This is a genomic window from Pseudomonas sp. Q2-TVG4-2 (genome assembly GCF_013620795.1).
Lineage (GTDB): Bacteria > Pseudomonadota > Gammaproteobacteria > Pseudomonadales > Pseudomonadaceae > Stutzerimonas.
The window spans coordinates 170904-226626 of the sequence record NZ_LGLW01000001.1; the positions used below are offsets into that span (position 1 = coordinate 170904).

57 protein-coding genes, 4 tRNA genes and 1 riboswitch (1 of these 62 running past the window's edge) are annotated in these 55723 nt (G+C 60.5%); of the genes, 18 read left to right on the forward strand and 43 right to left on the reverse strand.

Going from position 1 to position 55723, the window contains the following annotated elements:
- Positions 1 to 429: 429 nt before the first annotated feature.
- Positions 430 to 645: a hypothetical protein gene (locus H3028_RS00835; protein WP_181295187.1), complete on the forward strand. Its 216-nt coding sequence runs from the start codon at positions 430 to 432 to the stop codon at positions 643 to 645.
- Between the two features lie 164 nt (positions 646 to 809).
- On the opposite strand, the gene H3028_RS00840 is transcribed toward H3028_RS00835, so the two are convergent.
- Positions 810 to 886, reverse strand: a tRNA-Arg gene (locus H3028_RS00840).
- 535 nt (positions 887 to 1421) lie between these two features.
- Between H3028_RS00840 and H3028_RS21440 the strand changes: the two genes are divergently transcribed.
- Positions 1422 to 1604 (forward strand): PA3371 family protein, encoded by a 183-nt coding sequence (locus tag H3028_RS21440; RefSeq protein WP_309109507.1) that lies wholly within the window; start codon positions 1422 to 1424, stop codon positions 1602 to 1604.
- Positions 1605 to 1821: 217 nt separating this feature from the next.
- Positions 1822 to 2148, forward strand: a complete 327-nt coding sequence (locus H3028_RS00845; RefSeq protein WP_168424630.1) for an Arc family DNA-binding protein — start codon at positions 1822 to 1824, stop codon at positions 2146 to 2148.
- A gap of 220 nt (positions 2149 to 2368) precedes the next feature.
- Here H3028_RS00845 and H3028_RS00850 read toward each other — a convergent pair whose 3' ends face one another.
- From H3028_RS00850 to mgtE, 4 genes are all read right to left on the reverse strand, one after another.
- Positions 2369 to 3505, reverse strand: a complete 1137-nt coding sequence (locus H3028_RS00850) for a sodium ion-translocating decarboxylase subunit beta (protein WP_168424629.1) — start codon at positions 3503 to 3505, stop codon at positions 2369 to 2371.
- Between the two features lie 10 nt (positions 3506 to 3515).
- Positions 3516 to 5297, reverse strand: a complete 1782-nt coding sequence (gene oadA, locus H3028_RS00855) for a sodium-extruding oxaloacetate decarboxylase subunit alpha (RefSeq protein ID WP_181295188.1) — start codon at positions 5295 to 5297, stop codon at positions 3516 to 3518.
- 22 nt (positions 5298 to 5319) lie between these two features.
- Complete coding sequence (locus H3028_RS00860) at positions 5320 to 5568, reverse strand: OadG family protein (protein WP_181295189.1); 249 nt, start codon at positions 5566 to 5568, stop codon at positions 5320 to 5322.
- 138 nt (positions 5569 to 5706) lie between these two features.
- Positions 5707 to 7155, reverse strand: a complete 1449-nt coding sequence (gene mgtE, locus H3028_RS00865; RefSeq protein WP_181295190.1) for a magnesium transporter — start codon at positions 7153 to 7155, stop codon at positions 5707 to 5709.
- Between the two features lie 313 nt (positions 7156 to 7468).
- On the opposite strand from mgtE, the gene H3028_RS00870 reads away from it, so the two are divergent.
- Positions 7469 to 7960 (forward strand): DUF4124 domain-containing protein, encoded by a 492-nt coding sequence (locus H3028_RS00870; protein ID WP_181295191.1) that lies wholly within the window; start codon positions 7469 to 7471, stop codon positions 7958 to 7960.
- A 63-nt stretch (positions 7961 to 8023) separates the two neighbouring features.
- Here H3028_RS00870 and H3028_RS00875 read toward each other — a convergent pair.
- The 11 genes from H3028_RS00875 to rnd form a co-directional block, all read right to left on the reverse strand.
- Positions 8024 to 8100: transfer RNA gene (locus H3028_RS00875), tRNA-Arg, on the reverse strand.
- A gap of 71 nt (positions 8101 to 8171) precedes the next feature.
- Positions 8172 to 8248, reverse strand: a tRNA-Arg gene (locus H3028_RS00880).
- Between the two features lie 110 nt (positions 8249 to 8358).
- Positions 8359 to 8449: transfer RNA gene (locus tag H3028_RS00885), tRNA-Ser, on the reverse strand.
- A gap of 62 nt (positions 8450 to 8511) precedes the next feature.
- On the reverse strand, positions 8512 to 8697 hold the full coding sequence (gene csrA / locus H3028_RS00890; protein ID WP_003283978.1) for a carbon storage regulator CsrA: 186 nt from the start codon (positions 8695 to 8697) through the stop codon (positions 8512 to 8514).
- Between the two features lie 182 nt (positions 8698 to 8879).
- Positions 8880 to 10115 carry an aspartate kinase gene (locus tag H3028_RS00895; RefSeq protein WP_181295192.1) on the reverse strand — a complete coding sequence of 412 codons (1236 nt, stop codon included), beginning with the start codon at positions 10113 to 10115 and terminating at the stop codon, positions 8880 to 8882.
- Positions 10116 to 10266: 151 nt separating this feature from the next.
- Complete coding sequence (alaS, locus tag H3028_RS00900) at positions 10267 to 12891, reverse strand: alanine--tRNA ligase (RefSeq protein WP_181295193.1); 2625 nt, start codon at positions 12889 to 12891, stop codon at positions 10267 to 10269.
- A gap of 179 nt (positions 12892 to 13070) precedes the next feature.
- Entirely contained in the window at positions 13071 to 14075 is a 1005-nt protein-coding gene (ltaE, locus tag H3028_RS00905; protein ID WP_181295194.1) for a low-specificity L-threonine aldolase, read from the reverse strand.
- Positions 14076 to 14140: 65 nt separating this feature from the next.
- The gene (locus tag H3028_RS00910) at positions 14141 to 15367 is read right to left on the reverse strand and encodes a hypothetical protein (RefSeq protein ID WP_181295195.1); all 1227 of its coding nucleotides are present in this window, start codon (positions 15365 to 15367) and stop codon (positions 14141 to 14143) included.
- Positions 15368 to 15419: 52 nt separating this feature from the next.
- On the reverse strand, positions 15420 to 15869 hold the full coding sequence (locus H3028_RS00915; protein ID WP_181295196.1) for a YcgN family cysteine cluster protein: 450 nt from the start codon (positions 15867 to 15869) through the stop codon (positions 15420 to 15422).
- A gap of 122 nt (positions 15870 to 15991) precedes the next feature.
- On the reverse strand, positions 15992 to 16285 hold the full coding sequence (locus H3028_RS00920; RefSeq protein WP_168424619.1) for a YcgL domain-containing protein: 294 nt from the start codon (positions 16283 to 16285) through the stop codon (positions 15992 to 15994).
- Positions 16282 to 17406: a ribonuclease D gene (rnd, locus tag H3028_RS00925; protein ID WP_181295197.1), complete on the reverse strand. Its 1125-nt coding sequence runs from the start codon at positions 17404 to 17406 to the stop codon at positions 16282 to 16284. The genes H3028_RS00920 and rnd overlap by 4 nt, the downstream gene beginning before the upstream one ends.
- A 149-nt stretch (positions 17407 to 17555) precedes the next feature.
- Here rnd and H3028_RS00930 point away from each other — a divergent pair, with 149 nt between their 5' ends.
- Positions 17556 to 18401, forward strand: a complete 846-nt coding sequence (locus H3028_RS00930; RefSeq protein ID WP_181295198.1) for a sulfurtransferase — start codon at positions 17556 to 17558, stop codon at positions 18399 to 18401.
- Positions 18402 to 18576: 175 nt separating this feature from the next.
- The gene (locus tag H3028_RS00935) at positions 18577 to 19863 is read left to right on the forward strand and encodes an OmpP1/FadL family transporter (RefSeq protein ID WP_181295199.1); all 1287 of its coding nucleotides are present in this window, start codon (positions 18577 to 18579) and stop codon (positions 19861 to 19863) included.
- A gap of 41 nt (positions 19864 to 19904) precedes the next feature.
- Here the strand turns inward: H3028_RS00935 and H3028_RS00940 are convergent, their stop codons facing one another.
- On the reverse strand, positions 19905 to 20453 hold the full coding sequence (locus H3028_RS00940) for a glutathione peroxidase (RefSeq protein WP_181295200.1): 549 nt from the start codon (positions 20451 to 20453) through the stop codon (positions 19905 to 19907).
- Positions 20454 to 20613: 160 nt separating this feature from the next.
- On the opposite strand from H3028_RS00940, the gene H3028_RS00945 reads away from it, so the two are divergent.
- Genes H3028_RS00945 through modC form a run of 4 tightly spaced genes read left to right on the forward strand, consistent with a single transcriptional unit; the run spans position 20614 to position 23965 of the window.
- Entirely contained in the window at positions 20614 to 21426 is an 813-nt protein-coding gene (locus tag H3028_RS00945) for a TOBE domain-containing protein (RefSeq protein ID WP_181295201.1), read from the forward strand.
- A gap of 5 nt (positions 21427 to 21431) precedes the next feature.
- A complete protein-coding gene (gene modA, locus H3028_RS00950; RefSeq protein WP_181295202.1) occupies positions 21432 to 22187 on the forward strand; it encodes a molybdate ABC transporter substrate-binding protein in 756 nt (251 codons plus the stop codon).
- Positions 22188 to 22193: 6 nt separating this feature from the next.
- Positions 22194 to 22877 carry a molybdate ABC transporter permease subunit gene (gene modB, locus H3028_RS00955; RefSeq protein ID WP_181295203.1) on the forward strand — a complete coding sequence of 228 codons (684 nt, stop codon included), beginning with the start codon at positions 22194 to 22196 and terminating at the stop codon, positions 22875 to 22877.
- Entirely contained in the window at positions 22874 to 23965 is a 1092-nt protein-coding gene (modC, locus tag H3028_RS00960) for a molybdenum ABC transporter ATP-binding protein (protein ID WP_181295204.1), read from the forward strand. The genes modB and modC overlap by 4 nt, the downstream gene beginning before the upstream one ends.
- A gap of 5 nt (positions 23966 to 23970) precedes the next feature.
- Here the strand turns inward: modC and H3028_RS00965 are convergent, their stop codons facing one another.
- From H3028_RS00965 to btuB, 12 genes are all read right to left on the reverse strand, one after another.
- Positions 23971 to 24702 (reverse strand): adenosylcobinamide-GDP ribazoletransferase, encoded by a 732-nt coding sequence (locus H3028_RS00965; protein ID WP_181295205.1) that lies wholly within the window; start codon positions 24700 to 24702, stop codon positions 23971 to 23973.
- The gene (gene cobC, locus H3028_RS00970) at positions 24687 to 25280 is read right to left on the reverse strand and encodes an alpha-ribazole phosphatase family protein (RefSeq protein ID WP_181295206.1); all 594 of its coding nucleotides are present in this window, start codon (positions 25278 to 25280) and stop codon (positions 24687 to 24689) included. The genes H3028_RS00965 and cobC overlap by 16 nt, the downstream gene beginning before the upstream one ends.
- Positions 25277 to 26329, reverse strand: coding sequence for a nicotinate-nucleotide--dimethylbenzimidazole phosphoribosyltransferase (gene cobT, locus H3028_RS00975; RefSeq protein WP_181295207.1), 1053 nt, complete (start codon positions 26327 to 26329; stop codon positions 25277 to 25279). Before cobT ends, cobC begins: the two co-directional genes overlap by 4 nt.
- Positions 26326 to 26847: a bifunctional adenosylcobinamide kinase/adenosylcobinamide-phosphate guanylyltransferase gene (cobU, locus tag H3028_RS00980; RefSeq protein WP_181295208.1), complete on the reverse strand. Its 522-nt coding sequence runs from the start codon at positions 26845 to 26847 to the stop codon at positions 26326 to 26328. Before cobU ends, cobT begins: the two co-directional genes overlap by 4 nt.
- Complete coding sequence (locus H3028_RS00985; protein WP_181295209.1) at positions 26844 to 28313, reverse strand: cobyric acid synthase; 1470 nt, start codon at positions 28311 to 28313, stop codon at positions 26844 to 26846. Before H3028_RS00985 ends, cobU begins: the two co-directional genes overlap by 4 nt.
- Positions 28301 to 29302 (reverse strand): threonine-phosphate decarboxylase CobD, encoded by a 1002-nt coding sequence (gene cobD, locus H3028_RS00990; RefSeq protein WP_181295210.1) that lies wholly within the window; start codon positions 29300 to 29302, stop codon positions 28301 to 28303. The genes H3028_RS00985 and cobD overlap by 13 nt, the downstream gene beginning before the upstream one ends.
- Positions 29295 to 30206, reverse strand: coding sequence for an adenosylcobinamide-phosphate synthase CbiB (gene cbiB, locus H3028_RS00995; RefSeq protein WP_181295211.1), 912 nt, complete (start codon positions 30204 to 30206; stop codon positions 29295 to 29297). The genes cobD and cbiB overlap by 8 nt, the downstream gene beginning before the upstream one ends.
- The gene (gene bluB, locus H3028_RS01000) at positions 30203 to 30853 is read right to left on the reverse strand and encodes a 5,6-dimethylbenzimidazole synthase (protein WP_181295212.1); all 651 of its coding nucleotides are present in this window, start codon (positions 30851 to 30853) and stop codon (positions 30203 to 30205) included. The genes cbiB and bluB overlap by 4 nt, the downstream gene beginning before the upstream one ends.
- Positions 30850 to 32142 carry a cobyrinate a,c-diamide synthase gene (locus tag H3028_RS01005; RefSeq protein ID WP_181295213.1) on the reverse strand — a complete coding sequence of 431 codons (1293 nt, stop codon included), beginning with the start codon at positions 32140 to 32142 and terminating at the stop codon, positions 30850 to 30852. The genes bluB and H3028_RS01005 overlap by 4 nt, the downstream gene beginning before the upstream one ends.
- 121 nt (positions 32143 to 32263) lie before the next feature.
- A complete protein-coding gene (cobO, locus tag H3028_RS01010) occupies positions 32264 to 32875 on the reverse strand; it encodes a cob(I)yrinic acid a,c-diamide adenosyltransferase (RefSeq protein ID WP_181295214.1) in 612 nt (203 codons plus the stop codon).
- On the reverse strand, positions 32872 to 33441 hold the full coding sequence (locus H3028_RS01015) for a hypothetical protein (protein WP_168424602.1): 570 nt from the start codon (positions 33439 to 33441) through the stop codon (positions 32872 to 32874). The genes cobO and H3028_RS01015 overlap by 4 nt, the downstream gene beginning before the upstream one ends.
- 38 nt (positions 33442 to 33479) lie before the next feature.
- Positions 33480 to 35351: a TonB-dependent vitamin B12 receptor gene (gene btuB / locus H3028_RS01020; protein ID WP_309109519.1), complete on the reverse strand. Its 1872-nt coding sequence runs from the start codon at positions 35349 to 35351 to the stop codon at positions 33480 to 33482.
- Between the two features lie 117 nt (positions 35352 to 35468).
- A riboswitch (cobalamin riboswitch) is annotated at positions 35469 to 35681 on the reverse strand.
- A 194-nt stretch (positions 35682 to 35875) separates the two neighbouring features.
- Here btuB and H3028_RS01025 point away from each other — a divergent pair.
- Positions 35876 to 36679: a metallophosphoesterase gene (locus H3028_RS01025; RefSeq protein ID WP_181295216.1), complete on the forward strand. Its 804-nt coding sequence runs from the start codon at positions 35876 to 35878 to the stop codon at positions 36677 to 36679.
- A gap of 45 nt (positions 36680 to 36724) precedes the next feature.
- Here the strand turns inward: H3028_RS01025 and nhaD are convergent, their stop codons facing one another.
- The 9 genes from nhaD to ttcA all read right to left on the reverse strand — a co-directional run bounded on the left by nhaD (position 36725) and on the right by ttcA (position 44062).
- Positions 36725 to 37990 carry a sodium:proton antiporter NhaD gene (nhaD, locus tag H3028_RS01030; protein ID WP_181295217.1) on the reverse strand — a complete coding sequence of 422 codons (1266 nt, stop codon included), beginning with the start codon at positions 37988 to 37990 and terminating at the stop codon, positions 36725 to 36727.
- A gap of 168 nt (positions 37991 to 38158) precedes the next feature.
- The gene (locus H3028_RS01035) at positions 38159 to 38479 is read right to left on the reverse strand and encodes a hypothetical protein (protein WP_181295218.1); all 321 of its coding nucleotides are present in this window, start codon (positions 38477 to 38479) and stop codon (positions 38159 to 38161) included.
- 30 nt (positions 38480 to 38509) lie between these two features.
- Entirely contained in the window at positions 38510 to 39037 is a 528-nt protein-coding gene (locus tag H3028_RS01040) for a C40 family peptidase (RefSeq protein ID WP_181295219.1), read from the reverse strand.
- Positions 39038 to 39120: 83 nt separating this feature from the next.
- Positions 39121 to 39768, reverse strand: a complete 648-nt coding sequence (locus tag H3028_RS01045) for a C40 family peptidase (RefSeq protein ID WP_181295220.1) — start codon at positions 39766 to 39768, stop codon at positions 39121 to 39123.
- Between the two features lie 64 nt (positions 39769 to 39832).
- A complete protein-coding gene (locus H3028_RS01050; protein WP_181295221.1) occupies positions 39833 to 40597 on the reverse strand; it encodes an NAD-dependent deacylase in 765 nt (254 codons plus the stop codon).
- A 103-nt stretch (positions 40598 to 40700) separates the two neighbouring features.
- Positions 40701 to 41372: a DNA-3-methyladenine glycosylase I gene (locus H3028_RS01055; RefSeq protein WP_181295222.1), complete on the reverse strand. Its 672-nt coding sequence runs from the start codon at positions 41370 to 41372 to the stop codon at positions 40701 to 40703.
- A 96-nt stretch (positions 41373 to 41468) separates the two neighbouring features.
- The gene (locus H3028_RS01060) at positions 41469 to 42539 is read right to left on the reverse strand and encodes a 3-deoxy-7-phosphoheptulonate synthase (RefSeq protein WP_181295223.1); all 1071 of its coding nucleotides are present in this window, start codon (positions 42537 to 42539) and stop codon (positions 41469 to 41471) included.
- A 273-nt stretch (positions 42540 to 42812) separates the two neighbouring features.
- Positions 42813 to 42944, reverse strand: a complete 132-nt coding sequence (locus H3028_RS21140; protein WP_258237660.1) for a hypothetical protein — start codon at positions 42942 to 42944, stop codon at positions 42813 to 42815.
- A gap of 293 nt (positions 42945 to 43237) precedes the next feature.
- Entirely contained in the window at positions 43238 to 44062 is an 825-nt protein-coding gene (gene ttcA / locus H3028_RS01065; protein ID WP_181295224.1) for a tRNA 2-thiocytidine(32) synthetase TtcA, read from the reverse strand.
- A gap of 112 nt (positions 44063 to 44174) precedes the next feature.
- Between ttcA and H3028_RS01070 the strand changes: the two genes are divergently transcribed.
- From H3028_RS01070 to H3028_RS01085, 4 genes are all read left to right on the forward strand, one after another.
- Positions 44175 to 44804 carry a DNA-J related domain-containing protein gene (locus tag H3028_RS01070; RefSeq protein ID WP_168424592.1) on the forward strand — a complete coding sequence of 210 codons (630 nt, stop codon included), beginning with the start codon at positions 44175 to 44177 and terminating at the stop codon, positions 44802 to 44804.
- A gap of 138 nt (positions 44805 to 44942) precedes the next feature.
- Positions 44943 to 45542 carry a Yip1 family protein gene (locus H3028_RS01075; RefSeq protein ID WP_181295225.1) on the forward strand — a complete coding sequence of 200 codons (600 nt, stop codon included), beginning with the start codon at positions 44943 to 44945 and terminating at the stop codon, positions 45540 to 45542.
- Between the two features lie 172 nt (positions 45543 to 45714).
- A complete protein-coding gene (locus tag H3028_RS01080) occupies positions 45715 to 46380 on the forward strand; it encodes a Yip1 family protein (RefSeq protein ID WP_181295226.1) in 666 nt (221 codons plus the stop codon).
- 55 nt (positions 46381 to 46435) lie between these two features.
- Complete coding sequence (locus tag H3028_RS01085) at positions 46436 to 46930, forward strand: SprT family zinc-dependent metalloprotease (protein WP_181295227.1); 495 nt, start codon at positions 46436 to 46438, stop codon at positions 46928 to 46930.
- 15 nt (positions 46931 to 46945) lie between these two features.
- Here H3028_RS01085 and H3028_RS01090 read toward each other — a convergent pair whose 3' ends face one another.
- On the reverse strand, positions 46946 to 48133 hold the full coding sequence (locus H3028_RS01090) for an MFS transporter (RefSeq protein WP_181295945.1): 1188 nt from the start codon (positions 48131 to 48133) through the stop codon (positions 46946 to 46948).
- Positions 48134 to 48487: 354 nt separating this feature from the next.
- On the opposite strand from H3028_RS01090, the gene H3028_RS01095 reads away from it, so the two are divergent.
- The 3 genes from H3028_RS01095 to H3028_RS01105 all read left to right on the forward strand — a co-directional run bounded on the left by H3028_RS01095 (position 48488) and on the right by H3028_RS01105 (position 50411).
- A complete protein-coding gene (locus H3028_RS01095; RefSeq protein WP_181295228.1) occupies positions 48488 to 49282 on the forward strand; it encodes a dienelactone hydrolase family protein in 795 nt (264 codons plus the stop codon).
- 293 nt (positions 49283 to 49575) lie between these two features.
- Positions 49576 to 50010, forward strand: a complete 435-nt coding sequence (locus H3028_RS01100) for a hypothetical protein (protein ID WP_181295229.1) — start codon at positions 49576 to 49578, stop codon at positions 50008 to 50010.
- A complete protein-coding gene (locus tag H3028_RS01105) occupies positions 50010 to 50411 on the forward strand; it encodes an META domain-containing protein (protein ID WP_181295946.1) in 402 nt (133 codons plus the stop codon). The genes H3028_RS01100 and H3028_RS01105 overlap by 1 nt, the downstream gene beginning before the upstream one ends.
- 351 nt (positions 50412 to 50762) lie before the next feature.
- On the opposite strand, the gene H3028_RS01110 is transcribed toward H3028_RS01105, so the two are convergent.
- The 4 genes from H3028_RS01110 to H3028_RS01125 all read right to left on the reverse strand — a co-directional run.
- Complete coding sequence (locus tag H3028_RS01110) at positions 50763 to 53891, reverse strand: LamG domain-containing protein (protein ID WP_181295230.1); 3129 nt, start codon at positions 53889 to 53891, stop codon at positions 50763 to 50765.
- 191 nt (positions 53892 to 54082) lie between these two features.
- Positions 54083 to 54436: a pilus assembly protein MshP gene (locus tag H3028_RS01115; protein ID WP_258237662.1), complete on the reverse strand. Its 354-nt coding sequence runs from the start codon at positions 54434 to 54436 to the stop codon at positions 54083 to 54085.
- Positions 54437 to 54512: 76 nt separating this feature from the next.
- Positions 54513 to 55415, reverse strand: a complete 903-nt coding sequence (locus H3028_RS01120; protein ID WP_258237663.1) for a type II secretion system protein J — start codon at positions 55413 to 55415, stop codon at positions 54513 to 54515.
- Positions 55415 to 55723, reverse strand: the 3' portion of a protein-coding gene (locus H3028_RS01125; RefSeq protein ID WP_181295233.1) for a prepilin-type cleavage/methylation domain-containing protein. The gene runs 72 nt beyond the window's last position; the window shows 309 of its 381 coding nt (coding positions 73–381); its start codon lies beyond the right edge, outside the window — the gene reads right to left on this strand; its stop codon occupies positions 55415 to 55417. Before H3028_RS01125 ends, H3028_RS01120 begins: the two co-directional genes overlap by 1 nt.

Here is a 55723-nt window from a genome sequence, read left to right on the forward strand (position 1 = left end):
TGGCCAGTACCCGTAGCCGGCCCTGTTGCAAAGGGACGTAAGCGGCTAAATCGATCATACGGCAGCGTGACGGGAACACCCATCACAAAGCTCGTTTGACGGTGCCGGGTGGCACCCTCAGTCAGCGACACTGCAGCTATAAAAGGTCTCCCCAACCTTATGGTCAAGTACAAAACCATCAAGCAGTTCGCCGCTGAGAGTGGGTACACCGAGCACGCGATCAGAGCTAAGTGCAGCAACGGCACATGGCTCGAAGGGCAAGTATGGGTTCGCGCACCGGATAACAAGCCGTTGATCAACGTCGAGGGGTATCACGCCTGGGTCGAATCAGGCCCAGCACCACGACCAGCGCTGCAGGTAGTCACCAAGCCGTCATCCAAAGGCAAGGGAATGAGCCCACCTCCGCTGATATAGCCAGGACAATCACACATGAAGACAGAGCTAATTAAAATCAGCGAATTTCAAAGGCGTCGCTGGGGGGAGAACGGCACACCGATGTGTGCCCAGGCCATACGAAATCAGATCCAGAACGGAAAGATCCCAGGCGAGCGTATCGGTAAGTTGTGGTACGTAGACTGGGCTGTATATACCCATGCCAATGAAAACGAACTGGTCGCTATGGTTTTGCGAGGCGCCTTCGATTGATTTGGTCTGCTGGCCTTTGATGATCGGACAGCTCTACGGTGTTCAGCCCTGCCCAACCCAGGGAGCTTAGTGAGATCAGGCAGTCAGTCACCGTAGATTGCACCCACACCGCACCCGAGAAAGTAAAAGCAGGGTGACCAATAAAGCTGAAGGCCGCGTGGTTGTGGCGTCCCAGGCGAGGTTCGAACTCACAACCTTCCCCTTAGGAGGGGGATGCTCTATCCAATTGAGCTACTGGGACGCATGAGACGGCAGGCATGTTAGCGAGCCTTGGTCCGTTTGTCATGTCCACAGCGCCCTCCGCAGATGGCGTCAGCCAAATCAAATTAAGCCCGTTTCCAGATCCTAGCCGATGCGATGTTGCATATTGCACGAGGCACACTGCCTTCATCATGCAAAGCGCATGAGAAGCTCAGAACTAACAAGTTTAAGTCTTTGATTTTATAGGATTTTATTGCTGTAAAAGCTGGCACGCCGAATGCTTAAGCCTCTTGGACCATTATGCGAAGGAGACGCCGATGCTACGCCCAGCCTATTTGTTCAGCACTGCGGTTTTGGCTGCTGTCGTTGCGGTCCACTGGCAGGACACGACCGCAGCCACAGATCACGCGCCAAATACGGCAGCGTCAACACAAGCCCAAGTCCTCAGCGTTCAGATGCCGTCTGCTCCGGCACAGACCGTCAGCGGAAAAGAACTACGTAAGCCCGCGCAGCCACAGCGCTGGGTCTTTTAAGGACGCTTTCAATAGCCAAAGGTTTTATCAAGGAGCGAACCAATGTCGATTTATGCATGCTTGTTTCTTTTACTCAGCATCGCTTGCGGGGCTCTTAGCGTTGGCACTAGCCTACCGGGCGCCTGGGCTACTTTGGTCGAAGGCTGTACGGTGCTTTTTGGAATTCTGTTCGTGATATCCCTGTTGATCGGTCGCCGAATTAAGTTCGATCCGGTGCTCCGCTAGCGTAGCCGGTAGCAAATAAAGATCAGCGGTGGATCACAGTAAAGGCCAACTGCTATCACAGAGCCTTTACTCCCAGTAATGACGTCGTATAATTGACGTCATTAAGCCGCCTAGTATCTTTTTTGCAGGTCGTGGAACAGCGAGTGCTGTTTGGTTGTCAGACCGGTGACTAGAACGGCAATAAGCCACCATCGCCCACCTGACTAACCGGTTTAATATGCGCCCTATGAAGCAGGCAGTTTATTCCAGCCGCACGGCTGACAAGTTCGTGGTTCGGCTACCAGACGGAATGCGTGAGCGGATCGCTGAGGTTGCGCGCAACCATCATCGCAGCATGAACTCGGAGATTATCGCCCGTCTGGAGCAAAGCCTTTTGCAGGAAGGCGCGCTCGATGACGATTTGAATATGCGCCTGGACAGCCCTGAACTGACACTTCACGAGCGTGAATTACTTCAGCGCTTCCGCCAGCTCGCCCACCGCCAGCAGAACGCCCTGATCGCCCTGATTGCACAAGATACCGAAGCCGCGAAAGACGAAGACTAACGTCATCGACAGCCCTGCGGAATACTTCAAACGCCTCGACACCAGTCGGGGCGTTTGCCGTTTCCCGCTCCGAACTGAAGCCATCCTGCGCACCTGACCTCCACTCGATTTCGACCGAGCGGCAGGTGCCGATACGCAAAAAATGCCTGCATCTATCGATACAGGCATCGTCCTCGTAGCGTCAGCTCCCGTCGTGCGTACCGCTGTTTAACAAGCTCGTCTAACCTACAAAGCTCAGCAGCACCCCTGCTGCCACGGCCGATCCGATAACACCCGCCACGTTCGGCCCCATCGCATGCATAAGCAGGAAATTCTGCGGGTTCGCCTCTAGCCCTACTTTGTTCGATACCCGTGCCGCCATGGGAACCGCCGAGACACCTGCAGACCCAATCAGCGGGTTGATCTTGTTCGTACTGAACATGTTCATCACCTTGGCCATCAACACACCTGCCGCGGTACCGCCGCAGAACGCGACCATTCCGAGCAGGAGGATGCCAAGCGTCTTCATCTGCAGGAAGGCTTCAGCAGATAGCTTGGAGCCGACGGTCAGCCCCAAACCGATGGTCACGATGTTGATCAACGCGTTTCGCGAGGTATCAGCCAGGCGGTCAACCACCCCACATTCGCGGAGCAGGTTGCCGAACGCGAACATACCCACCAGCGGAGCGGCATCCGGCAATAGCATGCCCACCATCAACGCAAGCATGAGCGGGAAGACGATCTTCTCGGCCTGGCCAACATGACGCAGCTGCGTCATGACGATGGCGCGCTCCTCCTTGGTGGTCAACGCTCGCATGATCGGTGGCTGAATCAACGGAACCAGCGCCATGTACGAGTAGGCCGCCACGGCGATGGGACCGAGCAGATGTGGCGCAAGCTTCGCGGTGACGAAGATCGAGGTGGGGCCATCGGCACCGCCGATGATGGCGATCGAAGCCGCCTCTCGAAGGGTGAATTCCATCCCAGGGATGCCCATCGCGGCCAGCGACAAAGCACCAAGCAGGGTGGCGAAGATGCCGAACTGCGCAGCTGCTCCGAGCAGCAAGGTCTTGGGGTTGGCCAGCATCGGACCGAAGTCCGTCATCGCTCCGACGCCCATGAAAATCAGCAACGGGAACACGCTGGTCGGCAAACCGACCTCATAGAACAGGTGCAGAATACCGGCACCCTCGGCCATATTGGCCACCGGAATGTTGGCAAGCAGGCCACCAAACCCGATCGGGATCAACAGCAAAGGCTCGAACCCCTTGCGAATCGCCAGATAAATCAATGCCAGGCACACCACGATCATCAGCAGCTGACCGGGCTCCAGGTGATACAAGCCGGTGCTGTGCCACAGCTTAAGCAACTTATCCATGCACCACTCCTTAAGCGATGGTCAGCAGGCTATCGCCCACCGACACCGCGTCGCCGACCTTGACGTTCACACCCGAGACGGTGCCGGCTTTGAATGCACGGATTTCGGTTTCCATCTTCATGGCTTCGAGGATGATCACCAAATCACCCTCCTGGACCAACTGACCGGGTTGTACGAGCACCTTGAAGATATTGCCTGCAAGCGGTGCTGGCTGAGGCTCGCCCGCGCCAGTAGCCGGTGCGGAAGCAGCCGCAGACACTGCACCTGAGCTGTCACCGACCGGCTTGAGACCTGCTATATCGCCGCCTTCGTTGACCTGCACCACAAACGACTTGCCATTAACCTCGACGGTGTAGACCTCCGTTGCGCCCGGCTCGCGTGACGCCGGCTCCTTGCCGGTCGGCACCGGTTCGAACGCAGCAGCATTGCCGCGGTTCTCGAGAAACTTGAGACCAATCTGAGGAAATAGCGCATAGGTGAGAACATCATCGATCTCATCCTTCGCCAGCTTGATGCCTTTTTCCTGCGCCAGTCCTTTCAGCTCGGCGGTCAGCCTCTCCATTTCCGGCTGCAGCAGGTCGGCAGGCCGGCAGGTGATGACGTCCGCACCGTCTAGCACACGCCGCTGCAGTTCGGCATTGAAGGGAGCTGGCGCGGAGCCGTACTCGCCCTTGAGGATACCGGCGGTTTCCTTGGTGATGGACTTGAAGCGCTCGCCGGTGAGTACGTTGATCACGGCCTGAGTGCCGACGATCTGGGACGTCGGCGTGACCAGGGGGATGAAGCCGAGGTCTTCGCGGACGCGAGGGATCTCGGCTAGCACTTCATCGAACTTGTCGAGCGCACCTTGCTCCTTCAATTGGCCTTCCATGTTGGTCAGCATGCCGCCGGGCACCTGAGCCACGAGGATGCGCGAATCGACGCCCTTGAGCGTCCCCTCGAATTTTGCGTACTTCTTGCGCACTTCGCGGAAATACGCAGCGATTTCCTCCAGCAACTCGAGATTGAGCCCGGTGTCGCGCTCAGTACCCTGAAAAATCGCCACCACCGATTCGGTCGGCGAATGCCCGTAAGTCATCGAGAGCGACGAAATAGCGGTATCAACGTTATCGATGCCCGCTTCAACCGCCTTGAGAATCGCAGCGGTCGAGAGCCCGGCCGTGGCATGGCACTGCATATGAACAGGGATGGACAGGCTCGCTTTCAATCGCGAAACCAGCTCAAAGGCCGTATAGGGTGCGAGAATGCCGGCCATGTCCTTGATCGCGACCGAATCGGCACCCATGTCTTCAATCTGCTTGGCCAGATCGACCCACATTTCCAGGGTATGCACCGGGCTGGTGGTGTAGGAGATCGTGCCCTGAGCATGCTTGCCCTGCTGTTTGACGGCACGCAGCGCAGTTTCCAGATTACGCGGGTCGTTCATCGCATCGAACACGCGGAACACATCAACGCCGTTGACCGCCGCCCGCTCGACAAATTTTTCAACCACATCGTCGGCGTAATGCCGATAACCCAGCAGGTTCTGACCACGCAGCAACATCTGTTGGCGGGTGTTGGGCATCGCTTTCTTCAGTTCGCGGATGCGCTCCCATGGGTCTTCGCCGAGATAGCGGATGCATGCATCGAAGGTCGCGCCGCCCCAGGATTCAACCGACCAGAACCCCACCTGATCGAGCTTACCGGCAATCGGCAGCATGTCTTCGAGACGCACGCGGGTGGCCAGAATAGACTGGTGCGCATCACGTAGCACCACGTCGGTTATGCCGAGCGGCTGTTTAACAGAATTCATGGAAGGAACTCCCTTTCCAGGGTCAACCGCGACGAGCGCGGTGCTGATGAATGGCGGCCTGAATGGCTGCAAGAAGGTCGGCGTCAATTTCGGCCGCTACAGACGCAGGTCTGACGGAGACAGCCTGAGCTGTCGGCGCACTGTCGAAGCGGCCGATCACAACGGACATCAGGCGAATGCAAACAATCAACAAAACAAGGAAGACGAAGACAGAACCTAAGCCAAATAGCATAAGTTCGACGCCTTCACGCAGGAGTTCGCTGGGGGTCATCGGGATTCCCTTTCAGTCAGCAGCTCGGGCCGCCTGTTATTTGCATCGAGTTAAAAGGCTTCGCCAAAGCGAAACCTCCGAACAGTAGCCCGAAAAACAGGTGCAAGGCAAACGCCAAGCCGCCGCAAATGAAAGGGGTCAGAGCAGAAAAAGGGTCGCAAGACCGAGAAAAATAAAGAAACCACCGCTATCGGTCACAGCTGTAATCATGACGCTAGCGCCTAGCGCAGGATCCCTGCCCATGCGCGCCAGCGTCACCGGTATCAGCACGCCCATCAAAGCCGCGAGCAATAGGTTCAGGGTCATAGCTGCGGTCATCACGATGCCCAGCGACCAGCTTCCGTATAGCCAATAGACCACGATGCCGATAACTCCGCCCCATATCAAACCATTCAGCATGCCGACACCTGCTTCCTTGCGCAGTAAGCGAGCGCTATTACCGGTTCCCATCTGATCCAGCGCCATGGCTCGAACAATCATGGTGATGGTCTGATTGCCGGAATTACCGCCAATGCCGGCGACTATCGGCATCAAGGCGGCTAGCGCTACAAGCTTCTCAATCGACCCATCGAACAGACCAATAACACGCGAGGCAATAAATGCCGTGATCAGATTGACCGCCAGCCAGGCCCAGCGGTTGCGCAGCGACTTCCAGACCGACGCGAAGATATCTTCTTCTTCGCGCAAACCTGCCATGTTGAGCACTTCGGTTTCGCTTTCCTCACGGATCAAGTCGACCATCTCATCAATGGTCAGGCGCCCGATAAGCTTCCCGCTTTTGTCCACAACGGGGGTGGAAACCAAGTCGTAGCGCTCAAACGCCTGGGCCGCCTCATAGGCATCCTCGTCCGGATGGAACGTCACCGGATCGCTGGCCATCAACTCGGAAACATGACGCTCCGGATCGTTGACTAGCAACCGTTTGATCGGCAGAACACCTTTAAGCACGCCATCATAATCGACGACGAACAGCTTATCGGTGTGCCCCGGCAGCTCCTTCAAGCGCCGCAAGTAGCGCAGCACTACTTCAAGGCTCACGTCCTCACGGATCGTGACCATCTCGAAGTCCATCAGCGCACCGACCTGGTCCTCCTCGTAGGATAGAGCCGAGCGGACGCGCTCGCGCTGCTGCGCATCGAGCGTTTCCATCAACTCATGCACGACGTCGCGCGGCAGTTCAGCGGCCAGGTCCGCCAGCTCGTCGGCGTCCATCTCCTTGGCAGCCGCAAGGAGTTCATGATCGTCCATGTCGGCGATCAGCGTCTCGCGAACGGCGTCGGAAACCTCGAGCAGGATGTCGCCGTCGCGATCCGATTTGACCAGCTGCCAGACGGTCAGACGATCGTCGAGAGGCAGGGCTTCGAGGATGTGGGCGATGTCGGCCGGATGCAGCGCCTCCAACTTGCGTTGTAGCTCGACGAGGTTCTGGCGATGCACCAGATTCTCGACCACCTCCCGATGCTGCCCTTCCTGCCCCTGACGATACGCCAGGTCTTCAACGATCCTATGTCGATGAAGCAGCTCGACGACTTGCGCCAGACGATCCTGAAGACTCTCCTGCGGCTTTTTTGCTTCTACTTCGGTCATGGCGCACTCCACCCCCAGCGATCGGAGCGCGCCAGGGATCAATCATTCGATACGTGATTGGCAAGCGAAAGTTTTATACGACTACAGGGCAAATCCATGAGGGGGATCCAGGAGCCCGAAGGGGCGGACCACGCAATAATACCACCGCAGTCAGCAAGCGAGACCACGGAATACAAGCAATACAACCGCTTGCAGCAGCCTCAGGGGTGGTGACTCGCTATCAATGTCGACGCATTCACGTTGCGAGAAGGCACGACTGCGAGACAGGAAATTATTAGCTAGGCTGACTCGATCAATCGTCAAGGAGGACGACATGAACAAGTTGTTCATCGCGAGCTGCTGCACCCTATTTCTCGCTACTGCCCCAGCGCTTGCCGCAAACATCTATCGCTGCGTTGATGAAACCGGCAACCTCACCTTCACTCGACAGGGCTGCCCCACCAATCAGACCGCTCAAATCCAAACAGCGCAGAACCTAACACCAAGCTCCGGCAAAGCAATTCCCCTAGCCAACCCAAGAGAGCGGCGCAAGACATCCAAAGGAGAACCATCCAAGCAGCTAACCGTTGTTGGCGAGCAGGAAGACGGTTGCGGAAATCGGGTAACGGGCAGCGCGAGACGTAATGCGATAATCAGTCAGCAAGTCCTACCCGGAATGAAGCGCTCCGACATCGATAGCGCATTCGGTACACCGGATGCCGTAACCAACCGCAACGGACAAATGCAGTACCGCTACGTCAATGACAAGGGCCGGACACGAACCATCAACTTCGACGAATACGGATGTGTCCGCGGCAAACGCTAAAACCGTAAACCGTAAACCGTAAAACAAAAAAAGGGCCTGCATCGCTGCAGGCCCTTTCTGATTTGGTGCACTCAGGAGGATTCGAACCTCCGACCGCTCGGTTCGTAGCCGAGTACTCTATCCAGCTGAGCTATGAGTGCATTAGGCGCTTGATAAACCAGATCACCGCTGGTTATAACATCAAACCGCAATTTTGCGGCTCTTTGTAATATGGTGCACTCAGGAGGATTCGAACCTCCGACCGCTCGGTTCGTAGCCGAGTACTCTATCCAGCTGAGCTATGAGTGCACTGAGGGTGCGCATTATAAGTTTGTGAATTTCTTGGTCAAGCTCTTTGATTCAATGAATTCTCATCAAATCGCACTGCCGAACCAGTCCACCAACTAACCTATGCAAAATGGCGGAGAGGGGGGGATTCGAACCCCCGACACCCTTTTGAGATGTACTCCCTTAGCAGGGGAGCGCCTTCGGCCACTCGGCCACCTCTCCGCAACACGGGGCGCATGATACCCATCTTTACCCCGCTTGCAAAGCCAAAAATCACATAAATATTAATGGCTTGGTTCTTGGTCTTTCTCTTTCTGGATCCGTTGATAAATCTCCTCGCGATGCACCGCTACCTCTTTGGGTGCATTCACTCCTATGCGCACTTGATTTCCTTTGACACCCAGCACAGTGACAGTCACATCGTCACCCACCATCAGGGTCTCTCCGACCCGGCGAGTCAGAATCAGCATTCCTTTCTCCTTAAAACGGATTCAATTCAGTAAACAGTCTGCAAAGATAAAAACGGATAATGTTCCGTGAAACATCGGGCCTAGAGCCTTTCACCAGCTATTGACCAGTGGGGGCGACTCTAAAGTTCCTTTTTATTCTCATACAATCGACGGAAGGTGCGAATTAGTCGCAATTCCGCCGACTAGTCCCCCTTCCCGGCGGGAGCATCCAGCTCGAATGCGGTATGCAGAGCCCTCACCGCCAACTCCAGGTACTTCTCCTCGATCACTACCGAAACCTTGATTTCCGACGTAGAGATCATCTGTATATTGATGTTTTCCTTCGCCAGCGCCTCGAACATCCGGCTTGCGACGCCCGCATGCGAGCGCATGCCAACGCCGACGATCGACACCTTGGCAATGTCCACATCGCCGATAACTTCGCGGGCGCCCATGTCACGCGCAATGCCTTCGAGCACGTGCAACGCGTTATGGTAGTCGTTCCGGTGGACGGTGAAGGTGAAATCCGTGGTGTTATCGTGCGCGACGTTTTGCACGATCATATCGACCTCGACGTTCGCCGCGCTGATCGGACCGAGAATCTTGAACGCTACCCCGGGCGTATCCGGCACACCACGAATGGTCAGCTTGGCTTCGTCACGATTGAAAGCGATGCCGGAAATGATGGGCTGTTCCATGGATTCCTCTTCATCAAGGGTAATGAGGGTGCCAGGACCCTCCTGAAAACTGTGCAACACGCGCAACGGCACGCTGTATTTACCGGCGAACTCCACGGCACGGATCTGTAGCACCTTGGAACCAAGGCTCGCCATTTCAAGCATTTCTTCGAAGGTGATCTTGTCGAGGCGCTGAGCCTTGGCCACAACGCGGGGGTCGGTCGTATAGACGCCGTCGACATCGGTATAGATCTGGCACTCATCGGCCTTCAACGCAGCGGCCAGCGCCACGCCAGTAGTGTCCGAGCCGCCACGTCCGAGCGTGGTGATGTTGCCGCCGTCGTCCACCCCCTGGAACCCTGCAACCACGACGACGCGGCCAGCCTTGAGCTCCTTGTGGATGTGCTGCGAATCGATTTGCAGAATGCGCGCCTTGGTATGAGCGCTATCGGTCAGGATACGAACTTGGCTGCCGGTGTAGGACACTGCCGGCACGCCGATTTTGATCAATGCCATCGCCAGCAGGGCAATGGTGACCTGCTCGCCGGTTGATACCATCACGTCCAGCTCGCGAGCCACGGGCTGCTCGCTGATCTGTTTAGCCAGATCGATCAGGCGATTGGTTTCACCGCTCATTGCCGAGACCACCACGACGATGTCGTCTCCGTTGTCACGGAATTTCTTGACCTTCGCCGCCACTTGCTCGATGCGCTCGACGGAGCCCACCGACGTACCACCAAACTTCTGTACGATCAAAGCCATCTCATAGCCGCCTAAGCCCGGTCACGGGCGCTTATTAAATATCTACCCAAGCAACGCAAGGTGCGCCCGGACAGCGGCCTGCCCAGCTCGCGATACATGTGATACGTCTGTGCCATCTGACCGGCAACCGGCGATTTCACCATCGCCCTGGTTACACCGCCTGCTCAACGAATGCCTTGGCAAGCGCTAACGCTTCGTCGAGTCGCTCAGCGTCGCTTCCGCCGCCCTGAGCCATATCTGGGCGACCGCCGCCCTTGCCGCCGACGACCGCAGCAGCCTGCTTCATGAGGTCCCCCGCCTTGAAACTACCGGTGAGATCCTGCGTCACGCCAGCCACCAGCACGACTTTCTCGTCCTGCACTCCGCCGAGCAGAATCACGCCGCTGCCGAGCTTGTTCTTCAGCTGGTCAACCAATGCCAGCAACGCCTTGCCATCCAGACCATCCACGCGCGCAGCCAGCGTCTTCACGCCCTTCACCTGGACAGCGGAGCCGGCAAGATCGTTGCCGGTGGCGCTAGCCGCCTTGGCCTTGAGCTGCTCGAGCTCCTTTTCCAGCTGGCGATTGCGTTCCAGCATTGCTCCCAGTTTGTCCAGCAGGCTGTCGCGACTACCTTTGACCAACGCAGCCGCTTCTTTCAGCTGTTCCTCGGCACTGTTCAGATAGGCCAACGCTTGCTCGCCGGTAACCGCTTCGATACGCCTCACACCCGCGGCAACGCCGCCTTCGCTGACAATTTTGAACAGGCCGATATCACCGGTGCGCTTGACGTGGGTACCACCACACAGCTCGACCGAGAAGTCGCCACCCATAGTCAACACCCGTACTTGATCGCCATACTTCTCGCCGAACAACGCCATCGCGCCTTTGCTCTTGGCCGTTTCGATGTCGGTTTCTTCGATATCCACCGCCGTGTTGCGGCGAATCTCGGCGTTGACCTTGTCCTCAAGCGCTTTCAGCTGTTCAGGCTTGATCGCCTCGAAATGGCTGAAGTCAAAACGCAGCCGCTGGCTATCGACCAGCGAGCCCTTCTGCGTCACATGCTCGCCGAGGATCTGGCGCAATGCCGCGTGCAGCAGATGCGTCGCGGAGTGGTTCAGCGCCGTAGCCTGACGAACCGAGGCGTCGACGGTGGCTGCGACGGCCGTGCCGATCCGTAGGCTGCCGCTATCGAGAATACCGTGATGCAGAAATGCGCCACCCGCCTTGCTGGTGTCGCGCACATCGAAGCGCAAGCCCTCGGCCGACAGATAGCCACAATCGCCAATTTGCCCACCGGACTCGGCATAGAACGGCGTCTCGTCAAGAACGACCACGCCCTCCTCGCCCGCCGACAGGCTTTGCACTGCCATGCCTTCCTTGAATAGGGCCAGCACCCTGCCGCTGCCGGTCGTACCCAGATAGCCGGTAAAGCGCGTATCGCCCTCGACCTTGACGAGGCTGTTGTAGTCCATGCCAAAAGCGCTGGCCGAACGCGCGCGCTCACGTTGAGCTTCCATTTCACGCTCGAAACCTTCCTCGTCCAGCGTCAGCTCACGCTCACGCGCGATGTCGCCGGTGAGGTCGACGGGGAAACCGTAGGTGTCGTAAAGCTTGAAAATGACCTCACCTGGGATGACGCCGCCCTTCAGGTCAGCCAGATCCTGCTCGAGAATCCTCAGGCCCTGCTCGAGCGTCTTGGCGAACTGCTCTTCCTCGGTTTTCAATACACGCTCGATGTGCGCCTGCTGAGTTTTCAGCTCGGTAAAGGCATTGCCCATCTCCGCTACCAGCGCACCGACGATCTTGTAGAAGAAGCTGCCCTTCGCGCCCAGCTTGTTGCCGTGGCGACAGGCGCGACGGATGATCCGGCGCAGCACATAGCCACGCCCCTCGTTCGACGGCGTCACGCCATCAGCAATGAGGAAGCCGCACGAACGAATATGGTCGGCCACAACTTTCAACGAAGCCTCCCCGTCATTGCTGCAACCAATGGCCTGAGCGGAGGCGTTGAGGAGACTCTGGAACAGGTCGATCTCGTAGTTCGAATTGACATGTTGCAACACCGCGCTGATGCGCTCCAGCCCCATCCCTGTGTCGACGCTAGGCGCTGGTAGCGGATGCATCACACCATCAGCGGTGCGGTTGAACTGCATGAAGACGTTGTTCCAGATCTCGATGTAGCGATCACCATCTTCCTCCGGCGAACCGGGTGGGCCGCCCCAGATGTGCTCGCCATGGTCGAAGAAAATCTCGGTGCACGGGCCACAAGGTCCGGTATCACCCATCGCCCAGAAGTTGTCCGAGGCGTAAGGGGCACCTTTGTTGTCGCCAATGCGCACCATACGCTCGGCCGGTACGCCGACTTCCTTGGTCCAGATATCGTAAGCCTCGTCATCACTGGCGTAGACGGTAACCCAAAGCTTGTCCTTGGGGAGACCCAGCCATTTCTCCGAAGTCAGGAATTCCCAGGCGTAGGTAATCGCATCACGCTTGAAATAGTCGCCGAAGCTGAAGTTGCCGAGCATCTCAAAGAAAGTGTGATGACGCGCGGTATAGCCGACGTTCTCCAGATCGTTGTGCTTACCACCGGCACGCACGCATTTCTGGCTGGTGGTGGCGCGGGTGTAGGCGCGCTTTTCCAGCCCGAGGAAACAGTCCTTGAACTGGTTCATGCCAGCGTTGGTGAACAGCAGGGTCGGATCGTTCGCCGGGATCAGCGAACTAGAGGCCACACGAGTGTGGCCCTTCTCTTCGAAGAAGCGGAGGAAGGCTTCACGGATTTCTGCGCTTTTCATAGATTTCTTCCAGAAGACAGCGGCCGAACGGCTGCAAAACGACACGACGAAGCAGCGCCCGGAGCCGGTTCGCAACTATCCAAACGGATAGCCGGCAAAGGGCCGCATTATATCGGGCCCACGCCGCGCGCATAGGGGATAAATAAGATTGAATCAAGCTATTCGACAGCGATTCGAGCCTATGACCTGACGAATGCGGCGAAGCATTCCAAGATCGGCTCGACATGCTCTGGCTGTACGTCCAGGTGTGTCACCATCCGCAGCCGCGACGCCGCAGTCAGAATGACGCCACGCTCCGCGCAGAACGCCTTCAGTGCGCCTGCGCGTTCGCCCATCTGTACATAGACCATGTTGGTCTGCACCGGCTCGACCACGTAGCCCAGCCCCTCCAGCCCTTCAGCAATCTCACGAGCGCGCTGATGATCCTGGGCCAGGCGTTGCACCTGGTGTTCCAGCGCATAGAGTCCGGCCGCGGCCAGCACACCGGCCTGACGCATGCCGCCGCCGACCATCTTGCGTAACCGCCGTGCCCGGCCGATGAACGCTTCGTCACCACACAGCACCGAGCCGACCGGCGCGCCCAGCCCTTTCGACAGGCACACCGATACCGAGTCAAAGTGACGGCTGATGTCCTCGGGCGTGCAACCCAGCTTGACGACCGCATTGAATAGCCGAGCGCCGTCGAGATGCAACACAAGCCCGCGCTCACGCGTGAAGGCTCTTGCTTCAGCCAGATATGCCGGCGGCAGGACCTTGCCCTGCATGGTATTTTCCAGCGCCAGTAAGCGAGTACGAGCGAAGTGGAAGTCGTCCGGTTTTATCGCCGCGGCGACTCGTTCCAGGTCCAAAGAGCCGTCGGGCTCCATCTCGACCGGCTGCGGCTGAATCGAACCGAGCACCGCGGCACCGCCGGCCTCGTATTTGTAGGTATGCGCCAGTTGGCCGGTAATGTATTCGTCGCCACGCCCACAGTGCGCCATGAGCGCCAGGAGATTGCTCATGGTGCCGCTGGGGACGAACAATCCGGCCTGCAGGCCCAGTTGCGCAGCGAGCGTCTGTTCCAGTTGCCGGACAGTCGGATCTTCGCCGTAAACATCGTCGCCTGTGGGCGCAGTCAACATGGCCTCGCGCATACCCGCCGTAGGCTGGGTAACCGTGTCGCTGCGAAGATCGATAAGACGCATGGCAACTCCTGTGGATTGAAACTCCGCGCTGCAAGCGCGCCAGCTGCAGGACACCACCCCGTGTCTCAACGCAGCAGGCGGGTATCCAGAACGGCCGAGCCGCCGCCCAGCATGGTTTCAGTGATATCGATGAAATCTTCGGTGGTGACCCTGTCGAGACGCATCAGACCCCGTGCGACGTCGTCCAGCGAGTGACGGCTCTTGCTGCGCTGACGGATCTCGCGATCGAGCTCCTGCAGCAGCAATACCGCTCTGGCCGTAATGGGGCCACTTGAGCGTTCCGTACGCAGACTGTCCACCTTACGACTCCATTTGGTCAGATGTTCACGAACGCGCTGGTAGCGGTCTTCGCTCATGCCGCCAGCACGACGCATCAGTTCGATGGCGTAGTACTCGGCCAAGCCCTCGCTGATCCAGTCGCTGCGATCGGCATCGGTGATACGGCTGAACACGTGGACCAGTTCATGTACCAGAGAACTGGTGCCGTTCTCGCTGACCAGCGGACGATCGGCGTGCATGAACAGTGAGTTCGGGCCGGACAGGCCGCCCCGCCACATCGGATCACCGGCGCCGACGACCAGCAGCTTCTTCGGATCACGGGGAAATACGTTCTGCACTTCAGGCCAGACGAAGGTCAGCAGCGTAAGGATATCCATGCGCCGCAGCCCCTCGCCTACCGGGCCCGCCACCGTCACATCCGTCTCACCCAGCTTGGCCCGGCGGCTGCCAAGCTTGCCGGCAAGAATCCAACCCGTAGGGCGGTCGAAAAGGCGCTCACGATTATTGATGCGAAAGCGGTTCTTGCCGATGCGCGGCCAGCCCGTCTCGACACTCTTCCAACCCTCCGGAAGCTCAACTTTCAACCGCGAGACCAGCCGCATGCCGTCCTGCTGATCAAGGCGACCGCTCGGAACCAGATCGTCACCGCGAAGCAACGCCCAGTCATCGGTCATCCGCGCATCGAAGCGGCCGCTTTTGCGCTGATGGCTGACTTTAACCCGATAGCTCAGCCGCGCCTTGCCGGCAGCCGGTCGCCAGACACCGCGATCGCCCTCCTGCTGCCAGGCGCCTTCGGCATCGGTTTCAAAGTCGCTATAAAGTCCCGCATCGCCAAGATTGAAATCGAGGTATCTGATGGCGCTGCCATCCTCGAGGTGCAGCTCGACCTCGGCGACGTCCCGCTCGGGGACGAATCTGACGATGAAATCAAGGTCGACCTGTTTGGCGGCCTGGGTCGGAGCGATGAACAGCAACAACAGAACAGCTAGCAGCGGTAACTGACGGAGGGACATCGAGCGGCTCCAGATTGGGTTCAGTGCTATGACGGTGCGACTGAAGGTAGATTCAACCGGCGCGAAAAATCAGATGGTCTTCCCAGTCATCTTCAGCGACGGAACCCTCAGCAAGCATTCGGCCGGACTGGGAGATGCGCTCCGCGTGTACTGCATCAGGATCACCGCATACCAGGTGATGCCAGAGCGGAAGATCCTTGCCTTCGGCCACCAGGCGGTAGCCACAGGTGGGCGGCAGCCATTTGAATTGCGCCGCATCCACTGCCGTCAGCTGAACACAGTCAGGCACACTGGCACGCCGGTTGGGGTAGTCAGTACAGCGGCAACTCTTTAAATCGAGCAGTTTGCAGGCGATGCGGGTGTAGTAGACGCTGCCGTCTTCCTCATCCTCGAGCTTTTGCAAGCAGCACAGCCCGCAACCGTCGCACAGCGATTCCCACTCAGCGGAGTCCAGCTCGGCGAGGGTCTTACGCTTCCAAAAGGGTTCGACTTTTGCCGCCATGAAATGTCATCTCGAATCAAAAATTGCGAGTCTAGTCACTGCCGAGCAGCCGGCCAAGCGTGGCAGAGCCGGCTGCCATTCAATAGGTGGCCAGGTGACCGGCGGCCACCGGATCATTGTTTTCACATGGGATCGTTGCGACGCAGCAACTCGTCCGGCAAGTGCTCGATATATTCTTCCTCGGGTGGCGGCATCTGAAGGTGGTAACCCTGTTTTTCCAGGTTATCGAGCACCGTCACGATGTCTTCCCGCGCCAGTTTGCGCTCAGGCGTCAGGACCATATCGAAGGCGTGCTGCGGTGGACCGAACGCGGCAAGCAGCGCTTCAGGCACGCGCGCCAACGCCTCGCTGCGTTCGACGTACAGGTACATTTCGTTCTTGCGCGGGCTTCTATAGATAGAGCAGATGCGTTTCATGAATTCTCTTCCAGTACATCAAGGAGCGCTTGGCCCATCCGCTCGCGACGCCATCCGCGTAGCGAATCGGGCAGCTCGTAAGGACCATCCGGATACCCGGTCTTCAGTAGGGCTTCGAGTACTTTCTTCCGCAGCATTAGTTCCGGTGCGATGTCGAGGCCCTGGGCTTCGCGTTGCCCGACCGCACGTAACTTCTTCAGCAGCCCCGAGGCCTCTAGCGGCAATGGCTCCGGCAGAGGCTCAGGCCAGTCCTGCTCAGGTGTGGCGGCAGCGATGCGGATAAGTTCGAGCAGGGTTTCGCCATCCTGACGCACGGTGCGCGGATGCATGTCGTCGATGCGCGCCAGACCCACCAGATCGGTTGGCTGGGTGCGCGCCAGCGGCCACAGGCTGTGCTCGCGCAGTACGCGATTGCGTGGCTGATTTCGCGCCCGCGCCTGGCGCTCGCGCCAAGCGGCCAAAACACGCAGCACGGCGAGCTGTTTTGGCTTGAGCCGCCAGGCCTGTTTGACCTCGCGATAGGCTTCGTCAGGATCCGTTTCGCGCTGAAGATTTGCCACGAGTTCGGCGCCGTCTTCCAGCACCCAGGCACGCTTTTCGTCTGACAGCTTCGGCAGCAAAGCCTCATACAGCTCGGCCAGATGCTGAGCATCCTCGGCCGCATAGCGCACCTGCATCTCACTCAGTGGCCGCTGAAGCCAATCGGAACGCGTCTCGCCTTTGGGCAATTCGATGTTCAGTACGCTCTGTACCAAGCGTGAGTAGCCCATGGAAAAACCAATGTTCAAATAGCCGGCGGCAAGTTGCGTATCGAACAACGGCATCGGCAGGCTACCCGTCAGGCGCCAGAGCACTTCCAGGTCCTCGCTGCAGGCGTGCAGGACCTTTACAACGGCCTGGTCCTCCAGCAGGCCGGCCAAGGCGGTCCAATCAGTAATCAGCAATGGATCTATCAGATAGGCGCAACGTCCATCACCAACCTGCAACAGGGCGGCGATCGGATAAAAAGTGTCGACCCGCATGAACTCGGTATCCACCGCTACATAAGGCAGCTGGCGCCACTCGGCACAAAGGCGGGCCAGATGCGCATCATCCAGCACCCATTGAGTTTCGATGGCCACTAGGCCCTCCTTGTTGTTCGGTATTACGACCGGCGTACGGGCGAAGAGGCGCGCAGTATATATCGTGACCCGCTATTCGCAGCGCATTCATCGGTAGTGTCGCCCCCGCGTGATAACGTTTGGCCCAACAATCCGAACGGAGCCGCTCCATGCCGCTTGCTCAACTGATCGACACCGACCAACTGGCCGCACGACTCTCAGAGCCGAATCTGCGGATTCTCGATTGCCGGTTCGCCCTGGAAGATCCGGAGTACGGCAGGCGCAGCTACGAGCAGGCCCATATTCCCGGCGCGATGTATCTCGACCTCGAAAACGACCTGTCAGACCCGGTGATACCCGGCCAGACCGGCCGCCATCCACTGCCGCAGCCGGAACGATTAATCGAGCGTCTTCGCGCCGCAGGGCTGAGCGACGACAGCGAAGTAGTGCTTTACGACGACGGCCCCGGCGCGTTTGCTGCAAGGGCGTGGTGGTTGCTGGCATGGTTGGGCAAGCGCAGCGGCGTGTACCTGCTGGACGGCGGATTCAGTGCCTGGTGCGGGACCGGTGGTGCGGTGACCCCGAGACAGACCAGCGTTCAGCCGGGCGATATTGGGGGCACTCCAGATGACGGCCTACTGATTAATGCGCAACAACTGCTCGCGCACCTGGAGCAACCTGATCTGACCTTGCTTGACGCTCGTGCCCTGCCCCGCTTTCTCGGCGAGCACGAGCCCATCGATCCGGTAGCCGGACATATTCCAGGCGCTCGCTGCGTGCCGTTCACCGAAAACCTCGACGCCACCGGGCGCTTTCTACCGCCCGACCAGTTGCGCTCACGGTTCGACCAACAGCTGGCGGGCCGATCGGCCGATACCCTGGTGGCCTACTGTGGGTCCGGCGTAACGGCCTGCCATAACCTGTTTGCGCTGTGTCTCGCTGGGTACCCGCTGGCCAAGCTTTATCCAGGCTCCTGGAGCGAATGGATCACCAACCCAAGGCGACCTGTCGCTTGAAACGCGCCCTAAAAAAATGACCGAACGGTCAGTGATTGGCTATAGGGTTTTTCCGGCTATTCGACCATTTATCGCCGCCGATCGTAGTTCTTTACGAAAAATTGCACTCTTTCGTTTGCGACGGATCAGAGAAGCTTGATAGGGTCCGAGCCGCTTTTTTCCCTGGAGTACAACAATGAGAACAACTTGGTTGAAGACCGCCATTGCAGTGGCCGTAGGCGCCCTTTCCACTCAGGCGATGGCGGCCGGCTTCGCGCTCAATGAGCAAAGCATCAGCGGCATGGGCACCTCCTTCGCAGGCCGCTCCTCTTCTGCCGATGACGCCACCACCCTGTTCGGCAACCCAGCCGGCATGTCGCGCCTCAAGCGTGAAGAAGTTAGCCTCGGAATGGCGGCGATTCATGCCAAGACGGATATCAATGACACCAGCAGCTTCCCAGCAAGCGGTAGCAATGATGGCGACATGGTTCCGTTTACCGCTGTACCAATGGGTTACTACGTCAAGCCGATCGACGACAAGTGGGCTGTCGGAGTAGGCCTGTATGTCCCTTTCGGGCTCGTTACCGACTATGAAAACGGCTTCCAGGGTCGCTACTTCGGTGATTACAGTGAAGTTCGCGTGATCACCGTGCAGCCAACCGTCAGTTATCGCTTCAACGAGAAACTGTCGATCGGCTTTGGACCGACAATCAACCGCATCGACGGCCAGCTGGAAAGCGCTTCGCTAAGCCGTTTCACTCCTGGAACCAATGATGGGCGGGTCAAGGTCAAAGGCGACGACACTGCGCTAGGCTTCAACGCCGGCTTGCTTTATGAGTTTTCGCCACAGACCCGCGCAGGCATCACTTATCACTCCAAAGTGAAGTACAAGCTCGAAGGCGAGACCAAACTTTCGGGCGCAGGCTTCGACCAGTTTGCAGCCATCGGCTTACAGGCTTCCGGGGAATACGACGCGTCGCTGGGTCTCGACACGCCGGAATCGGTAGACATGTCGATCACTCACGATCTCGATGACCAGTGGACCCTGTATGCCGGCGCCATGTGGACTCGCTGGAGCCGCTTCGAAGCCATCGTGATTGAAAACCAAGGAATTCCTGGCCCGCTGCAGCCAAGCCTTGCCCCAATCGTCGAAGAACAGGACTGGCATGACACATGGTCCTATGCGCTAGGCGCTGCGTACAAGGTGAACAAGGAATGGACGCTGCGTACGGGTCTGGCCCTCGACCAGAGCCCTACCAACAACACGCATCGTTCGCCTCGCATCCCGACTGGTGACCGCACTGCGGTAAGCCTGGGCCTGGCCTGGAACCCGACCGACGACGTCACCGTTGACCTGGCGTACTCCTACCTGTGGGAAGAAGACGCCAAGGTGCAGCGCGCCAGCCCGACTCGCGGCACTTACAACGCCACGTACGAAAACAGCGCCCATGGCTTCGGCGCTGCGATGAGCTACCGCTTCTGATGCAGCTGCCCCGGCCGTTCGGCCGGGGCTTCTCTCCCTCGCTACCTGCGCAACGCCTTTTCCACCGCCTCGATCAGTTTGGGATCGTCCGGCTCGACCTTGCTGGAAAAATAGTCCACTACGCGTCCGTTTCGATCGACTACGTATTTGTAGAAATTCCAGCGTGGCGCCGCTCCGGCCTGCTCGGCCAATTCCCTAAACAACGGTATCGCATCGCTGCCCCGCACCGGTTGGGTCTGCGCCATCGGGAATGTCACGCCGTAATTGACGTAACAGACCTCAGCGGTTTCAGCCGCGTCATCGGACTCCTGGAAGAAATCATCCGACGGCACGCCGAGCACGACCAGACCCTCTTGCCGGTATCGCTGATAGAGTGCCTCAAGCCCTTTGAACTGCGGCGCGAAGCCACAAAAGCTGGCGGTATTGACCACCACTAACGCCTTCCCTTGAAACTGCTGGCAGAGGTCGATGGTTTCCTTGGAGCGCAGTTCCGGCAGTTCATGCTGCAACAACACCGGGCATTCATTCGCCGCAGCGGGGCCGGCGAGCAGAGTCAAGGCAAGTGAGGCGGCAAACAGATGGGTTCTCATGGAACATCTCCAGGCAGGACCGCAACCACGCTACTCCCGCCATGGCGAGCCGGCAACGTCTGATCTCGCCCGTCGGCAAACCCACGGCACAAGCACGATATCGTTATATACAAATCTATATAGCGGCAGCAGAATAGCCGCAGTCGACCAGGAGCCAACCATGAGCAACCCCGAATCTCTTGCTCCATTGCGCATCGACGGGCAACTCTGGTTCAACCGCGGCGAGAAAGGCTATCTCGGTGGCAAGCGCATTGAACTGCTGGAGCAGATCGAGGCGACCGGCTCCATCAGCCGTGCGGCCAAGGTGATCAACCTCAGCTACAAGGCCGCCTGGGATGCGGTGGATGCCATGAACAACCTGTCGGAACGCCCGTTGGTGACTCGCGCCGTGGGCGGCGCCAAAGGCGGCGGCACCCAGCTAACCGACTTCGGCCGCGAAATGCTGCATGTCTGGCAACGTATGCAGCACGAGTACGAACGCTTTCTCGCGCAGGTAGCGCAGGGCATCGAAGGCTTCGAAGACATCGACAAACTTCTCCGAGCGATCGCCATGAAAACCAGCGCACGCAACCAGTTCCGCGGTCGCATCACTCACGTCGAAAAAGGCGCGGTGAATGGCAGTTTGAGCCTCGATATCGGTGAAGGCCAGACGATCACCGCAACCTTGACCAATGACAGCATCGATGAACTCCAGCTGACGCCGGGCAAGACCGCAATGGCGCTGATCAAAGCCAGCTTCGTACTGCTGTCACCAGACCCCAACGTGAAAATCAGCGCCCGCAATCGCCTTAACGGAACCATCAGCGACCTGACACCCGGCGCGGTGAGCTGCGAAGTCAAGCTGCTACTGCCTGGCAGCCGGACGTTGGGTGCGATCATCACCAACGAAAGTGCCGAGGAGCTCGGATTGGCTGTCGGACAGCCCTGCACCGCGCTGATCAAGGCATCGCACGTCATCATTGCTGTGGATTAAGGAAAATGAACAGCACTCGCGGAATCCTCGTTGCGTGGATGGCTGCATGGCTACCCATGGGCAGCCATGCGGCTGAGGTGCAGGTTGCGGTGGCCTCGAATTTCACCGCGCCGATGCAGGTCATCGCCAATCGCTTCGAACAAGACACGGGCCACAAGGCGCTGCTGGCCTTTGGCTCGACTGGAAAGCTCTATGCGCAGATTCGCAATGGTGCGCCTTTCGAGGTTCTGTTGGCCGCCGATGAAGTGGTCCCGGCTAAGCTGGAAGACGAAGGGCTGGGCGTGGTCGGGAGTCGTTTCACCTATGCCACCGGCAGCTTAGCGCTCTGGTCGGGCAAAGAGGGCTACGTCGATGACCAGGCCAAAGCACTGACGCAGCGGCCGTTTCGCCACCTCGCCATCGCCAACCCGAAAACCGCCCCCTACGGCGCCGCTGCCATGGCGACGCTGACACAGCTCGGCCTGGCCGATTCGGTACGAGAGAAGCTGGTACAGGGCGAAAACATCGCCCAGACCTATCAGTTCGTCGCCAGCGGTAATGCAGAGCTCGGCTTCGTCGCCCTTTCCCAGTTACTCGAAGACGGCGAGATTGGCCAAGGATCGGCCTGGGTCGTCCCTGCTGCTTATCATCCACCGATTCGCCAGGACGCGCTGCTACTGACCAAAGGTCGCGACAACCCGGCGGCGCAAGCCCTCCTCGACTACCTCCAAAGCGCAAAGGTGACCGAGGTGATCCAGGCGTACGGCTATTACTCGGAGTGACGCGCGATGCCAACCTTGGATGATGCCAGCCTCTCGGCAATCTGGCTGACGCTCAAACTCGCCAGTATCACCACCGTACTGCTGCTGGTGATCGGGACGCCAATCGCCTGGTGGCTGGCACGCACCGGTTCACGGCTGAAAGGTCCAATCGGTGCCGTGGTGGCGCTGCCCCTGGTACTGCCACCGAGCGTGCTGGGCTTCTACCTGCTGGTGGCCATGGGGCCCAACGGCCCGGTCGGGCAGCTGACGCAGTTTCTCGGTCTCGGCACGCTGCCCTTTACCTTCGCAGGCCTGGTGGTGGGGTCACTGTTCTATTCCATGCCCTTTGTCGTGCAGCCACTGCAGAACGCCTTCGAGGCCATTGGCGATCGGCCGCTGGAAGCTGCAGCAACCTTGCGCGCCGCCCCGCTGGACTGCTTCTTCAGCGTCGTATTGCCACTCGCCAAACCCGGTTTCATTACGGCCAGCATTCTCGGCTTCGCCCATACCGTGGGCGAGTTCGGCGTGGTGCTGATGATCGGCGGGAACATTCCAGAGAGGACCCGGGTGGTATCCGTGCAGATTTACGACCATGTGGAGGCGATGGAATACACCCAGGCGCACTGGCTCGCCGGCGGGATGCTGCTGTTCTCGTTTCTGGTACTGCTCATGCTCTATAGCAGCCGCTTCAGACAGGGGTGGCGTGGATGACAACCAGCCAGACAGGCATCCTCGCCAGATTGCAGCTGAGGCATCCAGGCTTCACCCTGGATGTCGACCTGCAGCTGCCGGGGCGCGGCGTCACCGCGCTGTTCGGCCACTCGGGCTCCGGCAAGACCAGTTGCCTGCGCTGCATCGCCGGGTTGGAACGTGCCGGCACCGGCTTGCTCGAAGTGAATGGTGAATGCTGGCAGGATTCGGCCAGCCGATCATTCGTACCGCCTCACCGGCGTGCCCTCGGCTACGTCTTTCAGGATGCCAACCTCTTCGCGCACCTGACCGTCAGACACAACCTCGAGTTCGGCATGAAACGCGTCGCTGCCCACCTGCGGCGCGTCGTCTGGAGCCAGGCCGTGGAGCTGCTCGGCATTGGTCATCTGCTGGAGCGCATGCCGGAGCACCTGTCCGGCGGCGAACGCCAGCGCGTTGCCATCGCCCGAGCGTTACTGACCAGCCCGCGATTGTTGCTAATGGATGAGCCACTGGCCGCCCTGGATCTCAAGCGCAAACAGGAGGTCCTGCCTTACCTTGAGCGGCTGCATGACGAACTGGAAATCCCAGTCATCTACGTCAGCCATTCGCCGGATGAGGTGGCTCGACTCGCCGATCACGTGGTGCTGCTGGAAGAAGGCCGTGTGATCGCCCAGGGCGGGTTGCACGAAACCCTCGCCCGCCTCGATTTGCCGATCGCATTCAGCGAAGACGCGGGCGTGGTCATCGAATCGCGGGTCGCCGAACATGACCCAACCTATCACCTGACGCGGCTGGTATTTCCCGGCGGCGACGTGCTGGTGGCGCAGCGCGACGAAGCGATCGGCCACCGGCTGCGCTTTCGCGTCCATGCACGGGACGTCAGCCTGGCCCTTGAGCGCGCGGAGGGCACCAGTATCAGTAATCTGCTGCCGGCTCGCGTCGAGCAGATAGTCGCTGCCGATACGCCCGCGCACGTTCTGGTCAGGCTCGACGCTCAGGGCACGCCGCTACTGGCGCGCATCACTCGGCGCTCAGCCGATCAGCTCGGCGTCATCGAAGGGAAAGCGCTTTGGGCCCAGATCAAGTCGGTGGCGCTGCTGGGCTGAATCGCTCATAGCTGCACGGCCAGCGCAACCAGCACGCTGCACTCGACCAGTTCCAGCAACGCCCCGGCGGTGTCGCCGGTGGTGCCGCCAATACGCCGGCACATCGCCCTTCGTGCCAGCCAGCCGACACCACCAGCAACGGGCAGCGCCAGCCAGCCGGTGCCCACCAATACAAGACACAGCACAACGGCTGCGATCAGCGCCCCTTTGACCTGGCCTCGCGGAAGGTGCTCGGCAAGCCCCTGTCCCAGACCACCCTGACGGACATAGGGCGTACCGAGAAACAACCCCAGCACCGCGCTACGCCCTAGTACCGGTGCGAGCAGCAACGCCAGATCGTGCCCCTCCGCAAGCAGCACCCAGAGCGCAACGAACTTCAGCAGCAGCAACAGCACCAGTACCACCACGGCAGCCGGTCCGCTGCGCGGATCTTTCATGATCGCCAACGTGCGCTCGCGATCACCAAAGCCTCCCAGCCAAGCATCGGCACTGTCCGCCAGCCCATCGAGGTGTAGAGCGCCAGTCAGCGCAACCCATGCCGTCAACAACAGTGCAGCTTTCAATGGCGCAGCCGAACTACCCAGCGCCATGTCGAGCAGCCAGAGCAGGCTGCCGATCAGCAGCCCGACAAGCGGGTAATAGAGAAGCGACTTGCCGACCTGCTGCGGTTCGGGCTTGCCATCCAGGCGCACCGGCAGGCAGGTGAGAAACTGCAATGCGATCAGAAAAGGCTGCATCGCTCCTCCAGCCAGAGTGTCGCATCGGCGAAGCCGGTTCTCAGCCCGAACAGTTCGCCATGACCGACTTCGACTTCCAACAGACCTTCGCGGGGCAGGTCACGGGCCTGGGCCAGCAGCAAACGCATCACGCCTGCGTGGGTGATGAGCAGCACGTGTTCGCCCGCACAACGATCGGTCATCCGCTCGATTGCGGTCAGTACGCGGCTCTTGAAGGTAACCAAAGGCTCCCCACCGGGCGGCGTAAACCCGTAAGGGTCGCGCCAGAAGCGGCCCAGCTCATCACTTTGGTCGATCATCAGCTCGGCGGCGGTATGACCCTCCCAATCGCCGAAGTCCAACTCCCGCAGATCAGGCGCCAGCTCGAGCGGAAGCTGTAGTTGTTCGGCCAGCTCGGCGGCGAAACTGGCGCAGCGGCGCAAGGGCGAGCTGACGATTCGTTGCCAGGACCCTTCGCCCGCCACAGCCGCACGCAGCTGTTCCCACCCAGTAGCACTGAGCTCGTCATCCAGCCGACCGCGAAAGCCGCCGCCGGATACCGTCTCGCCATGGCGCAGCATATCCAGGTAAAGGCTCATTGATGCTTCGCCGCGACAGCCGCTTCGGCGAATGTGGCCATGCCATCGTGCAGCGCACAGGCCAGCCGTAGCAGCGGAACCGCCAGCGCCGCACCGCTGCCTTCACCCAAGCGCAGGCCAAGGTCCAGCAAGGGTTGCGCATCCAGTTCTGCCAGCACGGCGGCGTGTCCCGGTTCCGCCGAACGATGGGCGAACAGCAGCCATTCCCGGCAGGCCGGATTCAGGCGCATCGCGCAAAGCGCCGCCACACTGCAGATGAAGCCATCGACCAGCGCCACGATGCCTTGTTGCGCACACGCAATATAAGCGCCCGTCAGCGCGGCGAGTTCGAAACCGCCGAGCCGCTGCATCCAGTCGAACGTGTCGTGTGCGCCTGCATGGAACGCCAGCGCCCGTTCGATCACGGCACATTTATGGGCCACACCCGCGGCGTCCAAACCGGTCCCCGGACCCGCCAGGCTCTGCGGTTGGCAACCCAGCAAGGCACAGGCCAGCGCCGCCGCCGTCGTGGTATTCCCGATGCCCATCTCACCACCGATAAACAGGTCGGTTTGCTGCTGCCGCGCCCGCAGCACGCTGTCACGTCCGCCCGCCATGGCGCGCTGACAGGTCTCGACACTCATCGCGGCAGCCTGGGTGAAATTGCACGTGCCGGGGCCCAGCGCCAAGTGGCGCACGTTTGGCAGCGACTGAAATGGAGTTGCTGTCCCCAGGTCGATCACCTCCAACTTCGCCCCGAGCTGGCCGGCCAGCACACTGATCGCCGCACCACCATTGACGAAATTGCCGAGCATCTGGCCGGTAACAGACTGCGGAAATGCCGAAACGCCCTCCTCCGCCACACCATGGTCGCCAGCAAAGACAGCGATCCAGATGTGCTCAAGCGATGGGCGATGGCAACCCTGCAGTGCCGCCAGCTGCGGGACGAGGGATTCGACTCGCCCCAACGCCCCGGGTGGTTTGGTCAGTTGGGCGTCGCGCTGACGTGCCGCTTCGCGGGCCGATTCGTCCGGCGCCCGACATGCCTCTTGCCACCAATGCCCGCTCAAATGGGTTCTCCTTTGAGAATCATCGGCAGACCCGCCACGGTAAACACCACGCGTTCACATCGTTCGGCCAAGGCCTGGTGAAGCCAACCGGCCTCATCGACATAGCGCCGACTCAGCTCGCCCAGCGGCACCACGCCCAGACCGGTTTCGTTACTAACCAGCAACACGCACCCCGGCAGTTCGGCCAGACAGTCGAGCAAGGCCTCGCGCTCCGCTGCAAGCCGGGCCGGGTCGTCCAGCATCAACAGATTGGTAAGCCACAGGGTCAGGCAGTCGACCAGCAGGCAGCGATCTACCCCCGCCTGTTCGCCCAGCACGCGCGCCAGCGCCAGCGGCTCTTCCACCAGCGCCCAATCGCTCGGCCGCCGCGCACGGTGCTGCACGATGCGCTCGCTCATCTCGCCATCCAGCGCCTGGCTCGTGGCTATATAGGTGACAGCCAGACCACTGTCACTGGCGAGACGCTCGGCCAGCCGACTCTTGCCGGAACGGGCTCCCCCGAGAATAAGTTCGATCACGTGCCGGCCTCCGTGGACAACCCGCAGAGCGTGAGCAGGCGCGTGGTGTCCAGATGGGTTTCGACGAGATCGGCGAGACGCTCGATATCGCGTTCGCGCATTGCCTGGTAATCGATTCGCTGCGGTGCCTCCAGCCCCGCCCAGCGCAGTAGCGCCTGACAGGCGTCGGGCGCTTCGAACAGGCCGTGCAGATAGGTACCGAGCACCTGAGCATCCTCGCTTATCGCGCCATCGCATCGGCCGTCGTCGAGTCGCACAGCCGCACGCTCCAGTGCCGGACCGCTGCTGACACCAGCGTGGATCTCGTAGCCGCTGACCCCAGCATCGCCGAAGGCCAGGCGTCCACGTACATTGCGCAGCTGCTTGCTGGCCGCCAGCTCCGTGGAAAGACTCAGCAACCCGAGCCCATCACTCTGGCCAGCCGGGCCTTCCAGACCAAGCGGGTCGGCGATACGCTCGCCGAGCATCTGCAGTCCGCCACAAATGCCTAGCACCTTGCCGCCGTAGCGCAGATGCCGCTGGATTGCCCGATCCCAGCCGTTCTCGCGCAGCCAAGCGAGATCAGCCCGTACGCTTTTCGAGCCCGGCAGAATGATCAGGTCAGCAGCCGGCACCGCCTGCCCGGGGCCGATGAAACGCAGGTCGACCTGCGGATGCAAACGCAGCGGATCGAAATCCGTATGGTTGCTGATACGCGGCAGCACCGGCACCACCACCCTCAACGTCTGGCCATCCTTGGCTGACTGGCGCACATCGATCGCGTCCTCAGCCTCGAGGTGGAAATCCATCAAGTACGGCAGGACGCCGAGCACCGGTTTTCCGGTGCGCTGCTCGAGCCAGTCAAGACCCGGCTGCAAGAGCGCTATGTCGCCACGGAAGCGGTTGATTACGAAGCCCTGCACCCGCGCCTGTTCGCTCAGACTAAGCAATTCCAGGGTGCCGACCAGGTGGGCAAAAACACCTCCCTTGTCGATATCGGCGATCAGGATGACCGGGCAGTCCACCGCCTCGGCAAAGCCCATATTGGCGATATCGTTAGCGCGCAGGTTTATCTCGGCGGGCGAGCCAGCGCCTTCGACCATGACCACGATATAGGCCGCACTCAGACGGCGGTGGGAGTCGAGCACCGCCGTCATCGCCACGCGCTTGTAGTCGTGGTAGGCCGCCGCATCCATGTTGGTGACGGCTCGTCCGTGGATGATTACCTGCGCACCGACGTCGCTGTTGGGCTTGAGCAGGATCGGATTCATATCGGTGTGCGTGGGCAGTCCTGCGGCCTGCGCCTGCACTGCCTGCGCCCGGCCGATCTCGCCGCCATCGGCCGTCACCGCGCTGTTGAGCGCCATGTTCTGCGGTTTGAACGGGGCCACGGTGACACCCCGCCGGCGAAGCCAACGGCACAGCGCCGTTACCAACGTGCTTTTGCCCGCATCGGATGTCGTGCCCTGAACCATCAAGGTGCCCATGTTCGGATCTCCTGGAATTTGGCGAACGCGCTGGAGAGCCGGGTCCAACCCTGCTCGTCGGGCGGCAGGCCGAAGCGCAGGCTCGAAGGAGATCGATATCGGCGCACCAGAATGCCCCGCTCGGCAAGGAACCCGTACAGCCGATTCGATTGCTCGGTAATCACCCATTGAAACAACCCGCAGCCGCCAGCTGGCGGCAGGTCATGGCTTGTTAGCAACCGTGCCAAACGCTCGGCATCGGCCAGCAGGCGCTCGCGTTGCTCGCACTGCGCCTGGCGGTTCGCCAACAAGACGCTGCCTATGAACCGGGAAGGACCGGCTACCGACCAAGGGCCAAGGGCATCATCGAGCTGGCCTAGCAACACGGCGTCAGCCAGTACGAAACCAAGGCGCGCGCCCGCCATGGCGAAAAACTTGCCGAATGAACGCAGCACGATCAGCCCTGGCAGATGGCTGTGCGTCGCCAGGCTTTGCGCCGGGGTTGGGTCCATAAACGCTTCGTCGACGATCAACCAGCCGCCACGCACCGCCAGCCGTGCGTGCCAGTCGAGCAACAGCGCGGGATTCAATAGGCGTCCGGTCGGGTTGTTCGGATTGACCACCACCAATACGTCAAGCTGATCGAGGACACGCGGCACCTCACCTTCACTGATCTCGACCAGACGATGCCCCTCGCGGCGCCAAGCCTCGGCGTGCTCGCCATAGCAAGGCGAAACGACCCCGACCCGCAGCTGCTGCCGCAGACGCGGCAGGATCTGAATCGCCGCCTGCGAGCCGGCAACCGGCAGTAGCGACTCGGCGTGGTAGTAATCGCGTGCGGCGGTTTCCAGCCCATCTTCGGCTTCGGGCAAGCGTGTCCAGACGTCGGCCCGAATGGCGGGCACCTCGAAACCATAAGGCGCTATCCCCGTGGAGAGGTCGAGCCAATCCGATAGCGGGATGCCGAACGCCTGTGCCGCCGCGCGCAAGCGGCCCCCGTGCTCAAGCATGCAGCCAGCCTCCCAGCAGCAGGACCAACAACCAGACGCCAACGCCAGCCCAGACCATATCCAGCGCGCGCTCGATATCGCGCGCATCAGGTGCTTCGCCTACACCCAACGTTGGGCGCTGGTGCAACTCACCGTGATAAACCGCCGGCCCGCCCAGCGAGACGCCCAACGCACCGGCACCCGCTGCCATCACTGGACCTGCGTTGGGGCTGTCCCACGATGGCGCCTGCTGTCGCCAACAGCGCCAGGCTTCTCGCGTCTGCCCCAGCACGGCATAAGTCAAAGCAACCAGCCGGGCCGGTAGGAAATTGAGCGCATCATCGATACGTGCCGCGGCCCAACCGAAACGTTCGAAGCGCTGGTTGCGATAACCCCACATGGCGTCCAGGGTGTTGCTCAAGCGGTACAGCACGACGCCCGGTGCACCGGCCACAGCGAACCAGAACAGTGCTGCGAATACCGCATCGCTACCGTTCTCCAGCGCTGACTCCGTCGCCGCGCGTGCCACGCCCTGCTCGTCCAGCCCATTCGCGTCACGGCTGACGATAAATCCGACGCGCCGCCGCGCCTCGGCCAGGTTGCCATTGCGTAAGGCGCTTGCAACCGGCAGCAGGTGCTCACCCAGGCTCCGCAGACCAAGCGCAACGTACAGCAGGACGACTTCAACCAGCCAGCCGATCCCTGGCAACAGGCTCAACAACCAGGCGGCAACGGTTAGCGGTAACACCGCCAGGCACCAGGCGCTAACGCCATGACTGCGCCAGCCACGGCCGTCGGGTCCGTTGAACTGCCGCTCGAGGTGCTCCGCGATTCGGCCGAAGACCACCAATGGATGACCGCGCCGAGGCTCGCCCAGCAACGCGTCCAATCCGATCCCGGCGAGGCAGCTCAGCGCTAGGCTCAAGATAATTGCTCCCACCGGTCTTCAAACAGCAGCTCTTCAAGCGGACGCGGCTGGATCCAGCCCTGCAGGGCCAGCATGGGTGCGGGGTAGAACTCCTCTACCGGCCCGAGGCAGATCACGGCCACCGGCTCGGCACCGGCCGGCATTTGCAATAGCTCGGCCAATGCCTGCGGATCGAACAAGGAGACCCAGCCCATCCCCAGACCCTCCGCCCGCGCTGCGAGCCAGAGGTTCTGGATGGCGCAGGCTGCCGATGCCAGGTCCATCTGCGGCATGGTGCGTCGGCCAAAAATATGGGCGTCACGATCTTCCATCAATGCGACGACCAACAACTCGGCGCAGTCTCTGATGCCCTCGACCTTCAGCTTCATGAACTCACGGCCGCTTTCTCCCAACGCTTCGGCCGTGAGAACCCGCTCTCGCTCGACCAACTCAGCGATGGCCAGACGCAACTCCGCGCGACGAATACGGATGAATCGCCAGGGCTGCATCAATCCAACGCTTGGGCCCTGATGCGCCGCTTCGAGCAACCGCGCCAGAACCTCGGGCGCCACCTTGCCGCCGTTGAAGTGGCGCATGTCACGACGTTCGGCGATGGCTCGGTAAACACCGGCGCGCTGTTCCTCGGTAAACGCATGCTCACTCATGGCTTTAACAGTGCAGCAGCAGCCACAGGGTTGGACGGCAAGTAAAAGTGGATATAGGACGCGGTTAGCCGTCCTTGCCGGTATACCGCCTCGGCCGTGCGCTTATAGTTCGGGCATTCGCCGCGCGCGATCGGTTGCAGGGTCGAATCAAGGGACGAATGGTGAAAGGTGTGGCCGCGTAAAGATCCTTCCTGCAGTTCGACTTCCTGCAGCGCCAGCGCGGTGAGGCGCTTCTGCATCTGCGCTTCACCGGAAAGCAGACCGAGCATGTCGCCACGGGCGCCGGCCTGGTCAGTCAGCCCGTCGAACAGATAAAGCATGCCGCCACACTCCGCCAGTATCGGCTTGCCCGCTGCGTGATGCGCCCGAATAGCCTCGCCCATGGCGTAGTTGCCAGCGAGTGCGTGTAGATGCAGCTCCGGGTAACCGCCTGGCAGGTATAGGCTATCCACTATCGGCAGCTGAGCGGAGCTCAGCGGAGAGAAAAACCGCAGTTCGGCGCCAAGCGCCCGTAACAGATCGAGGTTGGCCTGGTAGACGAAGGCGAACGCTGCATCGCGCGCCACACCGATTCGCACGCCTTCCAACAACGGCAGCACCGCGCCGGGCTCTGGCGGCGCAAAGCAGACCGGTTCAGGCAGTTTGCAATCAGCACTCGCTTCCAGCGCATCGGCGGCAGCGTCGAGGCGGGCATCCAGATCCGGCAGTTCCTGCGCCTGCACCAAACCAAGGTGACGACTCGGCATGATGACTGCTTCGCTGCGCGGTAGCGCGCCAAACCAGTCGATATGATCCGGCAGACAATCGCGAAGAATTTCGCCATGGCGACTGCTGCCCACCCGGTTGGCGAGCACGCCGGCGAAAGGTAGATCGGGTTGATAACTGGCTAAACCATGCGCCAACGCACCGAATGTCTGCGCCATGGCCGAGGCATCCACCACCGCCAGGACCGGGATGCCAAAATGCCGCGCCAGATCAGCGGCTGATGGTGTGCCGTCGAACAGCCCCATGACCCCTTCGATTAGTATCAGGTCGGCCTCGCCCGCTGCCTCCCACAGCAAACGCCGGCCGTCCACCTCGCCGACCATCCACAAATCAAGCTGGTATACGGGATTGCCGCTCGCGTGGGTCAACACCATTGGATCGAGGAAATCCGGGCCGCACTTGAATACTCGCACGCACTTGCCTTGTCGGGCGTGCAAACGAGCAAGCCCGGCAGTGACAGTCGTTTTGCCCTGCCCCGATGCTGGCGCCGCGATCAGCAACGCTGGGCACCTTCTGGTAGTCATCGCGACCTCTCGTCGGCACTGTAGGGTGAATGACGCTTCACCGATCCACCCTTGCCTGTGCTGAGCGATCGTACCGCAACCCAACCTGCATAATTCTCGGCGCGCGCCTTGAGCGCCGGCATCAGAACTCCACCCCTTTCTGCGCCTTCACCCCGGCCTTGAACGCATGCTTGACGAGGTTCATCTCGGTGACCGTGTCGGCCGCCTCGATCAGCTTCGGCGGCGCGCCTCGTCCGGTGACCACTACGTGTTGCAGCATTGGTCGGGACTCGATATCGGCGAGCACAGGGTCAAGGTCGAGGTAGCCGTATTTCAGCGCGATGTTCAGCTCATCGAGCACCACCAACCCAATACTTGGGTCAGCCAGCAACTCGGCGGCCACTGCCCAGGCTTCATGCGCCTTGGCGATATCACGCTGACGGTCCTGGGTTTCCCAGGTGAAGCCTTCACCCATCACGTGGTAGCTGACCTCGTCAGGGAAGCGCCGGAAAAAGGTCTCCTCACCGGTGCTGGCCGCGCCCTTGATGAACTGCACCACACCGACTTTGATGCCATGGCCGAGCGCTCGAGCGACCATGCCGAAGGCGGAGCTGCTTTTGCCCTTGCCGTTGCCGGTATGGACCAGCAGCAGACCGTACTCTTCCTGAGCTTCAGCAATTTTCTGATCGACCAGCGCCTTCTTGCGCTGCATGCGCGCCTTGTGGCGTTCGTCGCGTTCGCTGGACTCGGTCATGCGTGGGCCCCGTCATGCTGAGTGGCCCAGACACGTAGGCCAATGAACAACGCCGCCGCGGTTCCGACATAGAGCGCCAGCGTCCCCAGGTAACGCGGATAGTAAGTACCGATGCGTTCGGCCAGTTGCGCCAGGCTCGGATCGGGATAGCGTCCAGAGAAGAATAGGAAGCCGCCGCCCGAAAACAGATAGCAGACGAAAGCGCTCAGCATCACGCACCCCGCCAGTATGGCCAGGCTGGTCAGTTGGTCGCGGTGCAGTCGCGCATAGATGCGACCACCGAACCATAACGAGCCGTACGCCGGTACCAACATCCAGTAGGCGGGCGACATGCAATAGCTGCTCACGCCGCTCCATTCGATAGCGGCGAAATCCAGCAGCGAAGCCTCGACAAACAACGCGGGGAACACCCAGCGTGGTGCGAGCAGCACACCGGCGAGGAAAAATACCGCCCAGGAAGCACTCGGCAGATTCACCGAAGCGAAGTGTTGGCCGCGAGTCATCGCCATCAGCGCCACCAGCGCAATGCCGACAGCCAGCTGGGCCCGTGGGGACAGTTTGATCATGTGCGTTCTCCTTGGAGGTGCGGTGCGCCGTAGCGCGGTTAAAGCGCCTGGTAGCGGACCGTGAAATGAACCGCCCTACCCGGCTGCTCGTAGGTCTGCGCGGTTTCGTATTCGCGATCGAACAGGTTGCTCAGCCTGGCTTGCAGCCGCCAGGACTCGTCGATGCGGTACTCGCCTCGCAGATCCATCAGCGCATACCCTGGCAGCCGCTCGGCATCGGCGTTGCTGGCACGGTCATAACGCTGGCTGGCGGTATAGAAGGTGGTGCCGACCGCGAAGCGACCGATGGTGCGGTCCAGATCGATATTGAGGGCACGTTTGGCGCGGCGTGGCAGCAGATGTCCGTGATTGGCCTTGCTGCGATCCTGGGGATCGAGAATCGTCAGAGTGGTTGCGACGTCCCACCCGAGCAGGCGGGTGGCAGCGCTGCCTTCGATCCCGCGAATCCGGGCGACATCGACATTCTGCGGTTGCATGGGGTTGCTGCCGGTCCAGATGATCAGATCGTCGATCTGGGTTTCGAACGCGTTCAGGCTCCACTCGCCCCACCGCTGTTCGCCCTTCAGGCCCAGCTCATAGCTTTGCGACTCTTCGGGCTTCAGGTCCGGGTTGCCAGCAGTGAAGCCGGTGTCCGGTGCGTACAGGTCGTTGAACGTCGGTGCCTTGAACGCGGTGCCATAGGAAGCGCTGAGCACCAGATTGTCACGCAGGTCATAACTCCAGCCGAGGTTGCCGGTGTCATGGTTGCCGAACTGCTCGTTGTCGTCACGGCGCACGCCCGCCAACACGCCATGCCGGCCGAAGCGGGCCTGGTACTGGAGGTAGGCACCCTTGTTGTCGCGTGAATCGATCGCGTAATCGTCGCTGACGTCGATGCGGTCCTGCTGGTAATCGAAACCAAGCGTGAGCAACTGCTCGTCGGCGAGGCTGAAATCGTTCTGCCACCCGAAGGTGTCTCGTTGGGTGTCGAAACGCGAATAGAAAGCGCCGTCGCGGAAATTTTCACCGTTGTCCTCACTGTGACCGACCTGCAGCGTCACCAGCCAGGGATCGAGCGGGGCAAACCGTGCCCGTCCAGCCGCGACCTGCTGACCACCGTCGCTGTAGGCGAAGCGGCCCCTGGCACCCGAGGTCGTCCTCGAATCGTAATCACTGTGGTTCTCGACATGCAGCCAGCTGCCGTCCAGTTCCAGTCCGTTGTCGAATCGATAACCGCCGCGCAGCAAGCCGGACAGCTCACGATAACCATCGGCATCCGCCTCGTACGCACGCGGCGCGGTTGGCCGATAGGCACGTGAGCTGATGCCGTCGGTGGACTCGCTGGCGATGCCGAGATTGAACCAGCCAGCGCCGTGACCACCGGAAACGCCCGCAGTGCCATCGAAGCTGGAGCGACTGCCGGCGCCGACGGAGAAATAGGGCTTGAATCCGTCACCATTACCCTGGCGAGTAAAGATCTGCATCACGCCGCCGACCGCCTCAGAACCGTAGAGACTGGAGCGTGGCCCGCGCACCAGCTCGATGCGCTCGATCTGCTCCACAGGGATGCTTTCCAGTGAAGCGCCGCCGGCGGTGGCCGAGCCGATCTTGATGCCATCCACCAGCACCAGGAGATGCTGGCTGCTGGTGCCGCGAACGTACACCGATGAGGTTTTGCCACGCCCACCATTAGCCGAAACGCTTACGCCTGCGAGTCCCCGCAGCAAGTCGAGCACGCTGGCCGCCTGACTGCGCTCGATCTCTTCACGGGTGATCACCGTGCTCGATGCGATGCGGCTGAAGGAGCGCTCGGTACGGGTCGCCGTGACGACTTGCTCATCGAGGTCGAGCGGCTGGGTTGGCAGGGAAAAGGACAGCGAGGAATAACCCAGCAGCGCACAGGCTGCAGAGGCGGTAAAAGGTTTGCGAATCAAGTTCAGGTCTCCGTCGTGCCCGCCGCACGACATGCAGTCGATAAAGGCAGACGGAGATCGCAGAGAAAGGGAGTGCAGGTGCAGGCAGCCGCACCCCGATCAGCGCCCGCCGCACTGCCGTGGAATGCGACAGGCCGGTCTCCGGGCTTGCGAGCGAACGCTTTGCAGCATTCGGAAACCACGCCTTCCCATGCCTGTGGCACAGTGGCTTTGAGTGGTTTCTTGTCTCGCCTACCGTTGCGGGGGCAGCGCCGGAGTCTTCGAAAGAATGGACCGGCTTCCCTGTTTCACCCATCTGGCACTAGGGGCTGTGTCGGAATCTCAACAGCCGCTGGGCCAGGGGTCACCTGAAGCAGCGCGGAGATTAGTTCAAAGAACCGGCGCAGCGCAACTCGCAGTGCCTTCGGCGAGTCTGAATGCACTTGGCTGGCGATTTACCGGAACGCCGCGCTCGGATCGCATTCGAATGTAACAATGCCCCACTCGCCACCGGCCCATCCCAACGAGAAGACGCCCGCCCAATGACGACCATCGTGCAGATCTCCGACACCCACTTCGGCACCGAGCAGCCTGCGGTGGTGCAAGCCATGGAGGATCACGTACGCGAGCATGGGGCTGATCTGCTGATCTTCTCGGGCGACATCACCCAGCGCGCCAGGGCCGGGCAATTTGCCGCGGCGTGGGCCTTCGTGCAGCGCCTGCATAGTCATGGTATTGCCGAAACACTGGTGATTCCGGGCAACCACGATATTCCGCTGTACAACGTTTTCGCACGCTTCTTTATGCCCTACCGAAACTATCGCCGGCATTTCGGCGATGACCTCGAGCCCATCTTCGAAAACGACGAAGCGCTGATCATTGGTCTCAATACCACGCACCCAAGACGGCACAAGGATGGTCTGGTAACCGACCAGCAGGTGCAATCGGTAACGCAACGGCTCAAGCAAACCGACCCGAACAAGCTGCGCATCGTGGTCGCGCATCAACCTTTCGGTGCGATGGTCCTGAGCGACCTGAGCAACCTGCAGCACAACGCCGACGATGCGTTGCATCGCTGGGCCGACCAGGGATTGGATTTGGTGATGGGTGGGCACATCCATTTGCCCTACGTGTTGCCGCTGTCCAGGCAATACCCTGGGCTGTCGCGTGAAATCTGGATGGTCCAGGCGGGTACCACATTGTCGTCACGGGTCCGCGGCACCTCACCGAACTCCTTCAACCGCCTGAAGCTTCATTCCGGCACAGATAAGAAAGCCTGTGTCGAGCGCTGGGACCTGCTGGACGATTGCTTCGTGCTGGGGTCGCATTTCAACCTGCACTGGTAGCCACAGCGGCCGCCGCGCGCAGGCATCCCGCTGCGGATGTCGACCTCAGCCGATCGCCCCCGCGACCACCAGACCGGTGAGGTAGACACCGGCAAATCCCAGGTTGAACGCAACGAACAGGTACAGGCTGTAACGGAGATAGCTACCGAAAGTCAGCCCCGGCACCTTGCTCATGGCGACGATGCCAGCGGCAGAGCCGATCACCAGCAGCGAGCCGCCGACACCCACCGAGTAGGTCAACACCATCCACTCGGCGACGCCCATTTCAAGACCGGATTTCAGCAACGCAGCGGTCAGCGGCACGTTGTCGATCGCAGCGGAAAGCACGCCCATCAAGTAATTAGCCATGACCGCCGGGATCTGGTCGTAGATGTGCACCAGGCCATCGAGCACCTGGATTTCCTTGAGCATGCCGACCAGCAACAGGATGCCGAGAAAGAACAGCAGCGTCTCGAACTCGACTTGGCGGACGTACTCCAGGATCGGGTCGGTTTCGATGTCATCGCTGAAGAAGCGCGCCACCAGGAACATGATCGACAGCCCGGTGAGGAAGGTCAGCACGGGCGGTATCTGAAAGAAGAAATTGCCCACGATTGTGCAAAGGATGGTGCCGAGAAAGATCAGAGCGATCGCAATATCGACGCGCCGAACATCGGTGCGATGGCTCGTCACCTGAACCTGCCCATTCATGCCAAACGACAGCATCGTTGCCAGCAGCATCACCGCCAGGAATGCCGGGACGGCCAGGAGTAGCAGCTGCAGAATCTTCACCTTGCCGGCGAGGAAGATCATCAGTGTGGTCACGTCACCGGTAATCAGCGCGACACCGCCCGAGTTGACCGAAAAAACCACCAATGCCGCGTACTTGATGGTCTTTTCCGCGCTGAGTTTGAGCGACATGATCAGCGTGATGGAAACCAGGGTTGCGGTGATGTTGTCCGCCAGCGAGGAGAACACGAAGCAGAACGTTGCGGTCAAAAACAACAGCTTTCGTTCGCTGATCTGCTTGGGCAGCACCAGGTAGATCAGGTTTTCGATCATTCCCTTCTTGTTTAGATAGGCGACGAACGTCATCGCAGCGACCAGAAAGATCCAAAGCCCGGCGATCTCTGCGATGTTCTCGTTGAGGCTCTCCAGCACGAGGTCTCGCTCAATCCCTTCAGGCGAAAACACGAACAGCAGCATCCACGCCAGCGTGCCGAAAAACAGCGTCACCTTGGCTTTGTTCACATGGGTTATTTCTTCCAGAACGACACCGAGCAGAGCGGCCACAGCAAGGCCGATCAGCACGTACTGAAGTACTTCAGGCATAAGGCACCTAACGGTAAAGGGAAACGGCTTGTGCGCAGGACGCGCACCCGAGAAGTTGGGGCGCCGATCATAGCCAAAGCGCGGTATTTCGGCATCAGCGAAATGTCAAACTCGGGGGTATTTCGAAATATTCCGACGCGCTGCCAAGCGGGATCAGGGCGAGTGCGTCTAATGCTTGGGGACGAACCCAGCCGGCTTTGCGGCCAGCCAATCGACAAAGGTGCGTAGCCGTGGGTCAGCGAGCAAAGCCTCGCGGCTGTTGTAGGTGAGCGCCAGCTCCTTCTCGCTGAACAGGCGGTGGATCTGGTTATGGCAAGGGCGGCACACCCACAGCGTCGCCGTGATCCGCTCCGCGCGAGCGAAGCGTTTACGCACGTAGGTTTTGCCGTGCAAGGCCTTGGGAATCAGATGGTGGCGAGTAAGCGGCGCCTGACGCCGACAGAGCTCACAAACCTCGGGAGAGTCCGGCAGGCGAAGAATGGGCGGCATGCTCAACGCCTCGTCCAGTTGCGTCGAAACTCACGGATTACGGGCGATATGCTCATGCTCGAGGATGCGCTTGGCGCTGAGATAGTGCTTTTGCCAATAACGGTTGGAAAGGCTGTCCAGGCGCACCGTACCACCACTCGATGGGGCGTGGACGAAACGTCCTTCGCCTACATAGATAGCCGCGTGGCTAACGCGGCGACCGCCACCGGTGGCGAAAAATAGCAGGTCGCCTGCCTGCAGTGCGTCACGTCTGATTGTGGCGCCGCTTATATTGCTCATTTCGCGAGTGGTGCGCGGCAAGGCGAGCCCTGCCGCGCCCCGGTATACGTAGCCGATCAAACCGCTGCAATCGAAGCCGCTATCAGGCGTGTTACCGCCGTAGCGATAGGGCGTACCCACCAACCCTAGAGCCGTGAACAGGACGTCCTCGGCAGCGCCGGGTTGTTGCTGCGAGCGCATCGGAGCCTCCGCCACGCGCTCTACCGGTTGCCGGTCGGCACAGGCAGTCAGCAGCAGAGCCATTAATGGAGCGGTCAGCAGACGAGCCGAAAAGGGCATGGCAGAGCAGTCCAGGCGATGGAGCCATCACTCTGCCGGCATGCGTCCGAGGATGCAACACCGGCGCTGTTCGATCCGGGAGCTCAGTGATGAACGGAGGTGGAGGTCAAGTCGCTGGCGAGTGCCAGCACACGCTTGGCCTGCATGAAGCTGGCACGCCAGTAGCTGTCATCCAGACTGTCCACCCGTACGCCGCCACTGCGGCTGCTGGATGAATGAATGAACTGACTGCCCCCGATGTAGATGCCTGCGTGGCTGACCCGGCCACGACCGCGGTTGTTGAAGAAGACCACGTCCCCCGGTTCCAACTCGCTGCGTTCGATTCTCGGTGCCTCGAGCTGGATCATTTCACGAGTGGAACGGGGCAGGTCGAGACCGGCTTCCTTGCGAAAAACGAAACCGACGAAGCCGCTACAGTCGAACCCTGTCCGTGTCGAGCTGCCACCATATCGATACGGGGTCCCTACCAGCCTAAAGCCGCGCTCGAGCACGCTGTTGGCAAGGACCGGCAGCTCGTAGCTCTGCTCATCCGTCAGTTCGCGGAGCTGTTGTTCGGAAGGCTCTTCTGTTGCGCCCTGGCGGCTGGAGTCCGGCCCGGATTCGTAAGCGGCAAAAACAAACTCGAAACCCTCCGATACCAGCGGGGCTTCAATTCGTTCAGGCTGCACAGAACAGGCCGTCAGCAGCATGACGAACGCAAAAGGCAGCAGAGGAAAGAGGCGTTGATGCATGAACAGACATGCCGAGCAGTCGAAGTGGCGTGACTATGCCTGCGGCCATCCGCGATGAGCAAATTCAGTCGACGAAAATGTGACGAACTAGCTGCGGCAAAGCGTCTGACGCCCCCACCGCGAGATGCACATCCACCATCAGCGACAGCTCGCTGGCGGACGGATCGATCTGCGCCGTGAAACCGCCACTGTGGCGTGCCCGCAATAGTGGCTCGACGATATAGGCGAAGCTCGCCGAAGTACCCACGGCGACCACCGCATCGAAGCCCTTTTCCAGCTCGTCGCGTAAACGTCCCAGCGCCGACTCCGGCAGCATCTCCTCGAACAGCACAACCGGTGGCCGCAGCACACCGCCACAGGTGCAACGGGGCGGTAGCGGCCGGGTCAGGTGTTCGGTCAACTCCTCGCTTGGCTCGCCACAGGTCATACAGAACAGCGGTCCGAGCGTTCCATGAATTTCAATCAGGCGCTGCGAAGGACTGCCCGCCGCAAGGTGATAACCGTCGACATTCTGGGTCAGCACCCAACAGCCCGGTTTACGCCGCTGCAGTTCGGCAATAGCGGCGTGACCGGCGTTGGGCTTGGCCGCGATGCAGGCGCGGCCGATCTCACTCAGGTATTTCCAGCACAGGGCGGGGTCGAGCTGTAGCATCGGCCCAGACAATGCCGCCTCGATTGGCAAGCCATCTTCGGTGTGACCGTTGTAGAGCCCACCCACGCCACGGTAGGTCGGCAATCCGGAGTCGGCGGAAAGCCCGGCGCCGGTGATGATCAGGATGCGCTCGGCCTGTCGCAACGCCTCGGCAATTTGCTGCATGGCCCCGTCCATCTCTGCCCTCCTCCGCTATCAGCGCTGCCTTTCCGCTCGGCAGACGTGCGTGCCGTAGCGTCTAGTTAGGATCACGGCTGGAACATTTTGCCCCACATCGGTCTCAGTGATTAACGGTAAAGGCCAGCATAGCCGACAGCTGACACATCGGCCGGCCGCTCTCGTCATGCCATCGATTGAATAGCGCCTGTACCGCCGCCTGGTCACGCTGGCTGCTGGGCACCTTGTCCACCACCTTTTGCGCTTTGAGCGCGGCCACCACGTCGTTGCTGGGAATAAAGGTGTCCTTACCGGCCATGCGCAGCAAGCGCGGCGCTGATAGGCCGCCGAGCTGGCTACCCTGTTTGGCCAAGTAGCGCCACAGGCCGACGATGTCGGTCACCGGCCAGTCGGCGATCAGATTGCCGAAGCTGCCGTGCTCCTTGGTTACATCGAGTACGAACTGCGCGTTGCGTGGCACGCTCTTGAGCTTGCCCAGGTGACGAATGATGCGGGCATCCTGCATCAGCCGCTCGATGTGCTCGCCGCCCATGAGCACCAGCTTTTCCGGATCGAAGCGAAAAAACACCTCCTCGAAGGCCGGCCACTTAGCATCCACCAGGCTGTGCTTGAGCCCGGCGCGAAAGATCCGCAGGCTGATCAGTGACAGATAACGGTCATCGGGAACGGCGCGTAGTTCGTCGGGGCTGTTTGGCCGTGGCAGTCGACCTTCCAGTGCCGCCGCCGAACCGAAACGGTTGAGACAGTATTCATGCAGCCATTTGTAGTCGCGCATTCGGGTCCTGACACATCGATCGAAACGAGCCACACAGGGTGCCCTCGGCACTCCTACGCTGCAAGCCCGATCGTCGCAGTCGGGCTTTTGTCCGGCTTATCTACGCAGCCTGTGCGCGGCCTGACGTAGCATCCCCTCGGTTGCCGACCAGCCAAGACAGCCATCGGTGATAGAGACGCCATAGCGCAGCTCACCGGATAGCGGTTGGCAACCATCGAACAGATGACTTTCGAGCATGACGCCACGCAGGCTGAAATCGCCAGCCAGGCGCTGATCGATAACCGCCTCCAGCACCGCAGGCTGGCGCAGCGGGTCCTTGCCGCTGTTGGCATGGCTGCAGTCGATCATGATCCGCGGTGCTATGCCCTGGCGCTGAAGTGCGTCGCGGGCCTTGGCAACGCTGTTCTCGTCGTAGTTCGGGCCAGCGTGCCCGCCACGCAGCACCAAATGAGTGTCCGGATTACCGCGGGTCTGCAGCAGCGCCGGATGACCGAGGTCGTCGATGCCGAAGTGCTGATGCGCGTGCTCGGCCGAGCGCATGGCATCACAGGCGATACCCAGGCTGCCGTCGGTGCCGTTCTTGAAACCTACCGGCAGGTCCAGGCCGCTGACCAGCTCGCGATGAACCTGCGACTCGCTGGTACGCGCACCGATTGCAGCCCACCCCAACAGGTCATCGAAGTAACCCGCTGCCAAGGGCTGCAACAGTTCGGTCGCAATCGGCAGACCTCGCTCAAGAATGTCCAGCATCAGCCGGCGCGACGCGCTCAGGCCTTCGGCCAGGTCGCCGCTGCCATCCAGGTGAGGATCGTAGACCAGCCCTTTCCAGCCAACCGTCGTCCGGGGTTTTTCCACATAGGCTCGCATCACCAGCAACAATTGGTCATCGACCTGAGGCGCCAGTTCGGCAAGACGGTCGGCGTATTCGCGCGCGGAGGCAGGATCGTGCAGCGAGCACGGCCCAACTACGACCAGCAGGCGCGGGTCTTTGCCATTGAGTACGGCACGGATGGCGTTGCGGTCGGTCTGGACTCGGTCGGCGAGCGCGGCGCTGAGCGGCAGGCGCTGACGAAGTACGGCGGGGCTGGGCAGCGGATGGGCGCTGCGTCTGGCAGGAGAGGCGATGCAGGTGTTACTGACGAGGTGAGCGGAAACTGGGGCGTTCATGATCTGGCGGTCCTTTTGGCCGGCGCGGCATCTGTGCCGCGCCGGCACTAGCGAAGTGTTCGGTCTATAGGTGTAGGAACGGCGGCATTGAAGCGGCTAAATCGCCAGTCATAGCGGTAGGTGCGGTAATCGTTGCGGTAGCTGTACATGATGTTGCCCTCGGTTCGAGTGACCTTTTCAGGCCGGAAAAAAACAAACCCCCAGTCGGGTAGCCGACCGGGGGTTTGAAAACTGTCTGGTGGCGACCCTGCTTGCTAGGGCGCCTGTGGGGTATCAGGCGCGCTTGTGGCTAAACCAATACCCAAAAAAGTAATAGCCGACAGCGCCGATCACCTGGCCATGCAAAAGCGCGGCGCGTGCGGCACCGGTGTTTACATGGAAAAGGGAAGCGAGGCTGAGGGACATATTGAACTCCTGAATGGCGCTAACCTTACTGCCGCAGGCTGCACGCCGCAAGCTTGTCGCGTGATTGGCGGCGTTCTGCTTCATTCCCGGCCAGGTCATTGAGCGGGCTGTGGTGGGCTGAAGCCCACCCTACCAAGCGTCTACTTTCGGTTTGTGGCTCGGAGCTTGCCACTGCTTTTTTACAGGCTCATCGATGAAGCCTGGCGGCGCGCTGTCATCGATGCCCACCCGTTCGTTCATTGCGCACGTTGTGGTGGACTGAAGCTCTGTGGCTCTAAGCTCACCGCTGCTTTTTACAGGCTCATAACATCGACAAAGCGTGGCGTGGCGCTGTCGTCGATACGCAGGCTGGTAAAGTCGAACAGGTTGCGATCCGCCAACTGCGACGGCACCACGTTCTGCAGGGCACGGAACATGATCTCGACGCGGCCTGGCGACTTGCGCTCCCATTCCTGCAGCATTTCCTTGACCACCTGGCGCTGCAGGTTTTCCTGCGAGCCACAGAGGTTGCACGGGATGATCGGAAATTCCTTCATCTGCGAATAGGCTTCGATGTCCGCCTCGCTGCAATAGGCCAGCGGCCGGATTACCACGTTGCGGCCGTCATCGGAGAGCAGCTTGGGCGGCATCGCCTTCAGCGTCCCGCCATAAAACATGTTCAAGAAGAAGGTCTCAAGGATGTCGTCGCGATGGTGACCGAGCGCCATCTTGGTCGCGCCGATCTCGTCGGCGAAGGTATAGAGGGTGCCGCGCCGCAGACGCGAGCACAGCGAACAGGTGGTCTTGCCTTCCGGGATCTTTTCTTTGACGACCGAATAGGTGTCTTTTTCGACGATGTGGTACGGGACGCCGATGGACTTGAGGTATTCCGGCAGCACATGCTCGGGGAAGCCAGGTTGCTTCTGGTCCATGTTCACCGCGACGATCTCGAACTTGATTGGCGCGACCTTTTGCAGGTACAGCAGCACGTCGAGCATGGTGTAGCTATCCTTGCCGCCGGACAGGCATACCATGACCTTATCGCCTTCCTCGATCATGTTGAAATCGGTGACGGCCTCGCCGGCAAGGCGGCGCAGGCGCTTCTGCAGTTTGTTCTGGTTGACCGAAAGGTTGCCCATGTCAGGAATCCGGTGGAATGCGAAAGGCGCGCATTTTACGCGCAAAGCACGCTGCGCCCTACCCCATCCATCCAGCTCTTTGCGCTACTGGCGCTGTGCTAGGCTTGCCAGCATGAACGATGACCTCGAACCCGAGATGGACCTGGCCGAGCAGATCTTCGCGCTGCTGCGCGAGCAGCCAGAGGGCTGCAGCGAATACCAGCTGATTCAACAGCTCAAGGCCCGTCACAGCACGCACATTCCCAACCTGCCACTACTCGACAAGCTGGTGCTGTTTCGCACCCATTTTCTCGTATTCAACGCGCTGTACCGTCTACGCGACCAATTATGGGGCGATAGCCGGCACAACCTTCAGATTTCGCCATTGTGCGTGCAGCTCCAGGCCTATGTACCCGGAGCCAGCGGTGTCGCCGAAAACGACCCGCTACGCGAGTACTACCTGGACATGACCAACCTGCGCGACACGGACGAAGAGGAAGTGGAACGTCTGCTGGCAAGCTTCTGGTCGCGGATGCGCGGAGACGATGTCGGCGAGCGGAACGAAGCCTGGGACCCGGAGCGAAAGCGTGCGGCCCTCGAGCTATTCGAGCTGGACCAGGAGGCCGCTTCGCTGAGTCTGCATACGATCAAACGACGCTACCGCCAGTTGGTGAGCATCCATCATCCAGACCGGGGTGGCAGCACCGCGCGGATCCAGTCAATCAATCTGGCGATGGAAATACTGGAACGCTATTACCGCTGACGCGATAGCTTCCAATCGCTCTAATGGTGCCCGGTGCGCCGTACCGTCAACTTCCTATACTGCGACTTAAGGTCGCACGCCCGTCCAACTGACGGCACGCCAGGCGAAGCGACCCTCCAAAACCGAGGAGACGCTGGCATGATCAATCACGTTTGGGGACTGTTTGCTCACCCTGGCCAGGAATGGCAGGAAATCACTGGGGAAGAACGCAACGTCGGGCACCTGCATCTTGGGGAAGTGCTAATACTCGCGGCGATACCCGCCATATCGGCATTCATTGGCACTACCCAGGTCGGCTGGAGCATCGGCGGTGGGGACGCGGTGAAGCTCACCGAAAGCAGCGCGTTTCAACTCACCCTATTGTCCTATCTGGCGATGCTGGCAGGCGTCGCGGTAATGGGTGGATTCATCCATTGGATGTCACGCACCTATGACGCCAATCCAACCCTCGTTCAGTGCGTCGTGTTCGCTGCGTACACCGCCACGCCCTTGTTCGTCGGCGGCCTGGCCGCGCTGTATCCGCATATCTGGCTGGGAATGATCATCGGCACGGCAGCCATCTGCTACACGACCTACCTGCTCTACGTGGGCTTACCGACCTTCATGAACATCCCTTCGGACGAAGGCTTTCTGTTCTCCAGCTCGATACTGGCCGTCGGACTGGTCGTGCTGGTGGCGATCATCGCGCTGTCGGTAATCATGTGGGGCATGGGAGTCGGCCCCATCTATATTCGCTAACCTGCCCAGACCGCAGCCGGCGCGATCCACTCGCGCCGGCTAGCCCATCCTCCGCACCCCATCATTTCCTATCTTTCTTCCGCCTCGTTGGCGGTCATGGTTTGAATCCCTGTCGCGCTTGAGCGTCTATACCAGCAACAACACTGCTCAAGCATCGGCATCAGGAGGCTCCATGACCCCAGAATTCATCAGCTTATTCACCCGGCCGGACCGTGCCTGGGAGGTCATCCGCCAGAAGGAAGATGCCCATAGCCTGCACTATCTGATGCATTTGCTGCTGCTGGCCTTGATCCCGGCGGTGTGCCTGTTCATCGGTATCACGTTCGTTGGTTGGAGCCTGGTAGATGCGGAGCGTGTGAGGCTCGACTTCGCCAGTGCGCTGCAGCTGTGCCTGCTGCTCTACCTCGCCATCATCATCGGCACCGTGATCATGGGATTTTTTGTGCGCTGGATGGCCCGCGCATTCGAAGTGCGGCCAAACCTTAACCAGTGCATCGGCTTTATCGCCTACGTAATCACTCCGTTCCTGGTCGCGGGTGTAACGGGCCTGTATCCGAACCGCTGGTTCGCGGCCATCGTCCTGCTGATTGCCGGCATCTACTCGACTTACCTGCTGTTCACTGGTCTGCCCGCTTTCATGCGTCAGCGCAGCTCGCAAAGCTTTCTCTATGCCAGCTCGATCTGGGGTGTCGCATTGCTGGTGATAGTGACCGTGCTGGTGTCCATGATTCTGTTCTGGTCACAGTTCCTCCAGCCGAACTACGAGCGCACCGTGCAGGAAAACCAGAGCTACGGTACGCAAGAGGAACGCCCCCAGGAGGAACCCGGCGGTCTCTGAACGGTTGTCAGCCTGGCGTATTACGGCATAATTCCGGGCTTCTTCGGAGGTCCTTATGCCCGAACAGCTTCATGCCCGTGTCGAGGCCTGCTACCAGCAGGCCGAGGCCTTCTTCAACAAGCGCTTCGAGCGCCCTCAGGTCAGCTTCAAGTTGCGCGGACAGAAAGCCGGCGTTGCCCACCTCAGTACCAATCTGTTGCGTTTCAACTCTCAGTTGTACCGGGAAAACCGCGAGCACTTTCTCAAGCAGACCGTGGCCCATGAGGTCGCGCATCTGGTCGCGCATCAGATGTTCGGCGGCCGGATCCGTCCTCACGGGGAAGAGTGGCAATTGATCATGCAGGGCGTATACGAACTGACACCTGATCGTTGCCACAACTATGAGATAAGCCGTCGGCAGGTCAGCCGCTATATCTATCGCTGCGCCTGTGCCAAGCAGGACTTCCCGTTCACCCCGCAGCGCCACGCGCTGGTGCGCAAGGGGCGTCGTTACTTCTGCCGCAGCTGCCGCGCCACGCTGGTTTTCAGTGGCGAGCAGCGGATCGAGTAAGCTCGACTGCCCACGCTACAGGCTTCTCGCCCGCCAGGCCGCGATCACGAACAACGCAGCCAGTACCACCATCAGCGGTAGCCAGCCTGCATGCTCCCAGACGTAGCCGGCGGCAAAGCCCACCACACTCGATCCCAGGTAGTAGGCACACAGATACAGCGCCGATGCCTGTGCCTTGGCATCTTTGGCATGCGCGCCAACCTGCCCACTGGCCACCGCGTGTGCAGCGAAAAAGCCGAGCGTGAATAGCGCCAGTCCCGCAACGATCGCGACCAGCCAGGGCGTTGCACACAAACCAACCCCCAGCAACATCAACCCGACACCACCTTGAAGTACAGCTTTGGCCCCCAGACGCGGAACCAGGCGCCCGGCCCAACCGGCACTGAAAATTCCTGCCAGATAGACGATGAACAGTAGACCGATTACCGTCGAAGAAAGACCGAACGGTGCACCGGCCAGACGGAAACCGATGTAGTTGAATAGCGCGACGAAGCCGCCCATCAGCAGGAAGGCCTGCAAGAACAGGTTGCGCAAGATCGGGTTGCTCAAGTGCTGAGCGAAATTGGCCAACAGCCGACGCAACGATAAGGGCTGCGCCTTGAAATGACGCGATGCCGGCAGCAACCAGACAAACAAACCCAGCGCGACCAGCCCCAGGCCGGCTATCCCGCCGAGCGCCAGCTGCCAGCCGCCAATATCGCTCAATAGGCCCGACAACAACCTACCCAGCAGCCCGCCAAGAGCAGTCCCGCCGATGTACAAACCCATCGCAGCTGGCAACGACTCGGGAGCGAATTCCTCACCGACGTAAGCCATCGCCAGTGCCGGCAAGCCGCTGAGCGCAAGTCCAAGCAAGGCGCGCAGCACAAGCAGCAATGTCCAGGACTCGACCAGCACGCAGCCGAGCCCAAGCAGGCAAGCCAGCGTCAGCGCCAATCCCATGACCCGCTTGCGTCCCCAGCTCTCTGCCAGGCCTCCGGAAACCAACAGGCAAACGGCAAGCGACAATGTAGTCAACGACAACGCCAGGCTACTGTTGGCTGCCGATACGGAAAAATGCGCAGCCAGCAGCGGCAGCAGCGGCTGTACGCAATAGAGCATGGCGAAGGTAGCGAAGCCGGCGCAGAACAGCGCCAGCGTGGCGCGGCGGTAGGCAGGGGTGCCGCGCTTTAGGTGGGCGGAATCGAGCGAGTCGGAAGGCATGCGTTTTTTACCCATACGCCCGTCACCTGCGGAACGGGCTCGAAAAAGCCGCGCAGCCTAACACAGCCACAGCCACAGCAAGGGCATCGTCCATCGCCTGCCGGAACGGTGTGGCGTAGCGTGACGTTTTGGTAACAGCCTTCGGAGATCGGCTCCGCCCCGAGCGGGTGCAGGAAGGTTTATCGCCACCCGGGCTATAGTTCTTCCGGCGTGCCGCACGTCTGATCGACGTATTGTTCAATGCCGTTGTCGGATCGAGTCTCCAGGCGCGCCGAACAACCTTGTTGCACATGAGTCGAACTACCGCTATTCATTTGGATCGCTTCGACCGTCGACTAAAACAAGGAGTCCACCATGCGTTATCGCCTACTCGGCGCACTGATGGCTGTCAGCGCCTTCGCCCAAGCCGAAATTCAGACCCAGGAAATCCCATATACCGCGGCCGACGGAACCAAGATGGTCGGTTACTACGCCTACGATGACGCCATCGAAGGCAAGCGCCCCGGCGTCGTGGTGGTTCATGAGTGGTGGGGCCTCAACGACTACGCCAAAAGCCGCGCCCGTGACCTCGCAGAGCTTGGCTACAGCGCGCTGGCGATTGATATGTATGGCGAAGGCAAGAACACCGAGCACCCCAAAGACGCCATGAGCTTCATGCAGGCCGCGCTGGCCGATGCCGATGCGGCCAAGGCCCGCTTCAACGCCGGCCTCGATCTGCTCAAGCAGCAACAGCAAACCGACGCCGCCAAGCTTGCGGCGGTCGGTTACTGCTTCGGTGGCAAGGTGGTGCTGGACATGGCGCGCCAGGGCGTACCGCTCGAAGGCGTCGTCAGCTTCCACGGCGCACTGGCAACGCAAACTCGTGCCGCCCCTGGCAGTGTCAAAGCACGCGTACTGGTCGAACACGGGAGCGCAGACAGCATGGTCAGTGCTGAAGACGTGGCGGCGCTGACTTCTGAAATGGTCACGGCCGGTGCCGACTACCAGCTCGTCAACCTGCCCGACGCCAAGCACGGCTTCACCAATCCCGGTGCGGACAAGTTCCAGGAAAAAGGCGTGGACGTGGCGTACAACAAAGCCGCAGACGAGCGCTCGTGGGACGATATGCAACGCTTCCTCGACGAGACTTTCGCCCAAACGCGCCCATAGTCTGGATGGCTTGCGCCGGCCTTGTACCGCGTCTGGGGACGCAGCATTGACGAAAGGCTAGTCGGGGCATCCAGCAAAACCTGGTAACAGCCGCGCGGCCGGCTCCTCCCTTCTTTACATAGGCTGGGATCAAGGGCTGGCGGGCGGCAACCTAGAATTCCGGTAGTTTCGAAGGCCAGCCTGCGAAAGACTCAATCGAGCGCTTCGCCTTGTCCCAGCGCAGCCTCCATCTACCTGCCGTGCTAGCATTACCGCCCATCGCAACTTCCCCCCATTCCAATCGATCGCGAGTCATGGCCGAACACGATTTCCGTTACACCCTCCTCAATCCCGGACACACACTGACCGAATGCCGCGCCCTGGCGCCGGGCCGCTACCAGGTCACCGGCAACGGCGGCAATGTCCGCTCGGGCGATGTCCTGATCGTCACGCTCAAAGGCAGTCGCGAGCTCTCGCAACGTCTGACCGTCGATAAGGTGCGCCATTTGATCAACCCGCCAGGACAATGGATGGCTGTAGCGAGCGGACCGGTGTTCCGTGAACTGGCGATCCTCAACTGGCAGGTCGATTGCGACGGCTGTGGTAAACAGCTCGATTTCGAGTTCGCGGTGGACGCCGCCAAGGGCGAAGCCGCTCGTGCCCCAGCGGCAGAAGCGCGGATCGCCGAGATGGGATGGCAGAACGACGCCGGCCGGCATCTGTGCCCGGCATGCCAGGGGGCCAAATGATGAAAAGGCTCGTATTGACCGGCCTCGCCGTGTTGTCTGTTAGCGGCTGCTCGGTCGAACCGCTCACTCTTCAGCATGAGGTCACCTATATCGCCGAATGGATCGGCGACGACCCCGTGGTAGGCCGCAATCCGGTCTCGCTGACCTTCAGCGAAGACCGTGCTTATGGCAACGCCGGTTGCAACCATTGGTTTGCCAACTACCAGCTCAACGACCAGCAGATCCGCTTCAGCGAGGTGGGCAGCACGCGCAAAATGTGCGCTGATCACCTCATGAAGCAGGAGCAGCAATTTTTAGAGTTGCTCTCACAAGTTGAGCGGTGGGACGTTTCCAACATCGATCAGCTGCGCTTCTGGCCCGCTGAAGGCGCCCCGCTCCGCGTCTGGCCGGAACAGAACTAGGCTGTGCTAAAGCGGGGCACGCCGCCCTGGAAATGCACGTCAAATAAGCGAAAAAGCACGGCGGCAACGGGCGCCTAGAGCGCCCGATCCACCAGGAACACTCGGCGCACCGCCTCAAGCACTTCATTTTCGAGTCGACGCCCGCTGGAACTCCCCGTAGCGTCTGTGGTTCAAGCGACCCTCGGATACGGTTGCTTTGCCAACGAGTGGCTACCGCAACCCAACCTTTGAAACTGGCACGACCAATGCAACAACCCAGGTAACCAGTTTCGGGGACCCTGGTACAGGCAGGCCAGGGATTCCCCTCTTTTACACCTAGCAAAGGGTCGCTCAGTGAGCGGCCCTTTTGTTTTAGCGATAAACCTCTCGGCGAAAAATCAGCGGTTTCGGGCCCTGATAGATCCCGAAGGTCGCAAGGCCACGACTCGCCTCACGTCCCTCGCCGCGCCAGTCATACCAGAGCCATTCAGGCACGTCCGGAAAACCGATGCGTGCGCTTCCCGTAGCGCCGGGTGCCTGAACGGACAGGCTACCCTGATAGCCAGATGTGCCACCGGTGATGCTTAGCGCCTCACCAGCCAGGGCGCCGTGCTTTTCGACGGCATCGGCAGCGCCCCATATCAGCGCACTGCAGGCATCGCCCGCCTCGGACAAGAAAGCGCCTGGAGCCTGCCAGCTTTCAATGACCCACGGCAGCTCCAGCGATAACAATTCCGAGCCATGGGCGTTGCTGATCCGCAAGCGGCCAAGGCGGATCTGACTGCCGCCTATCGCCAGGTCGAAGCCCTGACAGCCGTCGGCTTCAACGCAAATGCCGTCCTGGTCGGTGAGCGCCTCGGCCAAGTATCGCTGGAGAATGGAAAATGGCAGGTCCTCCTCGTTTGGTGCCGCGCCGCGCGTATAGGCCAGCTCGTCAGCCGACCAGCGATAGGTCCTCGCGCCGTCTGCACCGTTCGCCCCAACAAGGATGACGACATCTTCCATGACCAACCGGTCGGAAAGATCCTGAGCGCGGTCTTGCGCACGCCAGGTCTCCACGGGTCGGTCGGTGAAACCCCAGAAACCATCAAAATCGTAGTTGCGGGTAACGTATTCTTCGCCGCCCGCCTTACCGTAGCCAGTGATGGTCAGCGCCAACGGGGTCGCGAACGAGATGGGTTGATCCTGGTAACTGAACACGCCGCAGCGGGGCGCCAACGCTCCCGCACCCGACACGCTCAGATGGGTCGGGTAGAAACGACCTACTGGCGCCGACACGCTGCTGGGCACCGTCGCGCCATAATATTCGAGCGGCGGCGGTGTTACCCCTAGGCGAAACACTCCCACTTCCGAAAACGCCACGCTCTGGATGACCTCGCCGCTCCAGCCGATGGCGGCACCGGGAGGCTGATGATCGTAGTGTCGGCTGGTCGGCTCAAGCACCTCACCGCTGGCACCGCCAAGCGGCTGCACCAGTACCGGCTCGAGCGTCAGATTGTCCTGACGATAGTTCCGCGTGGTCGCTCCCTCGCAGATGGTGTCGCTATCGTTCCAAGCCACCGGTCTCACGGTAGCCGTAAAGAGCTGCCCCACCTGACGGAAAGCCGAACAGTTGCTGTCCCCTGATGCGCAAATTGTCTCCGGCGTAATACAGAAACCTGCCGGGGTGGCGACGAAGTCATCGCTGCCTATCATCACGCCGCTGTCATCTTCATCGCCGCTGCCTGCGTAAAGCGCGCTCAGCTGCATCCTGCCGGCTTCGCGGTAGTTCACTTCGAGGACGGCATTACCCTTGTTATCGAAGCGCAACGGTAATGCCTCGGCATCGGCGAAACCCTGCGAGACTGCCTCGCCGTTTACCCAAACCGGTTCGGAGCTGACCGTCAGCTCGCTGCCGGCAGGGCTCATGAAACCACTCCAGAACTTCACGTCACGTGTTTCGTCGGCAAATGCCGGCTCGCAATTGGGGCTACCCGGTGTACCGAGGTCAACCACCGCGCTGATTGGAATATTCTGCGCGCCTCTGTTGGCGAGCAGATTCGGTACATCGAAGACGAATCCACTCTGCGAGAAGCTCAACGTGCATTCGGCAGACAAGGGTGCGCTGCCGATCTGACAAAGCGTCTGGTTCCCAGGCAACGGCGATGAAGCGGCGACACCGAGCGGCATCTCGAGCTGCAATCCCTGTAACCGAAATGTCCCGATGCCGTTGATCAGCACCTTGTTGCTGCCGCCGACCCAGCCATCGGAGGTCAGGCTGACCGCTACATCGCCAGGATAGAGCTGGCATACACCGGGTGCGGCATTGGTGCACGCCTTGAGGGTGACCGTATGCGGGCTGCAGGTGTGTGCGCCTGCACTGGTGACGAATTCGAAGTGATCGATCGCTGCAGTATTGCCGCACCAATGGCGGGCTGCCATTTGCCTTTGGAACTCGCTCACGCTCCACAACGCTCGCGCTAGACGAACCTCATCAACTGCTCCGTCCAGACCGGCGTTCGACGCGCCCCCGACCGTCAATGGCGCCGTGTCCACCGGAAGCACGCCAAATATGAACGACCTGCTAGCGGTGGCTTGAGCTGAACCATTTATGTAAAGGGTCCCCTCCAGCCGATCGGTCCACCAAGGGATGATGGTCAGCTTCAGATTAAAACCAACATGCACCCACTCCCCCTCAGAAAGCGGAGCCGATGTGACCGACAACTCTGTACCGCCAAACCAGCCGGACACTCGTGAAGTCAGGATCAGTTCTCTCCGGCTGTTCAATTCCAGCCGGTAAGTGTCTCCTTTCGCCAGCAGCACAACATTATTGGCAGGCGTAGTTTCCAGCTTCACCCAGAGGCTTGCGCTGAGTACATCGACCATGTCCAAGGCGTCGTGATCCGCCACCACTACCCGGCTATCCGCGCCGGAGAAGGCTCCGTATCGGCAGGTTCCCTCTCCCCACTGATTGACCGGCAGTGCAGGATCCGTCCCGAGCGTGGCGGCCCCGCCCACAGCACGGATATCAAAGGAGCCGCCACCCGTGTTCGTAGGCACACCCCAGTTCGGCTCATCGAAGCGCAAATAAAGGGGGCTCGTTTCGGCCGTCTCACAGAGATCGCCATACGCAAATTGTTCGGCCGCTTCGTCATCGTAGATGAGTACATTCTTGGCTTTGTTGTCGATACTTCCTTCAGCCGTCAGCGCACCTTGTAGATACGTGCCTGGATTCAGTTCGGCATCGCCAGTCACATAGAGCAACGCGTTGATGGAGTTGTCAGTTCCGATCTTCAGATTGCCGCGAACCACGATCAGCAGATCGGCAGCCGACCCACCCGGATTGATCTCGCTATGTGGTGCAAACTCCAGATCGCCATCAACGAAGATCCGCACGGGCTGGCCGGGCGTAACGGAGATTGTCTTGTTATTGGCCAGCTTCCCGCTTTGATAGAAGAAGTCGCGCGAGCTTGTATAGGCTGTGCCATTTGAGGGGAAAGCGACATATCGCTTCCCCTCCATGACAGACAGATCCAGCCGGGCAGTGGCACCAGGCGTAGCGTCTTGGGGAAACACGTTGGAGCACAGAGCCGCTGACACCGCAGGGCTGGATAGAATTCCGAGACCGAACAACACCAGTAGCAGGCATTGCCTGATCCCGCGCCGCCAACCGCCCGCCCTGTTACGGTCCCAGCCAGGCACACCTGCCATCATCAATTCTCCTTCTCCACGACCGCATTCACCTGGCGAAAGGCGTAGTCAGGGCTATCTGCCGTGGCGAACGCTGCCGTAGCTTGAATCGAAAGGAAAACCACAGCGTGCCCTTCTTCTGGCAGGTGAGTCGCAGCCGTAGGCTGGCAGCTCACCGCGACGCTAAAGCCATCCAATGCGAATGTTTCGCTGCAACCCTGACTGGCCATTGCCCGAGCGATTCCCCACTCGATACCTGCCCGCGCGGCTTGATAAGCGCGTGCCTGCTGGATGGAGAGACTGTTGGTGGCGGTCTGCGTTACCGCCATTCGCGCCCCAGCCGCAATCACTCCGGCAATCACGATGATCAGAAACATCGCCACAACCAGACCGAAGCCTTGTTGGCGCAAGCCTCGGGGGGCGTAGGGCCGCGACCGGGCCCTGAAGAGAAGATCAGGGCGCATTATCGACATGGACCTGTTGCACCAAGGTAATGGTCTCGCCTTCCTTGCTCAGCGACAGCCGCAAGGTGACGAGTCCGTTGCGGGTATTGCTGCCGGGAACGTAGGAAAAGGTGCATCCAGAGAGTGAATCAACAACCAATGCCTCGCTGCCGTCCGATCCATCAAGATTGTTCGATACCGAGCGCAACAACCGGCCACTGTCGCAGCGGTAGGTAAGGCTTTCTTTCGCTAGATAGAACCGGCGTTGCGGTGAGGCGTACTTGAAGCGGAAATCCTTGGCGAGGGTTGCGCTCAGGGTCCCGTCGCTCCAGGTGAATGCCTTGGGCGAGATCACCGAAACGGCTGCGTCGTCGACCAGTTCGGCAGCAGCAACGTTATAGATGATCAGCCAGTGCCTGTCCGAACTCGACACCGGAGTAATCGGGCTGAGAATCTCGATGGTGCATGGCGCTTGCGTGCAGACCGGCGGGTCGGCGCTATGGTCGACGAGATTGGCGCGATAACGTCCCGCGGCCTCGATGGCGACGAAGTGGATGCGGTTGCCGCTCACTGTCAGCGAGTTCGGGACCGCCAGCCGGATATCCCGCGCCATGCGGTTGAGCGTCGTGGCGGCGAGGTCAGTGAGTGCGGCACGTCGAGCCTGATCGGCGAAGCCTTGCAGTGGCCGTGACATCACCGTGGATATCATCACCGCGACAACGCCGGTTAGAGCAATGACCATGATCAGCTCAACCAGGGTAAAACCATGCGCGGTGCGTTCGTGAAAGGCGCGACCCGCCGCGAACGCGGTTCTCCTTGCCGGGAAAGCCAAAAACTTCGCCCGGCGGTCGGGCCTCCCACGGGTCGCGGGTAGCTTGGCATTAACGCGTGCGCTTACCAGGACGGAGCTCATCAATAATCCGCCCGGTAGCCAGTCAACGTCAGCCTCTGTCCGGCAGGATCGGTGACCGTTACATCAATACGTTTCGCGTCTACCCCATTGAGCGTATCGCCAATGACCTCTGAATCGACGACGTAGTTGCCAAGCCCAGTGATGGGCAAACCCGCAAGATCCTCCGGTGCGCCGCCCTTTTGAACCAGGTCGTGGCTATCCAGCAACTCCTCGTACGGCAATGATTGCAGAGCTTCCAGATAGGCCCCGGCAATCATCAGGCTCTGCTGGCGCAACATAGGATCGGCCGAGCGACCGGTGATCGAAGC

Excerpts from the sequence above, each read along its gene's own strand:
- H3028_RS00915 (WP_181295196.1), bottom strand. The coding sequence starts at position 15,869 with ATGGCGGCAAAAGTCGAACCCTTTTGGAAGCGTAAGACCCTCGCCGAG.
- H3028_RS21140 (WP_258237660.1), bottom strand. The coding sequence starts at position 42,944 with ATGTCCCTCAGCCTCGCTTCCCTTTTCCATGTAAACACCGGTGCCGCA.
- H3028_RS01080 (WP_181295226.1), top strand. The coding sequence starts at position 45,715 with ATGACCCCAGAATTCATCAGCTTATTCACCCGGCCGGACCGTGCCTGG.
- H3028_RS00920 (WP_168424619.1), bottom strand. The coding sequence starts at position 16,285 with ATGAAACGCATCTGCTCTATCTATAGAAGCCCGCGCAAGAACGAAATG.
- H3028_RS01095 (WP_181295228.1), top strand. The coding sequence starts at position 48,488 with ATGCGTTATCGCCTACTCGGCGCACTGATGGCTGTCAGCGCCTTCGCC.
- H3028_RS01105 (WP_181295946.1), top strand. The coding sequence starts at position 50,010 with ATGAAAAGGCTCGTATTGACCGGCCTCGCCGTGTTGTCTGTTAGCGGC.
- ltaE (WP_181295194.1), bottom strand. The coding sequence starts at position 14,075 with ATGCGTCTTATCGATCTTCGCAGCGACACGGTTACCCAGCCTACGGCG.
- H3028_RS01015 (WP_168424602.1), bottom strand. The coding sequence starts at position 33,441 with ATGATCAAACTGTCCCCACGGGCCCAGCTGGCTGTCGGCATTGCGCTG.
- H3028_RS01055 (WP_181295222.1), bottom strand. The coding sequence starts at position 41,372 with ATGCGCGACTACAAATGGCTGCATGAATACTGTCTCAACCGTTTCGGT.
- nhaD (WP_181295217.1), bottom strand. The coding sequence starts at position 37,990 with ATGCCTGAAGTACTTCAGTACGTGCTGATCGGCCTTGCTGTGGCCGCT.
- H3028_RS00870 (WP_181295191.1), top strand. The coding sequence starts at position 7,469 with ATGAACAAGTTGTTCATCGCGAGCTGCTGCACCCTATTTCTCGCTACT.
- H3028_RS00850 (WP_168424629.1), bottom strand. The coding sequence starts at position 3,505 with ATGGATAAGTTGCTTAAGCTGTGGCACAGCACCGGCTTGTATCACCTG.
- H3028_RS00965 (WP_181295205.1), bottom strand. The coding sequence starts at position 24,702 with ATGCAGCCTTTTCTGATCGCATTGCAGTTTCTCACCTGCCTGCCGGTG.
- oadA (WP_181295188.1), bottom strand. The coding sequence starts at position 5,297 with ATGAATTCTGTTAAACAGCCGCTCGGCATAACCGACGTGGTGCTACGT.
- H3028_RS01090 (WP_181295945.1), bottom strand. The coding sequence starts at position 48,133 with ATGCCTTCCGACTCGCTCGATTCCGCCCACCTAAAGCGCGGCACCCCT.
- cobO (WP_181295214.1), bottom strand. The coding sequence starts at position 32,875 with ATGACCGAGTCCAGCGAACGCGACGAACGCCACAAGGCGCGCATGCAG.
- H3028_RS00930 (WP_181295198.1), top strand. The coding sequence starts at position 17,556 with ATGCCGCTTGCTCAACTGATCGACACCGACCAACTGGCCGCACGACTC.
- H3028_RS01040 (WP_181295219.1), bottom strand. The coding sequence starts at position 39,037 with ATGCCCTTTTCGGCTCGTCTGCTGACCGCTCCATTAATGGCTCTGCTG.
- modA (WP_181295202.1), top strand. The coding sequence starts at position 21,432 with ATGAACAGCACTCGCGGAATCCTCGTTGCGTGGATGGCTGCATGGCTA.
- H3028_RS01060 (WP_181295223.1), bottom strand. The coding sequence starts at position 42,539 with ATGAACGCCCCAGTTTCCGCTCACCTCGTCAGTAACACCTGCATCGCC.
- H3028_RS01110 (WP_181295230.1), bottom strand. The coding sequence starts at position 53,891 with ATGGAGGGGAAGCGATATGTCGCTTTCCCCTCAAATGGCACAGCCTAT.
- H3028_RS00945 (WP_181295201.1), top strand. The coding sequence starts at position 20,614 with ATGAGCAACCCCGAATCTCTTGCTCCATTGCGCATCGACGGGCAACTC.
- H3028_RS00845 (WP_168424630.1), top strand. The coding sequence starts at position 1,822 with ATGCGCCCTATGAAGCAGGCAGTTTATTCCAGCCGCACGGCTGACAAG.
- H3028_RS01115 (WP_258237662.1), bottom strand. The coding sequence starts at position 54,436 with ATGTTTCTGATCATCGTGATTGCCGGAGTGATTGCGGCTGGGGCGCGA.
- H3028_RS01070 (WP_168424592.1), top strand. The coding sequence starts at position 44,175 with ATGAACGATGACCTCGAACCCGAGATGGACCTGGCCGAGCAGATCTTC.
- H3028_RS01120 (WP_258237663.1), bottom strand. The coding sequence starts at position 55,415 with ATGAGCTCCGTCCTGGTAAGCGCACGCGTTAATGCCAAGCTACCCGCG.
- H3028_RS01050 (WP_181295221.1), bottom strand. The coding sequence starts at position 40,597 with ATGGACGGGGCCATGCAGCAAATTGCCGAGGCGTTGCGACAGGCCGAG.
- H3028_RS00985 (WP_181295209.1), bottom strand. The coding sequence starts at position 28,313 with ATGGGCACCTTGATGGTTCAGGGCACGACATCCGATGCGGGCAAAAGC.
- H3028_RS01085 (WP_181295227.1), top strand. The coding sequence starts at position 46,436 with ATGCCCGAACAGCTTCATGCCCGTGTCGAGGCCTGCTACCAGCAGGCC.
- H3028_RS01035 (WP_181295218.1), bottom strand. The coding sequence starts at position 38,479 with ATGCCGCCCATTCTTCGCCTGCCGGACTCTCCCGAGGTTTGTGAGCTC.
- cobD (WP_181295210.1), bottom strand. The coding sequence starts at position 29,302 with ATGCTTGAGCACGGGGGCCGCTTGCGCGCGGCGGCACAGGCGTTCGGC.
- H3028_RS01005 (WP_181295213.1), bottom strand. The coding sequence starts at position 32,142 with ATGACTACCAGAAGGTGCCCAGCGTTGCTGATCGCGGCGCCAGCATCG.
- H3028_RS00895 (WP_181295192.1), bottom strand. The coding sequence starts at position 10,115 with ATGGCTTTGATCGTACAGAAGTTTGGTGGTACGTCGGTGGGCTCCGTC.
- bluB (WP_181295212.1), bottom strand. The coding sequence starts at position 30,853 with ATGAGTGAGCATGCGTTTACCGAGGAACAGCGCGCCGGTGTTTACCGA.
- H3028_RS00910 (WP_181295195.1), bottom strand. The coding sequence starts at position 15,367 with ATGTCCCTCCGTCAGTTACCGCTGCTAGCTGTTCTGTTGTTGCTGTTC.
- H3028_RS01100 (WP_181295229.1), top strand. The coding sequence starts at position 49,576 with ATGGCCGAACACGATTTCCGTTACACCCTCCTCAATCCCGGACACACA.
- ttcA (WP_181295224.1), bottom strand. The coding sequence starts at position 44,062 with ATGGGCAACCTTTCGGTCAACCAGAACAAACTGCAGAAGCGCCTGCGC.
- H3028_RS00860 (WP_181295189.1), bottom strand. The coding sequence starts at position 5,568 with ATGACCCCCAGCGAACTCCTGCGTGAAGGCGTCGAACTTATGCTATTT.
- H3028_RS00835 (WP_181295187.1), top strand. The coding sequence starts at position 430 with ATGAAGACAGAGCTAATTAAAATCAGCGAATTTCAAAGGCGTCGCTGG.
- alaS (WP_181295193.1), bottom strand. The coding sequence starts at position 12,891 with ATGAAAAGCGCAGAAATCCGTGAAGCCTTCCTCCGCTTCTTCGAAGAG.
- H3028_RS21440 (WP_309109507.1), top strand. The coding sequence starts at position 1,422 with ATGTCGATTTATGCATGCTTGTTTCTTTTACTCAGCATCGCTTGCGGG.
- H3028_RS01045 (WP_181295220.1), bottom strand. The coding sequence starts at position 39,768 with ATGCATCAACGCCTCTTTCCTCTGCTGCCTTTTGCGTTCGTCATGCTG.
- mgtE (WP_181295190.1), bottom strand. The coding sequence starts at position 7,155 with ATGACCGAAGTAGAAGCAAAAAAGCCGCAGGAGAGTCTTCAGGATCGT.
- modB (WP_181295203.1), top strand. The coding sequence starts at position 22,194 with ATGCCAACCTTGGATGATGCCAGCCTCTCGGCAATCTGGCTGACGCTC.
- modC (WP_181295204.1), top strand. The coding sequence starts at position 22,874 with ATGACAACCAGCCAGACAGGCATCCTCGCCAGATTGCAGCTGAGGCAT.
- cobC (WP_181295206.1), bottom strand. The coding sequence starts at position 25,280 with ATGAGCCTTTACCTGGATATGCTGCGCCATGGCGAGACGGTATCCGGC.
- H3028_RS00940 (WP_181295200.1), bottom strand. The coding sequence starts at position 20,453 with ATGAGAACCCATCTGTTTGCCGCCTCACTTGCCTTGACTCTGCTCGCC.
- H3028_RS01075 (WP_181295225.1), top strand. The coding sequence starts at position 44,943 with ATGATCAATCACGTTTGGGGACTGTTTGCTCACCCTGGCCAGGAATGG.
- csrA (WP_003283978.1), bottom strand. The coding sequence starts at position 8,697 with ATGCTGATTCTGACTCGCCGGGTCGGAGAGACCCTGATGGTGGGTGAC.
- H3028_RS00935 (WP_181295199.1), top strand. The coding sequence starts at position 18,577 with ATGAGAACAACTTGGTTGAAGACCGCCATTGCAGTGGCCGTAGGCGCC.
- H3028_RS01025 (WP_181295216.1), top strand. The coding sequence starts at position 35,876 with ATGACGACCATCGTGCAGATCTCCGACACCCACTTCGGCACCGAGCAG.